Source organism: Pseudomonas sp. M47T1 (genome assembly GCF_000263855.1).
GTDB lineage: Bacteria > Pseudomonadota > Gammaproteobacteria > Pseudomonadales > Pseudomonadaceae > Aquipseudomonas.
Map to the genome: position 1 here is coordinate 115,344 of NZ_AJWX01000012.1, position 55,704 is coordinate 171,047.

Sequence of the window (55,704 nt, forward strand, 5' to 3'; positions counted from 1 at the left end):
GCGAACACAGCAGCGTGGTGCGTATCGTGGAAGGCGTGAGCGGCCAGGTGGCGTTGGACATGGACCTGATCATTCGCTTCGACTACGGCAGCAGCGTGCCGTGGGTGGAGCAGGCTCACTCGCAGATCCTCACGGCCGTGGCCGGCCCGGAAATGCTGGTGCTGCATAGCGCGGCGCCCCTTGAAGCCGTCGATCACGCCACTGGCAGCCAGTTCAGCGTGGCGCCTGGTGAGCGGCGGGTGTTCGTGCTGACCTACCAGGACTCCAACCAGCCTGTGCGCGAAGCCTTCGATGGCGAGGCGGCGTTGGCGGAAACCGAAGCGTTCTGGCGGGCCTTCTCCGATCGCTGCCCGGACGTAGGGCCGTACACCGAACAGGTCAAGCGCTCGTTGATCGTGCTCAAGGCGCTGACCTACGAGCCCACCGGCGGCATTGTTGCCGCAGTCACCACGTCGCTGCCGGAGTATCTGGGTGGTGAGCGCAACTGGGATTACCGCTATTGCTGGCTGCGTGACGCCACCATGACCCTGCTGGCGTTCATGAACCTGGGCTATTTCGAGGAAGCCAGCGCCTGGCGCGAATGGCTGATGCGTTCGGTGGCCGGCAACCCCGAGCAGATGCAGATCATGTACGGCCTGGGCGGCGAGCGCCGCCTGCCGGAATACACCTTGCCGTGGCTCAGTGGCTACGAAGGCTCGCAGCCGGTGCGCATCGGCAACGCCGCAGCCACGCAACTGCAACTCGACGTTTATGGCGAGGTGGCGGACGCCATGACACAGGCTATCCGGGGCGGCCTGCCGCGTCACCCGCGCAGCCGGGCGATCTTCCAGGTGATCATGCCGTACCTGGAAAGCATCTGGCATCAGCCTGACGAAGGGCTGTGGGAGATCCGTGGCGAGCCGCGGCACTTCGTGCACTCCAAGGTCATGGCCTGGGTGGCGTTCGACCGCTCTGCGAAGCTGCAGGCCAGCGACGGCGGTGATGCCGAGCGCGCCCGGCATTCACGCGCGGTGGCCGACCTTATTCATGCCGATGTCTGCGCCCATGGCGTGGACTCGCAGCTGGGCTGCTTCACCCAATCCTACGGCTCGACCCACACCGACGCGAGCCTGCTGCAGATTGCCCTGACCGGCTTTCTGCCGGCCGATGATCCACGCTTCCTGGCCACCGTGGCGCAGATCGAGCAGCGCCTGATGCATGACGGCCTGCTGCTGCGCTACGACACCGGCACCGGTTGCGACGGCCTGGAGCCGGGGGAGGGGACCTTCCTGGTGTGTTCGTTCTGGCTGGCGGATGTGTACGTGTTGCTGGGCCGCATGGATGACGCCAACGCGTTGTTCCAGCGCCTGAGCGCGCTATGCAACGACGTCGGCCTGCTGGCCGAGCAATACGACCCGCGCGGTGCGCGCATGCTGGGCAACTTCCCCCAGGCGTTCAGCCACATCGGCATCATCAACACTGCCCTCAACCTGCACCGCGCCCAATGCCCGGCCCAGGACCGTGCCCAAGGCACATAACGCCACGTACGGCGTATTGCGGCATGAATCACAGGGCATTTGCGCCAACCTCGGGAGCGCCCTTTCCCTGGTGCACCGTCTTGATATAGTCCTGCCTACCCACAATAAAGGACGCCCACCATGACCGACTACCAGGCCTTCCACGTCGAACTCAACGACCACATCGCCCACGTACAGATCAACCGCCCCGACAAGATAAACGCCATGAACGCGGCGTTCTGGCGCGAGATCGTGGAGATATTCCAGTGGGTGGATGACACCGACGCCGTTCGCGTGGTGGTGCTCAGCGGCGCGGGCAAGCACTTCAGCGCCGGTATCGACCTCAGCCTGCTGGCGTCGGTTGCCGGCGAGCTGGGCAAGGACACCGGCCGCAATGCCCGTGCCCTGCGCCGCAAGGTTCTCGAGATGCAGGCCTCCTTCAACGCCGTGGACAACTGCCGCAAACCGGTACTCGCAGCAGTGCAGGGCTACTGCATCGGCGGCGCCATCGACCTGATCGCCGCCTGCGACATGCGCTATGCCGCCGCCGATGCGCATTTCTCCATCAAGGAAGTGGACATGGGCATGGCCGCCGATGTCGGCACACTGCAACGTTTGCCACGTATCATCGGGGATGGCATCCTGAGGGAATTGGCCTACACCGGACGCAAGGTCGACGCCGAGGAGGCGCGCAGCATCGGCCTGGTCAACCGGGTGTACGCGGACGCTGACAGCCTGCTCGATGGCGTATTTGCCATTGCCGCCGAGATCGCTGGCAAGTCGCCGATCGCCATCGCCGGCACCAAGACGATGATCAGCTACATGCGCGACCACAGCATCGCCGACGGCCTGGAATACATTGCCACCTGGAACGCGGCGATGCTGCAAAGCACTGACCTGCGTGTGGCCATGGCCGCCAGCATGAGCAAGCAGACACCACAGTTCGACGACTGACATTTCACCAAAAGGAGCCCCTGATGTCTCAACGCTGGACCACCGCCGTACTGGATACCAGCCTGCCCGGGGGCTGGGCCGTGGCCCGCTGCGCCCAGGGCTTTGCCTTTGACGCCAATGGCGTGCTGTTCCCCCGCCAATGGCTGAAAAAGCAGAACCTGGACGTGTTGGCCGAGCACGGCATCGGCCACTTTGACGGCGAGCCTGTGTACCTGCTGGAACTGCACGGCCCGGCCGAGATCGATGGCGTGCAATGGCAAGGCCTGCGCCAGTTCATGATGCAGGGCGACTTCGCCACCTACCAACTGCTGGCCTACGCCGCGCAGATCGGCACCTGGGCCCGCGAGCACCGCTTCTGCGGCAGCTGCGGCCAGGCCATGAACCAGATCCACTGGGAACGGGCCATGTACTGCCAGCCTTGCGAGCTGCGCAGCTACCCGCGCATCTCGCCGAGCATGATCGTGCTCATCACCCGCGGCGACGACATCCTGCTGGCCCGCTCTCCGCGTTTCGTCACCGGCGTCTACAGCACCCTGGCCGGCTTCGCCGAACCGGGCGAATCGGCCGAAGACTGCGTGCGCCGCGAAGTCATGGAAGAAGTGCAGGTCACCGTGCGCAACATCCGCTACCTGGGCAGCCAGTGCTGGCCGTTCCCGCACTCGATGATGCTGGGCTTTCACGCCGAATACGAAAGCGGCGACATCGTGCCCCAAGCGGACGAGATCGAGGACGCCCAGTGGTTCAGCGTGCATGATTTGCCGCCGCTGCCGGCGTCGCGGTCGATTGCGCGGTACCTCATCGACCACTACGTGGCGGAGCGGTTGGGCCTGCCGGTGCCGGTTCTTCCGGGCTGATCGGTAGCGCACCACGTTGTAGTCGCTGCCGCCAGGCGGCGCTGGCCCTACCGCACGCTGGAGATCTTCAGTGACGCAAGGGGCCAGCGCAGCCTTCGGCAGCGGCTTGTATCTCGACTAACGCCTCACAAAAGGCGATAGTTCTCGACTGATCATCGAGGAAGAGAAGTGAAGCCGGGCAGCGGCTAAAGCCTTGAGCTTGTTCCGTAGATAGTGCTCCTCCTCTTCACATTCACTCGTTAAGCCCGAACGGTATCTAGGGCCTGCCACTGGCATGAGCTCGAATTCACAAGGCAGAGCAGAGTGATTTGGTGATCGGGAATTAGGGTTAAAGAGATTCAAGAGGGAGGATTCATGGTCTGCTTCGTTGGGATCGACATCGCCAAAAACACCATTGATGTGGCAACGCATTTACCCAATGGCAAGCACCGCACTCGCGGAAAGCTGGCCAACAACCCAGCCGGTTTTGTCGAGTTGGACAGCTGGCTGCTCAAGCACGCCGAGCCAGGTGCAGTGGTCGTGATGGAGGCCACCAGTGTCTATCATGAGGCTGTCGCAGAGCATCTTTACAACCAGGGCTACCACGTTCACGTAGTCAATCCGAAAGCCGTCTACCACTATCGTAAAAGCGAGATGACGGGCGTAAAGACCGACAAGGTTGACGCCAAGTTGATCGCTGACTTCGCCAAGGACAAGCACCAGAGAAAGCCTCTGCGGGCTTGGAAACCAGAGCCTGTCGCGCGTCGCCGTTTACGTGCGCTGCTTCGCCGGCTTGAGGACTTGCAGCAGATGCTCCAGATGGAGCGCAATCGCCTCGACGTATCGGACAACACTGTCCACGCTTCGATTTGCTCGGTGATCAACCACATCGAACAACAAATCAAAGAGACCCAGCAAGCCATCAAGGATCACATTGATGACGATCCAGATCTGCGCGGCAAACGTGATCTGATGGTCAGCATTGATGGAATCGGCGAAAAAACTGCAGCCGTTATCTTGGGCGAATTAGGGGATCCCCTGGACTACGACGGTCCCAGGTCGCTCGTTAAGTTCGCCGGGCTGAACCCCGAACTCGCTGAGTCTGGCAACTACAGGGGGCCAAGCCCAATAAGCCGAGCAGGCTCCCCCAGGCTGCGCAGTGCGCTGTATTTGCCTTGCGTGACTGCCATCACCTACAACCCTGTGATGGCAGCAATGGCCAAGCGCCTGAAGGCCAACGGCAAAGTTGGCAAACAGGTTGTCTGTGCCGTCATGCGGAAGATGCTGCATATAATCTATGGCGTGCTGAAATCGGGCCAGCCTTTTGACCCGAAATTAGCTCTTGCTCGGTGACGGCCAAGACGGTATCTACGGGCGTTCCGGGGAGGCTATGCAAACCAATGCTGCCACGCCAACCGCGCCGTCAACCCCAACACCACCGTAATAAACACCGGCCGAATGAACTTCGCCCCACCGCTGATGGCACTGCGCGCGCCAAAGAACGCGCCCACCATCAGGAACGTGCCCATGCTCAAGCCAATCAGCCAATCCACGCTGCCATTGATGATGAACACCGCCAGCGCCGCCGCGTTGCTGACGAAGTTCATGCTGCGCGCCACGCCGCTGGCGCGGACTAGGTCGATGGGGTACATGAGCATTGAGCTCACGGTCCAGAAGGCGCCGGTGCCAGGGCCGGCCACGCCATCATAGAAGCCCAGGGCCAGGCCCTGGGGGATCTGGCGTTTCTGCTTGATCGGCGCGTGGCTATCCACTGGGCCTTTGGGCGTGCCGCCGAACAGCAGGTACAGGCCGCAAGCGAAGACGATCACGGGCAGCATCTTGTTCAGCCATTGCGATGGCATGTAATGCGCGGCCACAGCGCCCAGCAGCGAGCCCACCAGGGTGAAGATGATGGCGGGCCACCATTCCTTGGGGTGGAACAGCTTGCGCCGCATGAAGGTGAAGCTGGCCGTGGCCGAGCCGAAGGTGGAGCTCAGCTTGTTGGTGCCCAGCACCAGGTGGGGCGGCAGGCCGGCGGTGAGCAGGGCCGGGGTGGTCAACAGGCCACCGCCACCGGCGATGGCATCGATGAAGCCGGCCACGAAGGCGACGATGGCGAGGATGAGCAGGGTGATGGGGTCGGTGCTGAGTTCGAAAGGCATGGGGGGCAGATCGTTGTTTTTGGCAGGGCGCGCATTTTAGCCCGAAGGCCTGGCAAAAATCTCGCTGCTAACCGTAGCTGCCGCCAGGCTGCGCTGGCCCTGCGCCACGCTGAAAATCTCCAGGTGGCACGAGGGCCAGCTCAGCCTTCGGCAGCGGCTTGGTGACGCGGGCCCTGTCAGGACAGAAACCCGCCATCCACGTTCAGTGCCACGCCGGTGGTGTAGCTGGACGCATCGCTGGCCAGGTACAGCACGGTGCCGGCCATTTCGCTTGGAGCGGCCACGCGCTTGAGGGGGATGTGCGCCAGGGCGGTGTTGAGTATGGCGTCGTTCTTCACCAGCGCCGAGGCGAACTTGGTGTCGGTAAGGCCTGGCAGCAGGGCGTTGCAGCGGATGCCGAACTGCGCACACTCCTTGGCGAAGACCTTGGTCATGTTGATGACCGCCGCCTTGGTCACCGAGTAGATGCCCTGGAACACGCCCGGCGACACGCCGTTGATGGAGGCCACGTTGATGATGCTGCCGCCGCCGTGTTCGCGCATCAGCTTGCCGGCTTCCACCGACATGAAGAAGTAGCCGCGAATGTTCACGTCCACGGTCTTCTGGAAGGCGCCCAGGTCGGTGTCCAGCACGTTGCAGAACTGCGGGTTGGTGGCGGCGTTGTTGACCAGGATATCCAGGCGGCCGAACTGCTCGCGGATGGCCGCGAACACCTGGGTAATCTGTTCCATCTCGCCAATGTGGCAGGCAATGGCTGTGGCCTTGCCGCCGTCGGCGATGATGGCGTCGGCGACGTGCTGGCAGCCGTCCAGTTTGCGGCTGGAGACAATGACGTGAGCGCCCTGTTGGGCCAGCAGTTTGGCGATGGCTTCGCCGATGCCGCGGCTGGCGCCGGAAACGAAGGCAATCTTGCCGTCGAGGTCGAACAATTGCGTTTTGGACATCTCGGTTTCCTTACAGGGTGGAGTGCTTGATGACGTTCAGGCTCATGTGTTCCAGCAGCGTGTTCATGTGGATGAACTGAGCGAAACGCTTGTCCTGGGTTTGCCCGTGGAAGAAGCGGTAGTAGATCTGCTGGACGATGCCGGCCAGGCGAAACAGGCCGTAGGTGTAATAGAAGTCGAAGTTGTCGATGCGGATGCCCGCGCGCTCGGCGTAATAGTCAACGAACGCCTGGCGGGTGAGCATGCCCGGCGCGTGGCTGGGCTGGCGGCGCATCAGTTGCACCGGCGCCGGGTCGTCGGCCTGCACCCAATATGCCAGGGTATTGCCCAGGTCCATCAGTGGGTCGCCCAGGGTAGTCAGTTCCCAGTCCAGCACGCCGATGATCTGCATGGGGTCCTGGGCGTCGAGGATGACGTTGTCGAAGCGGTAGTCGTTGTGCACGATGGCCGGCTTGGCGTGGTCGGCGGGCTGCTTGTCGGCCAGCCACGCCTTGACCGTGTCCCAGGCGGGCGCGTCGGGGGTGCGGGCCTTATCGTAACGGTCGCTCCAGCCGCTGATCTGCCGGGCCACGTAGCCCTCGGGCTTGCCCAGGTCGGCCAGGCCGCAGGCGGTGTAGTCCACCTGGTGCAGGTCGACGAACTTGTCGATGAAGTTCTGGCACAGGGTGCGGGTACGGGTGGCATCCAGGCCCAGTTCGGCAGGGATCTGCGAGCGCAGGATGATACCGTTCACCCGCTCCATCACGTAGAACTCGGCGCCGATCACCGCTTCATCCGTACAGTGCACGTAGGCCTTGGGGCAGTAGGGGAAGCCGGCGTTGAGCTGGTTGAGAATGCGGTACTCGCGGCCCATGTCGTGGGCGGACTTGGCTTTGTGGCCAAACGGCGGCCGACGCAGCACGAATTCCTGGGCGCGATATTTCACCAGGTAGGTGAGGTTTGAAGCACCGCCAGGGAACTGGCTGATCTCCGGCACCCCGGCAAGCCCTGGTATGTGCGCCTTGAGATAAGGGTCGATGCGCGCGGCATCAAGCTCTTCACCGTTGCGAACTGCGGTGGACTGGTCAGTAAGCGCCATGTTTATCCCTTTTGCTTATTCTGGAGGCGTCAGATCATTGAACAATCTAATGCGCGACAGGGCAGGGGACAAGGGGCGGGGGGTGTTATAGGCGGGGGTGTTGCAGGGGAATCAGCGGTGCGCATGAAGGCCTCTTCGCGGGCAGAGCCCGCCCCCACGGGTACAAAACATACCTTTGTGGGAGCGGGCTCTGCCCGCGAAAAGAGCGCCGCAGTCTTAGTTCAGACCCAACTTGCCACGCAGGGTGGACAGGTCTTCAGCCAGGGTGTTGACCGGGCCGATCAGCGCCTTGCGGTCAGCATCCTTGACCTTGTCGTAGGTCTCGTAGCCGCCGTCCTTGGTCTTGTACTTGGCCAGGATCTTGTCCACGGTGGCGAAGTTCTTCTCGACCTTGGTCACGAACGCAGCATCTTTCTTCTGCACTTGTGGCTTGAACAGTTCGAAGATTTTCTTCGCGCCGTCTACGTTGCCCTGGAAGTCGTACAGGTCGGTGTGGCTGTAACGGTCTTCTTCACCGCTGACCTTGGTGGCCGCCACTTCTTCCATCAGAGCAGCAGCGCCGCCCACGACTTTCTCAGGTGGGAAGGTCAGGCCGGCAACGCGGGTCTGCAGGTCTTTGACGTCGCCGTTCAGCTTGTCAGCCAGCGCTTCCAGGCCTTTGGTGGTCTTTTCCGAGTACAGGGTGTACTCGATGCGGTGGAAGCCGGTGAAGTCTTCGGCGGTCACGCCTTTCTCGTGGTCGTCGACGCGGGAGTCGATCGAGGCGTCCAGGTCGCTGAACAGTTCGGCGATTGGCTCGATGGACTCATAGTGAACGCGAGTCGGGGCGTACAGTTTCTTGGCCGCTTCCAGGTCGCCTTTCTTGATGGCATCGGTGAACGCCTGGGTCTGGGTGCCCAGTTTGTCCAGCTCTTCGGTCACGTAGATCTTGTAGTCCGAAATAGGCTGGACCAGGTCCAGGGCCGAGTTATCGGCGGCGAAGGCCGATACGGGTGCGTGGAGCAGGCCAAGGGTGAGCAGCAAAGCGAGTGGCGACTTCTTCATGAAAGGATCCCCGGGTGGTCAAAGGTGACTAAGCGTTTTTGGTTTTAGAAGCTTGCAGCAACGAGCGACCGATAAAGTCATGGTCGTCTTTTACCCCCGGCAGGGTGAAGAAATAACCGCCGCCCATAGGCTTGAGGTATTCCTCCAGCGGCTCGCCGTTAAGGCGGGTCTGCACGGTGATGAAACCTTTTTCCAGGTTGGCCTGGTAACAGATGAACAGCAGGCCCATGTCCAGCTGGCCGTTCTTGTTCACGCCGTTGGAATAGTTGAACGGCCGGCGCAGGATCAGGTTGGCCTGGGATTCCGGGGTGCGTGGGTTGGCCAGGCGGATGTGCGAGTCCAGGCGCGTGAGCTTGCCCGCGACGTCCTTGTGGTAGTCCGGCACGTCGTGCTCGGTGACCCCGTCGAACGGTGCGCCGGTGATTTTCTTGCGGCCGAAAATGCTTTCCTGCTCTTGCAGCGGCGTGCGGTCCCAGCGTTCCACGAAGTTGCGGATCAGGCGCACGGCCTGGTAGCTGCCGTTGGCGGCCCAGGTAGGCTCTTCGCTGCCCGGTTGCACCCAGACAATGGCGTCCATGGCCTTGTTGTCGTTGGAGTCCGGGTTGGCCGAGCCATCGCGGAAGCCCAGGAAGTTGCGCGCACTTTCAGCCGGCGCGTCAGCCTTCTTCGGTGCCTGGGCCGGCACGCTGCCTTCCTGTTTCCAGCGCACCAGTAGCAGGTCGGGCATGTTCTTGACGATGTCACGCAGGGCGTGAATGTTGGTGTCCGGCGTGTTCGAGCAGAATTGCAGGGTCAGGTCGCCGTGGCACAGCGCTGGCTCCAGGGCGTCGTTGGGGAAACCGACCATCTGGATCAGGTGCTTGGGCTTGGCGTGTTCCAGGCCGAAACGCTCGTCAAACAGCGACGCACCCACCGACACGGTGATGGTCAGGTTGTCCGGGGTGACCACTGGGCCGAGGATGCCCGAATCCACGGGTGGCAGCTTCGGGTCAACCTGCTCGACTTCTCCACCGGTCATCAGGAACTTGATGCGTGTGTCCAGCAGCTTGAACAGGCGCTCCAGCTCCTTGCGGTCGCTGGCCAGCACGTCGAAGGCTACCATCATGCCGGCCGCCGGGCGCGGCGTGACGATGCCGCTCTGGTGCTGGCCAAAGTAGTCGTGACGGTCCTGGGTTTTTTCGCTTTTCGGTGCTTCGGCCACCTGGGCCTGGGCGGCAGCCATGGCCGGGCAGCTCAGGGCGCTGCCGGCCAGGGCGACGCCGGCGGCGCCCATGCCCATCAGTACACGGCGGCGCTGGGCGTCGACAGGGAGGGTGCTGTTTTTCGAATCGCTCATGTGTCTGTCGTCTGTCCTACAGGGCCGAGAGGCCAAGGGCTGGGTCGATTCCATCGAGTGCGTCGGCCAGTGCCTTGGCCTTGTCGGCGATCTGCTTGCGCTGATCCGGGCCGACCTTGTCGTACGAGAGGTAGTTGTCGCCGTCGCGCAGGCTGTTGAGCTGGGTGTCCAGGTCGCTCAGCGCCGCGTCGATTTTCGGCACCAGGTCGGCGGCGGACTTGGCCAGCAGCGGACGCAGCAGGTCGACCACCTTGCGGGCGCCGGCCAGGTTGGCGGCGAAACCGTTCAGGTCGGCGTGGCTGTAGCGCTCTTCCTCACCATTGGTGCGTACCTCGGCCAGGCTGCGGAGGTTGCGCGCCACGATGCCCACCAGTTGCTCGGGCGGCAGGTTCTGCGCCAGCAGCTGGGTCTTCAGGTTGGCGACGTCGGCGGCAAGCTTCTGCGCCACCGGTGCCAGGCCGTCCAGGCTCTGCTGTTGGAACAGGCCGTATTCCAGGCGGTGGAAGCCGCCGAAGCCTGGGTCCTGCTCGCGTTTTTCGTAGTAGTCGGCGCGGGCGTTGATGGCGTTGTCCAGCTCCGAGAACCGCTGGGAGGCGGCTGCCAGGCTCTGGTAGGCCACGCGCGCCGGCACATACGCGGCGCGGGCGGCAGCCAGGTCGCCGGCGCTGATGGCTTGGTTCAGGGCATCCACGCCACGCACCAGGGCGCTGCCCTGGATGCTCAGGTACACGCGGTACTCGGACAGCGGGCCAACGAAGTTAACCATCGCCGGGCGCGCCTTGGCCTGGGCGTCGGACTCAGCCGTAGGCGTCACTTTCAGCGTGCCGCGCGGGTTGCTCAGCAGGCCGCAGGTGATGGCGTAGTCGCCGGGCGCCAGGTTGGCGTTGATCACCTGGCTCATGCCAGGGGTGATGTTTTCGCGCTCTTCAACCACCAGCACGCCATCAAGAATTTCCCATTCCACCGCGCGCTCGGACTTGTTGACGATGCGAAAGCTGGCGTGCCCGGCCGCAATGGTCAGGGCGTTGGGCTCGCAGCTGTGCGGGTGGATGTTGACGACGATTTCATCGTGGTTGGCCTGACGCTTGGACGAGGCCACCTGAGAGGCGTAGTAGAACAGTGCACCGGCGGCGAGCATCACCACCACGGAGCCGGCCACGGCCACGCGCAGGACGCGTGGCGACAGGCCTGGGGCTTGATTGGACATTGACTGAAAAAGCCTTAGGAGTGAGTAGCGGGAGCTGGCTTGCGGCCCACGGGGGCGCTGGCCGGCAAGAAGAACATGACGAGGGCGAACACCAGGTACAGCAGGTAGGCGCCCAGGGTGCTCACGGTGGGAGCGTCCTGGTAGCCGAACATGCCGGCCAGTACCGAGCCGGTCGGGCCGTCCATCGGCAGGATGCCACTGATGTCGAACACCACTTCCTGCAGCGAATTCCACAGGCCTGCTTCATGCAGCGCTTGCACGGAGTTGGCCAGGATGCCGGCGGCCACCACCAGGATGAACAGGCCGGTCCAGCGGAAGAACGCCGCCAGGTTCAGGCGCATGCTGCCGGTGTAGATGCCCAAACCGATGACCACGGCCAGGATCAGGCCCAGCAGGGCGCCCAATGGCGCGCCGACACCTTCGCTTTGCTGGAACACGGCCAGCAGGAAGAACACGGTTTCCAGGCCTTCGCGGGCCACGGCGAAGAACACCATGGCGATCAGCGCGATGACCTGGTTGTTGGAATTGGCCAGGGCACGGTCCATGGACTCGTGCAGGGAGTGCTTGATTGAACGCGCCACCTTGCGCATCCAGAACACCATGGAGCTGAGGATCACCACGGCCACAAGGCCCACAGTGCCTTCGAACAGTTCTTGCTGCTTCTGAGGGAACTCGGCACTCATCAGCTCCAGACCGCCGCCCACCAGCAGGGCAATGGCCGCCGCCAGGAATACGCCGATCCACACGGCAGGCATCCACTGACCGCGTCCGGTCTGCTTCAGGTAGCTGGCAATGATGCCAACGATAAGCGCGGCTTCAATCCCTTCGCGCAGCATGATCAAAAATGGAACCAGCACTTCGCACCACAATCTTAAGAAGGATGCTAACTTGTAACATAATGAGACTTATTATTGAATAGAGGGGCCATCATTTTGGATAGCTTTTAACGAAAATTATTCTCGAAAGCTGGCAGAACCCTTGCATCTCCCAACGCTCCGTAGCAGCTGCCGGCAGGCTGGGTCCAGCCGTTCAAACGCCGCAAACATGGCAGTGAAACCTTAAAGAGCAGCGCCGCCTGGCAGCGGCGGCCGCAAACGAAAAGGCCCCAGTAGCGATACCGGGGCCTTATTTGTTACGAAAGTTGTATTACGAGGGGAACAGCTCGCTCAGCTTCATTGCCAGCATCATGTCGCCTTCGGCGCGCAGCTTGCCGCCCATGAAGGCTTGCATGCCGTCGGTCTCGCCGCTGACGATGCCCTTCAGGGTTTCTTCGTCCATCACCAGGGTAACCTGGGCGTCAGGGTTCTGGCCTTCCTTCAATTCGCAGGTCTTGTCTTTGACAACCAGCGAGAAGTGCTTGGACTCGTCGATGCGGAAACCGAACACCAGGTCCAGGCCGGCAGCGGCGGAGGGGTCGAATTTGGCCTTCATTGCTTCTACGGCTTTGGCTACGTCGGTCATGTCATGATCCTTGTTGAAATAGGGCTAGCGACAGGGTGTACAGGGGCCGGGGTCATCGGTAGGTGATGAGCTCCGGCGCCTTCAGCAGTTGCAGGTGAGTGTGACTGTTGAAGGAAGCCAGGGCCACCTCGCGGCCGCGGAATTTCAGCTGGCTGAGCGAGGTGTTGACGATCTGCCAGTTGAGCTCGAAGGCTTGGGCTGGCGAGATGCCGGTGATCAGGTGCAGCAGGGCGGTGATGGTGCCGCCCGAGGTGAACACGGCGATGTTGGCACCGCTGCCGGCCTGGTCAAGCAGGCGCTTGAGGCCGCTGTCGACGCGGGCGACGAAGGCGGCCCAGCTTTCGGTTTGCGCAGTGGCATGCAGGCCCCCGTGCCAACGCTTGATCAGCAGGGCGAACAGGCGCTGGAACTCACTGCGGTTGTGCGCCGCGTTGCGCAGGATGTGCAGCGCATCAGGCTCCTGGGGCAGCAGCTCGGGCAGCAGCGCACGGATGACGGCCTCGGCGTCGAATTCGTTGAATGCCTCATCGGTTTCCACCGCAAGGTCCGCCACGCCCATGGCTTCCAGCGCCAAGTGCGCAGTGGCCTGCTGGCGGCGCAGGCTGCCGGCCACGCAGCGGTCCAGGTGCAGGCCCAGGTCCGCCAGGTGGGCGCCCAGTACTTGCGCCTGGCGCATGCCAAGGGGCGACAGCACGTCGTAGTCATCGGCGCCGAAGCTGGCCTGGCCATGTCGAATCAGAAAAATGCTGCCCACGTCCGCGTCGTCCCGGTACGTTGAAGGTGATTTGGAGGTTATGGGGATGGCAGGTCGCTGTCAATGAAAAAACATACGCTTGTTTGAATTGTGGCTGTTCTACCGTAGCCGCTGTCGAAGGCTGCGTTGGCCCTGTGCGTCGCTTGAGATCTTCGGGGTTCACGCCGGCCAGCGCAGCCTGGCGGCAGCGGCTACAGATCGCGTGGAACCCGCGCTTGTGCAAGGGTTAGACACCCGCCAGATCCTCCCCGTAGAATGGGGCTTTGAAGCCTTGAGGTGCCCCCCGTGGAGTTTCTCTCCGAATACGCGAGTTTTCTCGCCAAGACCGTCACCCTGGTCCTGGCGATCATCGTGGTATTGACCGCCATCGCCGCGCAGCGCGGCAAGGGTCGGCGCAAGACCGCCGGCCAGTTGCAGGTCAGCAAGCTCAACGACTTCTATAAAGGCCTGCGCGAGCGCCTGGAATCGACCCTGCTGGACAAGGATCAGCTCAAGGCCCTGCGCAAGCAGGAAGCCAAGGCCGAAAAAAAGAAGGGCAAGAAGAAAACCGAGGCCAAGCCACGGGTGTTCGTGCTTGATTTCGACGGTGATATCAAGGCGTCCGCCACCGAAAGCCTGCGCCACGAAATCACCGCGCTGCTGACCTTGGCCACTGCCAAGGACGAGGTGGTGCTGCGCCTGGAAAGTGGCGGCGGCATGGTGCACAGCTATGGCCTGGCCAGCTCGCAACTGGCGCGCATTCGCCAGGCCGGCGTGCCGCTGACCGTGTGCATCGACAAGGTGGCGGCCAGCGGCGGCTACATGATGGCCTGCATTGGCGAGAAGATCATCAGCGCGCCTTTCGCCATTCTCGGCTCCATCGGCGTGGTGGCGCAGTTGCCCAACGTCAACAAGCTGCTGAAAAAGCATGACATTGATTTCGAAGTGCTGACCGCCGGCGAGTACAAGCGCACCCTGACCGTGTTTGGCGAAAACACCGAGAAGGGCCGGGAGAAGTTCCAGGAAGACCTGGACATTACCCACCGCCTGTTCAAGAACTTCGTGGCTCGTTACCGGCCGCAACTGCACATCGACGAAGTGGCCACCGGCGAAGTCTGGCTGGGCATTGCCGCGCTGGACAAGCAGTTGGTGGACGAGTTGAAGACCAGCGACGAATACCTGGCCGAGCGCGCCAAACAGGCTGAGGTCTACCACCTGCATTACGCCGAGCGTAAAAGCCTGCAGGAGCGCGTAGGCCTGGCCGCCAGCCACTCGGTGGAACACTTGGCCGGCAAGGCGTGGGAAAAAGTCAGCCAGCACCGCTTCTGGTAATAGGCCCCCAGCATTAAGTAACACCGGCGCCCTGCGCTGCATTGCTTCACTGCGAACCCGCCTGCCACCTGATGTGGCGGGCTTTTCCCAGTGGAGATCGATCATGACCGACCCCGCCGTTACCCGCCCATCCCCAGGCCCCCATCAAGCCCTGATTGAAAGTGCCTTGCCGCCCTGGTTGCTGCAAGCGCCTGCCCCACTGCGCGAGCAGTACTTTGCGCGCTCTCAGGCCGGCCTGTCGTCCAGCGACCGTGCGCGGGTGTTGATCAAGCACTTGCAAACCCCCGAAGGGTTTTGTGCGCCCTTGTTGCAGGCCGAGCTGGATCGGCGCTATCCGGCGCTGAACCTGAAGGTGCGCGGCCACGAACTGGTGCGCATGGTGCGTGAGCGCGAAGGGCTGAGCGTTCGTCTGCGGCCCTTGCGGCAAACCTTGTTGCAGGCGGCCCTGCAGAATTTCGATGCCGACCAGGCGCGCCGAGATGGCCTGGAGACAGGCTCGGTGATAATCCCGGTGGGGGTTTTCACGTTTGACGTCAACGATGACCTGACCCTGCGTTACAAATACCCGGCCGATAGCGTGGTGCGCCTGGCGCCCGACACCTTCGCCAGCCTGTGCCGCAACCTGGACCTGGGCCGGCGCTACCATGAACACGTGGCCCAGGTACTGGGCGCAGGGCCGTTCAGTACCCCGGACCGGGCGCCTTCTCCCTCTGCGCGGCGGCGAACGTTCCGCCAGCAGCTGGCGGACCAACTGGCGATCGCCGCCACCACGGCGGCCCTGCGAGGCGAGGTGTCCACCGCTGCCTGCCAGGCGCTGCTCGACATGCTTGCCACAGGCCGTGGCCAATGGGCCGGTGAGCCCCTTGAGGTGCACCAGGTGCGGCTGCTGGCCAGTACCTTCTACAGCGGCCAGCGCTTGCGCGGTATCCAGCTGTTTGCGCCCCATGGCAACCCCGGCCCGTGCATGCTTTATATGCCCGGCGAGCCTCACGCGCCGCTTCGGGAGTTCGCCACGGGGCAAGTGTGTGCCGACTACCTGCGTGAACAGCTGCGTGACCGCGGTTACCAGCAGTATTTCCAGCGGTTCCTGTCGCTGAGCCGTGCGCCGGCCTTTTTTGCGCGGTTGAACGACACGCTGAGCCCGCAACCGGTGACCTGGCCAGGGCAGTTCCCTGCGCCCCCCCAACCCGACCCCAACGCCGACATCGGGCTGCGCAGTGACCTCTACAACAAGCCCGTGGCGCGCTTGTTGGCCAACCACCATATGCAGTTGCTGCTTGGCAACGCCCAGCTACTGGCGGTGCCTTCAGCCATCCATGATCGCCAGGCCCACGAGCGCACTGTGGCCTGGTGGGAAGGGCTGGGCTGGTCGGTGCTCAATGCGGCCGCGTTCAGCGTACCCGGGGTGGGTGAGTTGATGGCGGTGGTGGGTGCGGTCGAGCTGGTCAAGTCGGTGTGCCTGGGTGTGGATGAATGGCAGCATGGGCACACGGCGGAGGCCATGGGGCACTTTGCCGAGGTGGCGGAAAACGTGGTCATGATTGCGGCCGCCACCGGCGCCAGTATCGCCATTGCTCGCTCGCCGTTCGTGGACACGATGGTGCCGGTGGTGGATAACACAGGGCACCAGCGCCTGTTGCACCCGGACCTGTCGGCCTATGCCAGCGAGCATGCGCTGCCTGAAGGGGCGCTGCCCAACGAGCAAGGCCAGTACTGGATAGAGGGCAAGCCCCATGTGGTAATTGGCGAGCGGTTGTACGAACAGCGCCTGGACCCGGACTCCGGTGCCTGGCACCTGCACCACGCCAACCTCGCTGCGGATTACCGTCCATTGTTGCAGCATAACGGCGAGGGCGCCTGGCAGCACGTGCACGAAGCGCCCTTGGAGTGGGAAGGCACGCAGTTGATGCGTCGCTTCGGTGCGCTGACCAATGGCTTGAGTGACCTGCAGTTGATTCAGGCCCAGGAGGTGTGCGGGGTTTCAGCCGCGCAGTTGCGGCAATTGCACATCACCCGCCAACCCTTGCCCGCCGGTTTGCATGAGGCCTTGCTGCGCTGGCGCAGTCAGCGGGCGGTGGACACCCTGGTAACGGCCATGCGCAGTCAGGAGGGGTTGGGCGAAGGCGGATCATTCGTTCCGGCGTTGCTCGCTCGCTTGCCGCGTTGGCCCCAGGGCGTGGGTGTGCGCGAGGTGCTCGAGTCAGGCTCGTACCGGGATTTTCTGCCGGGTGATCACGATGCCCACGTGGAGGTAACCCGGGGTGAGTGGCGCCTGGGCCAAGTGGCTGGGCGAGTGGTTCAGCAACTCAATGGCGAGCAGCGTGCGCAACTGTTCGGCGACAGCGTCGAAAATACGCCGCAAGCCCATGCACAGGTGCTGGCCGACCGGCTGGCAGAGCAATTCGAGCAGGCGCGCGAGGAGATTCGGCGCGCCATCGAGCAGCGCCTGCAACCGCCTGTCACGGTGGAAGCGGCGCCTGTAAGTCGCGACTTTGCCGGCTTGTCGCCCCGCTTGGCGAACGACATCGCGGGCGCTGCCACTGACCTTGAACGCACGCAACTGCGTGATCATGGCCGGGTGCCCGTGCGTGTGGCGGAAGAGGCGCGCATGGTGGTGCGCCGTGAGCGCCTGGCCCGCGCAATGGAGGGCCTGATGGACCGACGGCAAGTATCCCTTGACCGTGACCGGCTGGCCGTGCGCCTGCTGTCGCACCTGTCCGGCTGGAGCGGCAACGTCCGCGTGGAGCTGCACGCCGAGTCTATCGGCGGTCGACGCCTGGCGGTGGCCGGCCATGAACAGGCGGCCGAGATAAAAGTGGTGGTCCGGCGCAACGGTACCTACCAGGCCTACGACACCCAGGACAACGAGTTGTCTGGCGCCACGGACCTGTTTGAGGCCTTGGCCCACGCGCTGCCGGACCAGGTGCGTGCCGGGTTGCGAGTGCGCAATGGCGCAGGGCTGGGCGAGCGCCTGGCTCATCAGGCGCTGCGCAACCCGCAAGCCGCCGCGCAGGCGCTGGGTCAGCGCCGGGTGCAACCCTGGTTTCGCTCGCCTGTGCGCACACCCGAGGGCGCCGGTTACTCGCTCAGTGGGCGTGGCCAGGCACGTTGGAGCGTGCGCGCCCGCTTGCGTGCGTTGTACCCGGCGCTGGACGACACCGCGCTGCTAGAACGGCGGCGCACCATGCGCCGTCCGGGTGACAGTGAGGAGCTGGCACTGCTGCGCCTGGAAACCGAACACCAAGTGCTCCATGCAGGCTTGAGCGACTGGGCCAATGCCGGGTCACCTGCCCAGCGCCTGGCCCGTGCGCCTGCACGGCAGGAAATATTGCGCGCTTGGCGCCGCGAGACGCCCAGCGTGCACCTGAGCGGTCGTGCCGTGGGCGAGCTGCCGGTGATTACCGCAGACTTCAGCCATCTGCTGGTGCTGCACCTTGAGCAAATGGGGCTGGTGCAGGACCCGTCGCTGTTCATCGGGCGGTTTTCCGGCCTGCGCACCTTGAGCCTGGCCAACAATGGCCTGGTGGCCATACCCGAGGCGGTGCGCGGCTTGCAGCAACTGGAGACGCTGACGCTGAGCGGTAATCATCTGGCGCTCAATGACTCGTTCTTCGCGCCTTTGCGTGGTTTGCCTTTGCGCCATTTAAGGCTGCGCAACGCCTTCCAATTGGCCGTGGAAGAAGACGATATTCTGGATACGCCACTGACAGCTGCCATGCTGGAGCCGCTGACTACCCTCAATCATCTGCGTGGGCTGGACCTGTCCGCCAATGGCCTGTCGCTGGATGACGCTGCGTTTGAACAGCTTGGCAGGCTGACCGGGTTATGGCGCTTGAACCTCAATAACACCCTGATCGAACTCAACCCGCGAAGGGTCGCCTCGCTGAATCGTCTGCGCGATCTGCGCACGCTGGACCTTGGCGAAAATCGTCTGGGCGTGCCCCCCGACGTTTCCTGGATGATCAACTTGCAGGTGCTCGGGCTGGCCAACGGCGGCCTGCGCGAATGGCCCCAGGGCTTGCGGCAACTGCTGTTGGAACCCTGGAGCAGCGTTGAACACGTCAACCTCAGTCACAACCAACTGCAGGACCTGCCCTTCGGTTCGACTGATGAGCTATTGAGCCTGTCACAGGACGTGGCCTTGTCGCTGCAAGGCAACCCCTTCAACGAACAGGCGCGTGCGTGGCTGCGAACCGCGCGCGTTCCCGTGGGCCTGGACCAGGCCCCGGTGGCGCCGGGTACGCAAGTGGAGGCCTGGCGGCAAGGGGCGCCGGCCGACCTGTTGGCACGGGTGGATGCGGACCGGTTGCAACCCGAGGCGCAGGGCTTTTACCGGGTGATTGACCGGGTGGCCGACACTGCGGACTATCTCGTAGACCCGGTTCGGGCTCGGCAACGCTTGTGGGCCATTGTGCAGCAGGTGGTGCCCGGTGAGGGGGTGGCGGGCGACGGGCTGGGCATCGTCGACTTGCGGGCGCAGTTGTTCGAACAAGCGCAAGAGATTGAAGATACCTGCGGCGACGGGATCAGCACCTTGCTCGACCGCTTCGACGTCACGGTTGCGGCCTGGCAGGCCGCCTCGTCGGCCCAGCGCGGCGCGCGCGATATGTTTATGCCGCTCAGGTCCCTGGGCAGGCAGTTGCTGAGTGCGCAACTGGTGGACGAGTACGGTGTTGCCATCAGTCGCGCGCGTGAGGTGCGCCGCGACGCGTTGTTGGGTAACCGCACGCCATCGCCCTTGCACCCGCTCGATGATATCGAGGACGTGGACCTGCTGCCCACCGCCCCGGATGAGGTGGAAATTCGTCTGGTGCTGCGCACCCGCTTGCAGCGTGAATTGGACCTGCGTTCGCAGCCGGCCATGCGCTACGGCGAGGAAGTCAGCTCGGCCACCGTGCAGCGAGTAGCGGCGGCCGTGCGCAGTGACCTGACCGCCGCGCGCTTGCAGGCCTGGTTGGTGGAGCAACCGTTCTGGCGCCTGTACTGGCGCAAGGTGGTGCCCGACGCGTTTGCGGCGCAAGAGGCCCTGTGGCGTGACGTGCTCGATGTGTTCGAGGACGCCATTGCCGGCACGCGACCGTTCACACTGGCGCCCGCCGAGCGGCTGGACGCGGCCCTGGCCCAACTGGGTCAGTTTCACAGCCAGGCGCTGGCGGCGCCCATCGCCTGGCGCGACGGACCGGTGGTGCTCACTGACGGGGTGATCAAAGCGCTGTACGACTGGATCGCCCGCCAGCGCGATGCCGCGCAACTGGGCATTGTGCGGCAGCAAACCGAGGCACAGTTCCGCGCCCAGCCGTTCTAGCGCTATGTAACACCGGGTCGTGCGCGTCAGGCGTTCCACTGGCGGCGCAGCACGTTCGCTGCGCCTTCAGTGGAGTGTTTTCATGAGTATTCCCGCCTTTCAGAGCTTGCCTTTCAACACGCGACAACTGGCCGAACAGGTGCCCGCCTGGCTGACGGCGGCCAGCGTGGCGCAACGGGCCCATTACCGTGAGCGGCTGCTGGCCCACCTGCGCAGTGCTGCCCGTGGCGCGAGCATCCACCGACGCTTGCTCACCCCGGCGCAGTTCTGCGAACCCCTGCTGGTGCAAGCGCTGGTCCGTCGCTTCAACCTGGAGGTAGACGTCTACGCCACCGAATGGGTGCGGGTGGATTACCACTACTCGCTGGAGGGGCGGCGGCGTCAGCCGCATCGGCAAACGTTGCTGGAGGCGGCCATGGGCAATTTCGAGGCCCAGGAAGACTTTGCCCCCCAGACCTTGATTCTTCCGGTGGGTGAGTACCGCTTGGTGTTGGGCCCGGTGCTGGGGTATCGATACGACCCGCGCGCCGTGTTGCCCATCACGCCTCAGGCGTTTGCCGCTTTGTGCCGCGAACTCGATATGGGTGGGCAGTATCAGGCCCACCTGCAAGCGGTGCTGGCGCCAGCGCCCAGCAGCGTTCTGGGCGCTTGGCCCCAAGACAGTATCAGGCGCCAGATTGCCGATGCGCTGCTGGTGCAGGTCAACTGCGCGCAGATCAAAGGTGCCATCGATACAAGCACCGCTGCCCTGCTCGAAGCATTGCTCGGCGAGGGTATTGCGCCGTCCTGGCAGGGAGGTGCCGTCCAGGTCTGCCGGCTTCGCGCGTTGGTCACCTGGGTGCACAGTGGAACGCCGTTGGCGGGGGCAGTGCTGGTGCGCTCCCAGGCCGATCCCGAAGGCCCCTGCGTGCTGTACCTGCCTGGCGCTGAAGCGGAGCCGCTCAAGCAGTTCGACAGTTTCGCCGCGATGGCCATTGCCCTGCGCCAGCGTCTGCGGGACCGTGGTTTTCAGGCCTTTTTCCAGCGTTTCGTGCCTTGCGCCGAGCGTGGCGAGTTTTTTGCCCGGCTGCTCAACACGCTTAGCCCGCAACCGTTCAGCCTGCTGTTCCCCAAGCCTCGGGAAGACGACCCCGACGCCGACATCGGCGTGCGCGCGGACGCGCTGGCCACCGGGCTGGTGGAGCAACTGCGCCTGGACATGCTGGCCACCGTGCTGGGCGATGCGCGCTGGTGCGTGGTGCCGACCGACGATGAAGACCGCAAGACCCGCGACCGGCGCTTGCAACAGATGCTGGCGCTGGGGCTGGATGTGCTCAATGTGGCCGGGTTCATTGTGCCCAGTGTAGGGGTGTTGATGGCGGTGGTGGGGGTGGCGCAATTGCTAGGGGAGACGTTTGTAGGGGTAGATGACTGGACCCATGGCCAGAAACAGGAGGCGGTGGGGCACTTTTTCTCCGTGGCCGACAACCTGGCCCTGTTGGCGGCCGGCTCGGCCGTGCACGTGGCCGTGGAGCGCTCGCCATTTGTCGAGGGCATGCTCCCGGTGATGGATCGCCAGGGGCGCCAGCGGTTGTGGAATGTCGACCTGGCTGCCTTCAGCGTGGCTGACGATTTACCGGCCGATGCCACGGCCAACCCTCAAGGTCAGTATCAGCGAGGCGGGCAGTGGTACATCCGCATGGACGGCAAGCTCTACCGCCAAGGCTACGACGCCGCCAAGACGGCCTGGTTCATTGAGCACCCGGACGGTAAAGGCGTGCGTGTGCCGCTGCGCCACAACGGCCAGGGCGCCTGGCGCGGGGCTCACGAATTAACCCATCAGTGGGGCGCTCGCCAGGCCATGCGCCGGCTGGGGCCTGCCACTTTCGGACTGGATGATTTCAGCCTGGACGTTGCTCGTTTGGCCAGCGGGCTGAGCGAGGCCCAGGTGCAAGCGCTGCACGTGCGCAACAGGCCCTTGCCGGCACTACTGCTCGCCAGCCTGGCCGACTTTCGCGCTCAGGCCGAGGTCATGGGCTTGCCAGCGCCCGAGCGCGCCGCCGCATTTGCACAGCGGCGCGGCACGTGGCCCGCCGTGGCGGTCAACCCTGGGGCCATGGCCTTGAACCGTGATTTCCCCGGCCTGCCGCCAGCATTGGCCGACGCGGTGCTGGCCACAGCCAACAGGGCTGAACGCCAGTACCTTCAGCGTACGGGGCGCCTGCCGTTGCGGCTGGCCGAACGGGCGCATGGTGCGTTGCGGGCCTGGCGCTTGAACCGGGCCATCACCGGGCTGGCGTTGCCGGACAGCGCGTGGCCACAGACGCGCCGGTTGCGTAAGGGCCTGTTGTCCCAGGCCCCTGATGCTTCGCCCTCTGTTGCCACCCTGGTACGCCTCGCCATCGAGAACCCTGCGCGGGCCGCGCAGCTGATTGGCCAGGCGCCGGTCTCAGGACGGTTTCGCTTGCCCCAGCGTCAACCGAACGGCCATTGGGGTTACCCGCTCAGCGGTCGTCCCGGCGGTGCCGGCGTGCCCCTGCGCGAGCGCTTGAGCGAGCTTTATCCGCGGGTGGATGACGCTGAGCTGGAGGCGCTGTTGGCGCAATTGGGGGAGGGGCCCGAGCAGGTGGGCAATTTCGCTGCCGTGCAACTTCAGCATCAACAATTGACAGCCGACCTGGATGCCTGGGTGGGTGAGCAAGGGGGCGGGTTGGCCGAGGATGTACAGCGCGAGGCGCGTATCGAGGCCATGGAGCGGATATTGGCGGTGTGGCAGCGCGACCCCGGCCATATCAATTATGAGGACGACCAGGTGAGCGGCTATGAGCTTGACCTGAGTGATCTGCCGCTGGGGCAACTGCCTGCATTGACGGCTGATTTCAGCCACGTGCAGCAGTTGGTACTGGATGGCGTGGGCACGAATCACGACCCTTCGCCGTTCCTGCGTGCATTCACCAGCTTGCGTGGCGTGGACATGTGCCGCAATGGCCTGCTGACCATTCCCGAAGCGGTCGCCACCCTGCCCATGCTGCGCGACCTGCATCTGGGCGCCAATCAATTGCTCGCCAGCGACGATATGTTTCGCAGCCTGGCCGGGCTCTCCAGCCTGGAGTCACTGGATGTACAAAACATGCCGCTGGAGATTCCGCCGGGTGCGTTCGCGCAGCTGGCACGGCTGCCGTCGCTGCGCGACCTGGCGCTGTCCGGTACTGCGCAGGCGCTCAGCGATCAGACGCTGGTGGGCGTTGCCAGCCTGAGCCGCCTGCAATACCTGTGGTTGCGCAACACCGGCCTGGTGATGAGCGCCGCGCGCGGGCAGTTGTTGGCGCAGCTGCATGACCTGCGCTGGATGGACCTGGCCGACAACCCCCTGGGGGAGTCGCTGGACCTGAGCCCGTTCACGCGGCTGATCAGCGTCGACCTCAGCCGTTGCCGGTTGACCGGCTGGCCTGCGGGCCTGACCGAGTTGATGGCGGCACAGCCGCTCTACCTGAACACGGTGTTGTTGACGCAAAACCCCATCGCCGAGGTGCCGGTGCTCCGCGGTTTATCCATGTTTGCAGCCGGGGCGCGGAATGTGCCCACCCTGCGCATCAGTCGCGAAGCGTTGAGCGAGGCTAGCCTGGATCGCCTGCTGGCTGTGGACGTTGAGCCTGTCGAGGCGCACGGGCAGGTTCTGGCCGATTGGTTGCAGGGCAGCACGGCGCAGGTGCGCTTGCGCGCCGAAGCCCTGCGTGAGCAGCCTGAGGCGCGGTTTTTCATGACGGCATTGGACCGATCGGTAGAAACCCAGGACTACCGCGCCGACCGCCAGGCCGGGCGGGTGCGTATCCAGCAATTGCTCAACGCCCTGGACGACGAACCGGAGGGTGAAGCCGCCGTGGATCGAGCGGCGCTGCGCAACCAATTGTTCGACGTGGGCGAGGAGGTGATGACGACCTGCGGTGATGGTGTGCAGTTGTTCCTGCGCCGCTGCGAAACCCTGGTCCAGGTCTACGATGTGGCTCAGCAGGCAGCCGCCGATGGCGATCTCGGGCGGCTGGCCCAGCTGGGGCGCAGGTTCTATCGCGAGCACCTGCTGGATGAGGTGGCGGGGCGCCTGTACAACGCACGCGTTACCCGCCGCCAGGTACTGTTCCCCGACGCCGTGGCGCGGGCCGCCACCGCGCAGGAATTGGCCGCGTTGACCCCCGCCGATGAACACGGCGCCCCGGCCCTGGCGGCCATGGATGAGGGTGATAGCGCAAGCCTGGTGGACGTGCCCGACGAGGCCGAAATTCGCCTGCGCTTGCGTATAGATTTGGCGCAACGGCTGGACCTGCCACCACAAGCACAGCACATGCGCTATTTCCAAGCCATGTCCGAGACCATACGGGAGCGGGTGACGGAAGCTGTCAACAACGCCGACACCCCGCACGCCCGGCGTGCGTGGATCCTGGGGCAGGCATGGTGGGTACACTGCGTGCAACGGCATTGGCAGGTGCGCTTCCAGGCCTTGCGTGAGCACTGGTACGCCGGCCACGCATACCTGCTGGCGTTGCAGGACGCCGATGGCGAACTCGAGCCCGTGCCGGCGGACGTGCTGCGCCCGTTGGAAACGTTTTTCCCCGAGCACGCGTGGCAGCGCGAGGGCGTGCCGCAGCGCGTGGTATTGACCGAGGAGGAGTCCGAGGCGGCGCGCCAGCGACTGGACAGCGCCCAGCACGAAGCCGAGCGCAGCCTGCTTGAGGGGCTGTCGGCGCCGGTGTTGGGGGATGATGAGGCAGCGTGAAGTGCAGCAGGGCGTGCCCGTTGCGGGCACGCCTTACAGCGGTCAGCGGCGACGGAACAGCGGCAGCGGTTCGTCGGTGGCGGCCTGGTAGCTCACCGAGAAGTCCTTCAGGCTTTCAAGGGCTTCGTACGGGTCTTTGTCGGCGCGCAGGGCGAAGGCATCGAAACCGCAGCGGTGCAGGTAGAACAACTGGTCGCGCAGCACGTCACCAATGGCGCGCAGCTCGCCCTTGAAGCCGTAGCGGTCACGCAGCAGGCGCGCATTGGAGTAGTTGCGCCCATCGGTGAAGGCCGGGAAGTTCAAGGCAATGACCTGGAACTTGCTGACGTCTTCACCGATTTCCTCGGCTTCCTCGTCGCTGTCCAGCCACACGCCCAGGCCGCCGTCACGGGCTTGCAGGGCGTGGCCGTGCTCGCGCCACAGGGCCAGGGGCACGATCAGGTCATCACAATTGCTGATGCCGTCCAGGGTCGCGTCCTTGGGCAGCAGGTGCCAGGTTTCGTCGACGACTTCGTTGTTCTTAATGATTCGCTGCATAGACGCGCTCCTTGAAGAGATCGATACCGATGCGCTGGTAGGTGTCGATGAAACGTTCATCTTCGGTGCGCTGTTCAACGTAGACGTCGATCAGCTTGCTGATCACGTCCGGCATGGCTTCCTGGGCGAACGAAGGGCCGAGGATCTTGCCCAGGCTGGCGTCGCGGCTGGCGCTGCCACCCAGGGACACCTGGTAGAACTCTTCGCCCTTCTTGTCCACGCCCAGAATGCCGATGTGGCCCACGTGGTGGTGACCACAGGCGTTCATGCAGCCGGAAATGTTCAGGTCCAGCTCGCCGATGTCGAACAGGTAGTCCAGGTCGTCGAAGCGGCGCTGGATGGATTCGGCGATCGGGATCGACTTGGCGTTGGCCAGCGAGCAGAAATCACCGCCGGGGCAGCAGATGATGTCGGTGAGCAGGCCGATGTTCGGCGTGGCGAAACCGCCTTCGCGCAGTTCCAGCCACAGGGCGTGCAAGCGGCTCTGCTCGACGTCGGCCAGAATGATGTTCTGCTCGTGGGAGGTGCGCAGCTGGCCGAAGCTGTAGCGGTCGGCCAGGTCGGCGACGGCGTCCAATTGCTTGTCGGTCAGGTCGCCAGGGGCAACGCCGGTCGGTTTCAGCGACAGGGTCACGGCCACGTAGCCTGGTTTCTTGTGCGCCAGGGTGTTGCGGGTACGCCAGCGGGCGAAACCGGCGTGCTCGGCATCCAGCGCGTTCAGCTCGGCGCTGAAGTCGGCCAGGGCTTTGTACTCGGGGTCCACGAAGTGCTTGGCTACGCGCTCAAGCTCGGCTTCGGTCAGCGTGGTGCTGCCGCCGCGCAAGTGTTCCATTTCGGCATCGACTTTCTGGGCGAAAACCTCAGGGGTGAGGGCCTTGACCAGGATCTTGATGCGCGCCTTGTACTTGTTGTCCCGGCGGCCATAGCGGTTGTACACGCGCAGGATGGCATCCAGGTAGCTGAGCAGGTCTTGCCACGGCAGGAATTCGTTGATGAACGAACCCACCACCGGCGTACGGCCCAGGCCGCCACCCACCAGCACGCGGAAGCCCAGTTCACCAGCGGCGTTGTACACCGGCTCAAGGCCGATGTCGTGCACTTCAATGGCCGCACGGTCGGTGCTGGCGCCATTGACGGCAATCTTGAACTTGCGCGGCAGGTAAGCGAATTCGGGGTGGAAGGTGGTCCACTGACGCACGATTTCACACCAGGGGCGCGGGTCGATGACTTCGTCCGCGGCAACGCCGGCGAACTGGTCGGTGGTGACGTTGCGCAGGCAGTTGCCACTGGTCTGGATGGCATGCATCTGCACCGTGGCCAGTTCAGCCAGGATGTCGGGGATGTCTTCCACGGCCGGCCAGTTGAACTGCACGTTCTGGCGAGTACTGATGTGGGCATAGCCCTTGTCGAAATCGCGGGCGATCTTGGCCATCATCCGCGTCTGGCGCGAAGTCAGCTGGCCATAAGGCACGGCAACCCGCAGCATCGGCGCGAAGCGTTGGATGTAGAGGCCATTTTGCAGGCGCAGCGGGCGGAACTCTTCTTCGCTGAGCTCCCCGGCCAGGTAGCGTCGGGTCTGGTCACGGAACTGCTTGACGCGGTCCTCGATGATCCGTTGATCGTACTCGTCGTAAACGTACATAGGTGTCCTGTTCTCAGGCTGCTTACAGCAAATCTGCGCGCACGGCCGCGCACTCCCAGCGGAGCCGACAAAAGATACCAGTTTAGGGTTATGCGCAAAAGTGATGTTTGAATATAAGGAAAGAACCAAAAGTACTAACCTTAGTACTTTAGTCTCAAGTCCCTACTTGCCGAGGGGGCATGGCTGAACTTTACTGGGAGTGCGTCCTGATAAAAACCATAAAGAGGCGAACGCACCATGAGCAACCCCGTGAAAAGCCGCAAACCCGATAGCAGCGTCGACGCTTGGGCGATTCTGTTTTTGATTATTCTTGTTGTTTCTGCCGCCGTATTCTGGGTGAGTCATCAGTAGGGTGGGGGCGGGGTGCATGGCTTAGGGCCTTCAGCGCTCTGGAGATCGAGTGCCGCGCAGGCGGCGCACGATGTCATGAACACCACAAAAGCCAACGACAGGCACCCCAAACCCACCCCAACCCTCACAAAACCAACCAGACCACCACCTTCACCACCCCAAACAACCCCAACGCAAACACCACCGTGCACACAATGCCCAGTACCACGAAGTGCACGGGCTTGCCGTGGGTGAAGTCGCGCTCGCGATTCTTCTGGCTTTGCACACCGAAGGCCGCCGCGATGATGCTGTGCAGCATTTGCCAGAGGGTGGGGGGCTTGGGCTCGGCCATGGTGTGCATCCCGGCAGGTGATGCAGCAAGCGTAGCTGCTGGGTCAGAGGCCCGACAGCCGCTGCTGGTACTCACGTGTGCGGCGGTGGTCGCTGGCATAGCCGCCCCGGGCGGCCACGGTGCCACCCTGCACGTGGTCCAGGAAGCGGAACAGCCAGGCAGGTGATACGCAGTCGATCCGGTACCCCAGGGCGGCCATGCGCTCTTGCAAGGCGTAGCCGGGGTTGCGCTGGTCCAGTTGCAGGCGCAGGCCATGCTGCCTGATCAAGCGTACGTCCCATAGGGTGCAGAAACTTTTCAGGTGCTCTTCGCGCCAGGGCTTGGGCTCGCGTGCCTTGTAGCCCAGCGCCCTGAGGCCGCGGCGGGTGTAGTGCTTGCAGAAACGCGAGGCCAGCCGCCAACCGGTGCGCAATGCGCCGCGGTCCAGTTGTTCCAGGCAGCCCACCGCGGCGGTTGTCTGCGGGCCGGCACAGCGCGACATCATGCGTTCGAACACGCGGAAGTCATGGATGAAGGTGTCGGTGTGCAGCAGGAACACGTAGTCGGTGTCGATGCGTTCCAAGGCAAGGTCCAGGGCACGGCCGTGGGCCAAGTGGCCGGCTTCCTTCATCGGCGTGTAGCGCTCGATCAGGGTGATCCAGTCCAGGCTGCGCAGGTAGTCGGTGCTGGCGTCGCACGAGTGATTGTCCACCACGTACACGGGCACCGGCGTGTCGCCCACGCCGGCGCGCAACCGTTCAAGGCAGGTACGGGTCAGGTCGAGGGTCTTGTAGTTGACCAGCACAAGGCTGTAGGTGGGCATGAGGGGAACCTCGGTCGATGAGAGTGCTCATCGTGAGGCAGGGCGCCTTACAGGCATTTCGCAGGCACCTAAACATAAGTTTAGGCGGCCAGTATCGGCATTGCGTCGCCGGTGATGCAGCCTGGCGGCAGCTGCTGCAGATGTTTCGTAGCAGCAACTGTCTATGTGGGAGCGGTGTAGCTGCCGAAGGCTGCGTCACAGGCGAGGCGGTGTGTCAGGCGTCGTAGCCCAGGTTGGGCGCCAGCCAGCGTTCGCTGATGGTCAGGTCTTGACGTTTGCGCTCGCTGTAGGACGCCACCTGGTCCTTGTCCACCTTGCCCACGGCAAAGTACTGCGCCTGCGGGTGGGCGAAGTACCAACCGCTGACGGCTGCCGCCGGGAACATGGCGTAGTGCTCGGTCAGGGTCACGCCGCTCTGGCCGTTGTGGTCCAGCAGTTCGAACAGCGTGCCTTTCTCGGTGTGGTCCGGGCAGGCCGGGTAGCCGGGGGCAGGACGGATGCCTTTGTACTGCTCCTTGATCAGCGCTTCGTTGTCCAGCGCCTCATCCTTGTCGTAGCCCCAGTGCTCCTTGCGCACCTGCTGGTGCAGCCACTCGGCGCAGGCCTCGGCCAGGCGATCGGCCAGGGCCTTGACCATGATCGAGTTGTAGTCATCGCCCGCGTCCTGGTAGGCCTTGGCCACTTCCTCGGCACCGATGCCGGCGGTGGTGATGAAGCCGCCCACGTAATCGGTCACGCCGCTGTCTTTAGGCGCGACGAAGTCGGCCAGGGAGAAGTTGGGCTTGCCGTCGGGCTTGATGGTCTGCTGACGCAGGTGGTGCAGGCGCGCCAGCGGGCGACCGTCGTCGGCATACACCTCGATGTCGTCATGGTTCACCTGGTTGGCCGGCCAGAAACCGAATACTGCGCGGGCGCTGATCAGCTTCTCGTCGATCAATTTGCGCAGCATCGCCTTGGCGTCTTCGTACAGCGCCGTGGCGGCTTCACCCACCACTTCATCGGTGAGGATGCGCGGAAACTTGCCGGCCAGGTCCCAGGAAATGAAGAACGGCGTCCAGTCGATGTACTCGGCCAGAACGTTGAGGTCGATGTTGTCCAGCACCTTGGCGCCGGTGAAGGTTGGTTCCGCCGGTGCGTAGCTGTTCCAGTCGAAGGTGGCCTTGGCGGCGATGGCCTTCTCGTAGCTCAGGCGCTCGGTACGGGCGCTGCGGTTGGCGGTGCGCTCACGCACGTCGATGTAGTCCAGGCGCGTACGCTCTACGAAGCCAGGCTTGAGTTCCTTGGACAGCAACTGAGTGGCCACGCCCACGGCGCGCGAGGCGTCGGTGACGTAGACCACGGCGTCGTTGCTGTACTTGGGCTCGATCTTCACCGCCGTGTGCGCCTTGGAGGTGGTGGCACCACCGATCATCAACGGCAGGTGGAAGCCCTGGCGCTGCATCTCGCGGGCCACGTGGACCATTTCGTCCAGCGACGGCGTGATCAGCCCGGACAGGCCGATGATGTCGCACTTCTCTTCCTTGGCCACCTGCAAAATGCGCTCGGCCGGCACCATCACGCCCAGGTCGACGATGTCATAGCCGTTGCAGCCCAGCACCACGCCGACGATGTTCTTGCCGATGTCGTGCACGTCGCCCTTCACCGTGGCCATCAGGATCTTGCCCTTGGCTTGCGGCTTGTCGCCCTTTTCCTCTTCGATGAAGGGGATGAGGTGTGCCACGGCCTGTTTCATCACGCGGGCGGACTTCACCACCTGGGGCAGGAACATCTTGCCCGAGCCGAACAGGTCGCCCACGATGTTCATGCCCGACATCAGCGGGCCTTCGATCACCTCGATAGGGCGCTTGAACGACTGCCGCGACTCTTCGGTGTCTTCGACGATGTGCGAGGTGATGCCCTTGACCAGTGCATGCTCAAGGCGCTTGTTAACCTCCCAGGTACGCCACTCTTCGGTTTCGGCTTCCTTGACGCTGCCGTCGCCCTTGTACTTGTCGGCAATGGCCAGTAGGGCGTCGGTGCCTTCCGGGGTGCGGTTGAGCACCACGTCTTCCACCGCGTCGCGCAGTTCCTGCGGAATCTGGTCGTAGATTTCCAGCTGGCCGGCGTTGACGATACCCATGGTCAGGCCGTTGCGGATCGCGTACAGCAGGAACACCGAGTGGATGGCCTCGCGCACCGGGTTGTTGCCACGGAACGAGAACGACACGTTGGACACGCCGCCGCTGCTCAGGGCATAGGGCAGCTCGTCACGGATGAAGGCGCAGGCGTTGATGAAGTCGACGGCGTAGTTGTTGTGTTCTTCAATGCCGGTGGCCACGGCGAAGATGTTCGGGTCGAAGATGATGTCTTCCGGCGGGAAGCCCACCACGTCCACCAGGATGTCGTAGCTGCGCTTGCAGATTTCCTTCTTGCGCGCCTCGGTGTCGGCCTGGCCGGCTTCGTCGAAGGCCATCACCACCACGGCGGCGCCGTAGCGCTTGCACAACTTGGCGTGATGAATGAAGGCGTCAACGCCTTCCTTCATGCTGATGGAGTTGACGATGCCCTTGCCCTGGATGCACTTGAGGCCGGCCTCGATCACTTCCCACTTGGAGGAGTCGATCATGATCGGCACGCGGGAGATGTCCGGCTCGCCGGCGATCATATTCAGGAAGGTGACCATGGCCTTCTTCGAGTCCAGCATGCCCTCGTCCATGTTGATGTCGATCACCTGGGCGCCGGCTTCAACCTGTTGCAGGGCTACTTCCAGCGCTTCGGTGTAGTTCTCTTCGCGGATCAGGCGGGCGAACTTGGCGGAGCCGGTGATGTTGGTGCGCTCGCCGACGTTGACGAACAGCGAGTTGCGATCGATGGTGAAGGGTTCCAGGCCCGACAGGCGGCAGGCCCGCGGGATGTCTGGAATGGCCCGCGGCTTGTGCTTGGCCACGGCCTCGGCAATGGCCTGGATGTGGCCCGGGGTGGTGCCGCAGCAACCGCCGATAATGTTCAGGAAACCGCTGGCGGCGAACTCTTCCACCACCACGGCCATCTCGGCCGGGGTCTCGTCGTACTCGCCGAAGGCGTTCGGCAGGCCGGCGTTGGGGTGCGCGGATACGTGGGTGCCGGCCTTGGTGGACAGCTCTTCCAGATACGGGCGCAGGTCCTTGGCGCCCAGCGCGCAGTTCAGGCCCACCGAGATCGGGTTGGCGTGGCGCACCGAGTTCCAGAAGGCTTCGGTGGTCTGGCCCGACAGGGTCCGGCCGGAAGCGTCGGTGATGGTGCCGGAGATCATGATCGGCAGCGTATAGCCGATTTTCTCGAACACGCCCTGCACGGCGAAGATAGCCGCCTTGGCGTTGAGGGTGTCGAAAATGGTCTCGATCAGGATCAGGTCGGCGCCGCCCTCAATCAGGCCTTCGGTGGCCTCGGTGTAGTTTTCCACCAGCTCGTCGAAGGTTACGTTGCGGTAGCCGGGGTCATTCACGTCCGGGGAAATCGAGCAGGTGCGGCTGGTAGGGCCCAGCACCCCGGCCACGAAGCGTGGGCGGTCGGGGGTTTCGCGGGTCTTGGCGTCGGCCACTGCACGGGCGATGCGCGCCCCTTCCACGTTCAGCTCGTACACCAGCGCCTCCATGCCGTAGTCGGCCTGGGACACCTGGGTGGCATTGAAGGTGTTGGTTTCCAGGATGTCGGCACCGGCATCCAGGTATTGCTTTTCGATGGCCGCGATGATGTCCGGGCGGCTGAGCAGCAGCAGGTCGTTGTTGCCCTTGACGTCGCTGGGCCAGTCGGCGAAGCGTGTGCCACGATAGTCGGATTCCTCCAGGCGGTAGCTCTGGATCATAGTACCCATGCCGCCATCGAGAATCAGAATGCGCTCTTTGAGGGCTTGCTGAAGTGCTTGGAGACGAGCGCTGCGGTCAGACATCGGGCTACCTGTCGGGACAAAATCAGAATGAAAGCGAATATTGAAGACGGCAAATAATACCAAACCTGCGCGCTTTTAAACGCTTGTACCTTTTACATGAATTTCATTCATGTTTAAGGAGGCTCGCTACCGGTAGAATTGCCACAGCTCAATACACTCAGGACCCCGCCCCATGCTGCGTCGTTTCGTTGCTGCCGCCGTCATGCTGTTTGCCTGCCTGACTGCGCACGCGCAAGACCCTGTCGCCAGCGCGGCGATTTCCTATACCCGTGACATCCAGCCGATTCTCACCGAGAAGTGCGTGGCCTGCCATGCCTGCAACGACGCTGCTTGCCAGCTCAACCTGGGCAGCGCCGAGGGCGCTACCCGTGGCGCCAGCAAGGTCCCGGTGTACCAGGGCGACCGCAGCACAGCCGTGGCGCCCACGCGCATTTTCTACGACGCCCAGGGCCAGGATGAATGGCGCCGCAAGGGCTTCTACTCAGTGCTCGACGCCCAGGGCAGCCAGGCTGCGCTGATGGCGCGCATGCTGGAGCTGGGGCACAACAACCCGCTGGCGCCCAACTCCAAGCTGCCGGACAACATCATGCTGGGCCTGAACCGTACCAACATGTGCCCCATGCCCGGCGAATTCGACGCCTATGCGGCGGCCCATGTGCACGAAGGCATGCCCCTGGGCGTGACCGGCCTCACCGATGCCCAGTACGTCACCGTGCGCCGCTGGATCGCCGCCGGTGCGCCGGTGGACCAGCAGGCCGTCAAGGCCAGCCCCAGGGAAGCTGCGCAGACCGCCGAATGGGAAGCGCTGCTCAACCGTCCCGGCTCCACCGAGGCGCTGGTGGCGCGCTGGCTGTACGAGCACTTGTTCCTGGCGCACATCTATTTTGTAGGCGGTGAGCCGGGTCACTTCTTCCAGTGGGTCCGTTCGCGCACGCCCAGCGGCCGGCCCATCGACCTGATCGCCACGCGGCGCCCCGACGATGACCCCGGCTCGGTGTTCTATTACCGGCTGATGGCGGTGCAGGGCGTGATCGTGCACAAGACCCACATCACCTACCCGATGGGGCCGGACAAGCTCAAGCGCGTCAAGCAGCTGTTCTACAGCGGCGACTGGCACGCCACCTCGTTGCCCGGCTACGGCCCGCAACACCGGGCCAACCCGTTCGAGACTTTCCAGCAGATCCCGGCGGTCGCCCGCTACCAGTTCATGCTCGATAACGCCGAGTACTTCGTGCGCACCTTTATCCGCGGGCCGGTGTGCCGCGGGCAGATTGCGACCGACGTGATCCGCGACCATTTCTGGGCGTTTTTCCAGGAGCCGGCCCACGATCGCTACATCACCGACGCGGCCTACCGGGCCAAGGCCACGCCGCTGCTGGCCATGCCCGGCCAGGACGACAACGTCGGCAGCATCCTGTCGCTGTGGCTGTCCTACCGCGACAAGCGCAATGCCTATGAAGACCTGCGTCGCGACGCCTACGCCGACATGCCACCGGCCAGCTGGGCCACCCTGTGGGCCGGTAACGACAACGCGCTGCTGAGCGTTTTCCGTCACTTCGACAGCGCCTCGGTGACCAAGGGCCTGATCGGCGACGTGCCCACCACGATGTGGCTGTTCGACTATCCGCTGCTGGAGCGCACCTATTACCAGTTGGCGGTGAACTTCGATGTCTATGGCAACGTTGCGCACCAGGCGCAGACACGCTTGTACTTCGACCTGATCCGAAATGGTGCGGAAATCAACTTCCTGCGCCTGATGCCCGCTGATAAGCGCGGCAAGATCCTCGACAGTTGGTACCAGAACAGCGGCAAGGTAAAGATGTGGCTGGATTACCAGAGCATCGATACCAGTACGCCCAGCGGCCTGGTGCTAAACGAGCACGACCCAAAGCGCGATTTCGGCCTCAAGTTGATCCAGCGCGCGGGCACGCTGAACGCCAGCCCCGATCCGATCAACCGTTGCACCGGCGCCTATTGCTCGCGAGACGGCATCAGCGAGGAATTCAAGAACGTCGAGCAGTCGCTCAGCCGTCTGGTGTCGCGGCCAGAAGCCGGGCTGCCGGTCATCGACCACATGCCCGAAGCCACCATGCTGCGTATCCAGGGCAAGAGCGGGCGCATGGTCTACAGCCTGCTGCGCAACCGCGCGCACACCAACGTGGCGTTCCTGCTGGGCGAGGCCTACCGCTACATTCCGGGGCTGGACAGCCTGACTCTGTGGCCGGGCGTGCTCAGCAGCTACCCCAACTTCATGTTCAATATCCCCGCCGATGAAGTGCCGCAGTTCGTCGACGCCATGCAGGCCTCGAAAGACCAGGCCAGCTTCGACAAGATCGTCCAGCGCTGGGGCGTGCGGCGCACCAACCCGCAGTTCTGGGATTTCTTCCATGACTTGACGCGCTACATCCAGGAGACCGATCCGCAAGAGGCGGGGGTTCTGGACATGAATCGGTATGAGAACCTGTAACCCCTGAGCTTCGGTGGGTGTGCGTGAACCGCCCGTCAATCAGGATGACCTTTGCCCCTTTTTTGCAGTCGGACCCTGTGAGAGTGCACCGAAAGTGCGCACGGTCAGATTTCAGAAAAGGCGGTAAACAATGCTGATTTCGCTTCAAGCCCTCCGGGCCCTGGCAGCCTGGACGGTTGTCTGCCATCACTTCATGCAGATCTTTTTCGACTTCCATGCCAGCGGCCCCATCGGCCAATTCTTCGTTGATCGCGGCGCTGTGGGCGTGGATATTTTCTTCGTCATCAGCGGGCTGGTGATTTACCTCTCCACCCAGGATAAGGACATGCCCGCGGGGCGTTTCCTGCTCAACCGTGCCATCCGCATCGTGCCCGCCTACTGGTTCTACACCCTGCTGATGGGCCTGATGATCGTCGCCGTCGGCCAGCAGATGCCGCACCAAGTGGTGGACCTGCCGCATTTCATTCTGTCGCTGCTGTTCATCCCCTCGGAAAACCCTGGTGGCTATGGCCTGTACCCCACTTTGAACGTGGGTTGGACGCTGAATTATGAGATGTTCTTTTATCTGATGTTCTCGCTGGTATTCGTGGTGCCCAAGCGGCATCGTCCTTTAGTCGTAGGCCTGGCCCTGTTCGCGGTGTGCGAGATGGTCAGCCATTACGGTGTGCTCAGCCGCTTCTACGCCAACAACATCATCTACGAGTTCCTGTTGGGTATCGGCATCGGCTGGGCTTATCGCCGCGGTTGGATCCCCCGGGCCCTGTGGGTGCCTCTGGTGGTCATCGCCGCGTCCCTGGTGGCGATTTACAACCTGCCGGCCAGCGATCGCCTGCTCAACTGGGGCGTGCCCAGTGCGTTGATTGTGTTGAGCTGCGTGGCCATGGAACCGTGGTTCAAGGGCAATCGCCTGCTCAAGACCCTCGGCGACTGCTCCTATTCGGTGTACCTGATCCATGTGCTGGTGCTGTATACCGGCTGGTTCGCCAGCGAGCGGCTGAATATCAACCCCTACCTGGTGTTCGCCGTGTGCGTGCCGGTCATTGCGCTGATGTCCTGGGCCAGTTACGTGTGGATCGAAACCCGTTTGTACCGGCGCATGAAGGGCTGGGCGGAGGCGCGTTTGGCGCCAGTGACCGAACGCTCCATATCCTGACAAAAATACTGGGACTTTGTGCCGCGCCCGGTTTGGCGTAAACTGCGGGCAAGTCTGTGAGGAACTTACATGAGCGCCATAACGATTACCGACGCGGCACACGATTACCTGGCCGATCTGCTGGAAAAGCAGAGCACCCCGGGTATCGGCATTCGCATTTTCATCACCCAGCCGGGCACCAGCTACGCCGAGACTTGCATTGCCTACTGCAAGCCGGGCGAGGAAAAACCGGAAGACACGGCCATTGGCCTGAAGAACTTCACCGCCTGGCTGGATTCGGTCAGCGTGCCGTTCCTGGAAGATGCCGTGGTGGACTACGCCACCGACCGCATGGGCGGCCAGCTGACCATCAAGGCGCCAAACGCCAAGGTGCCGATGGTCAATGAAGACAGCCCGATCAACGAGCGTATCAACTACTACCTGCAGACCGAGATCAATCCCGGCCTGGCCAGCCATGGCGGCCAGGTCACGTTGATTGAAGTGGTCGAGGATGGCGTGGCCGTGCTGCAGTTCGGTGGCGGCTGCCAGGGCTGCGGCCAGGCGGACGTGACCTTGCGCGAAGGCATCGAGCGCACCTTGCTCGAGCGTATCCCGGAGCTCAAGGGCGTGCGCGACGTGACCGACCATTCGCAGAAAGAAAACGCCTACTACTAAGGCGTACGCTGCGACCCCGAAAAACGGCGCCCCGTGAGCGCCGTTTTTTTATGCCGCCAGCTTTTGCCGGCGAAAACCCCTGTAAAAAAATTCAGGTCAACCAAAGCGCTCGGCATAGTCCTGCGGGCTGATGCCCAGCGCCTTGTGAAAGCTGCGCCGAAGGCTTTCCGGATGGCCGAAGCCGCACAGCCGCGCCACGCTTTGCACCGAGGCCTGGCCGCCATGCAGCAGGGCGCGAGCCGATTCCAGGCGCACCTGCTCCACGTAGCGGGCCGGGGTGGTGCCCAGTTCGGCCATGAACACCCGGTACAGGCTGCGCGGCGCCATGCAGGCGCGGTCGGCCAGGGTGTCCAGCGACAGGTCCTGCCCCAGATTCGCTGGTATCCACTCCAGCAAGGCCGACAGCCTTGGCGCCCGGGAAGCCTCAGGCGCCAGGTGGGCACTGAATTGCGCCTGGTCGCCTGGCCGCTTGAGGAACATCACCAGCCGCCGCGCCACCGCCAGCGCAACGGGGCGGCCCAGGTCGTCTTCCACCAGCGCCAACGCCAGGTCGATACCTGCCGTGACCCCCGCCGACGTGAATAAATGCGGCGCCTGGGGTGAGTAGGTGTGCAGTCGCTCGCCTTGCACGTCAACGCGCGCGAACGCTTTCAGCGCCGCCACGTCGGCCCAGTGAGTGGTGGCGCAATGGCCGTCGAGCAGGCCGGCATGGGCCAGGATCAGCGCGCCCGAGCACACCGAGCCCAGGCGCCGGACGCGCGGTTCAGCCTCGCGCAGCCATTGCAGCAACGGTTGATGGTCCAACAGCGCGGTTTCGCCACGGCCACCGGGAACCAGCAGCGTGTCCAGGGTGGCCGGGTCGACTTCGGCCCAGGCCTGTTCGGCGTGCAGGGCAAAGCCTGCCGACGTCACCACCGGGCCAGCCTGCTCGCCCAGCAGGTGCAGGGCGTAGGCGGGCGGCAGGCCCAGGCGCGCGCGCTCTTCATTGGCCGAGGCAAACACCTGCAGCGGGCCGGTGATGTCCAGGCTCATGACCTGGGGGTAGATCAGGCAGGCGATGTGGCGCATGAGGGTTCCTTGATGGTTACGTCAAGGGCGGTACAGGTGGGCGTGGCCAGCACGGTACAGCGCCGATTCGCCGAAATTATCTGTACCCAGCACCCGGCCCACCAGGATCAGCGCCGTGCGCCGGAAGCCCTTGGCCGATACTTTGGCTTGTATATCATCCAATGTCCCCACCACCCAGTCCTGATCCGGCCAGCTGGCCTTGTGGATCACGGCGATGGGGCAATCGGCGCCGTAATGGGGCAGCAGTTCCACCAGGATTTTCGGCAAATGCTGTACACCCAAATGGATGGCCATGGTTGCCCCATGCCGCGCCAGGTCATGCAGCGCCTCGCCTTCAGGCATGGGAGATTTGTCCGCGTAGCGGGTCAGGATCACCGTCTGCGACACCCCTGGCAAGGTCAGTTCGGCACCCAGTAGCGCGGCACAGGCCGCGGTGGCGGTGACGCCCGGGATCATTTCGAAGCCGATGCCGCGCTCGCGCAGGCAGCGGATCTGCTCGCCGATGGCGCCGTACAGGCTGGGGTCGCCGGAGTGCACGCGGGCCACGTCCTGGCCTCGGGCATGGGCGGCGGCCATCAACTCGACGATCTGTTCCAGGTGCAACTCGGCGCTGTTCACCACCTGTTCGGCCTGATGGCCCTCAAGCACGGCGGTCGGCACCAGGGAGCCGGCGTAGATGATCACCGGGCATTGGCGAATCAGGCGCTGGCCTTTGATGGTGATCAATTCCGGGTCGCCGGGGCCGGCGCCGATGAAGTAGACGGTCATGAAAAGTCCTGAAAACGGTGGCTGCTTGAATGAAATTCAAGTGGGTTGGCCGTGATTATCCGGGAATCGGGCCCTGTTGTGCCAATGCCAGTGTGGCCTGGGTGTTTTTCTGGCGGGGGACGAGCAGTTGACTGCCTGGCCCGGCGAGCGCCAGGGCAGCGCTTTCGGCCACGCCGTGGCAGCCGGTGTGGGTGAAGGCCAGGGCGGACTTGTGGCTGAGTTGGGGTTCGAAGGGGGCCAGTTGGGCGGCGCTGAAGGTGATCAGCGGCAGATTGAGGGTACGGGCCAGTTCGATCAGGGCGGGTTCGTTGGCTTTGAGGTCGATGGTGGCCAGGCCGGCGAGGTCGGCGCAGGTGAGGTTGTGGTGGGTGAGGGTGGTGTCGAGCAGGGTGATTAGCTCGGTGATTGGGCAGTTGCGTTGGCAGCCTAGGCCGGCGTAGAGGGTGGGCATGGGAGTTCCTGGGGGTGCTTGTCTTGGGTACTCTGGGGTTCACGAAATCGAGCGCCGCTCTCGCGGCGCTTCGCGGGCAGAGCCCGCTCCCAGGTCTGTTTCGGGCCAATTATGTCTGTAAGATTACCTCGGCCGCCCTTTGTGCACCTCCACAGATTTGCAGTGAACAAACAAAGCGGACCCGGTGATTTCACAGACATAATTGGCCCGAAACAAACCTGGGAGCGGGCTCTGCCCGCGAAGCGCCGCGCGGGCGGCGCTCGATCCATTGACCTTCCCCCCCACACTGCGTAGCCTTGCACCTTCGAGGTTCTCCGCCCTGCGGAGCCAAGATGGGAATGCGGTCCAAGCCGCAGCTGCCCCCGCAACTGTAAGCGGTGTACACCCAGGCAATGCCACTGCGCCGCGCGCGGGAAGGTGCCTGGGTCGGCCACAGGCCACGCTGCAAGCCAGGAGACCTGCCTCGAAACAGACTTCCACTTCAACCGGGCGGGGTGATCCGGTGGCGAATGCACCCGCGTGCCTGGCACCCGCGGTTCTCGTCCCGTATGCCCGCCCTCCTGCCAAGGGCATCCGATGAAAACACTGGCCAAGCTTCCCGTCACCATCGTCACCGGCTTTCTGGGCTCGGGCAAGACCACCTTGCTGCGCCACATGCTGGACAACGCCCAGGGCCGCCGCATCGCGGTGATCGTCAACGAGTTCGGTGAGCTGGGCATCGACGGCGAAATCCTCAAGCAATGCACCATCGGCTGCACCGAAGAAGAGGCCACCGGCCGCGTCTACGAACTGGCCAACGGCTGCCTGTGCTGCACCGTGCAGGAAGAATTCTTCCCGGTGATGCGCGAACTGGTTGCGCGCCGTGGCGACCTGGACCACATTCTCATCGAAACCAGTGGCCTGGCCCTGCCCAAGCCTCTGGTGCAAGCCTTCCAGTGGCCGGAAATCCGCAGCGCCTGCACCGTCGACGCGGTGATCACCGTGGTCGACAGCCCAGCCGTGGCTGCCGGCACCTTCGCCGCGTTCCCGGACCAGGTCGACGCCCAGCGCAAACTGGACCCCAACCTGGACCACGAGTCGCCGCTGCACGAGCTGTTCGCCGACCAACTGGCCAGCGCCGACCTGGTCATCCTCAACAAGGCCGACCTTATCGACCCTGAAGCCCTGGCTGCCGTGCGCCGCGAAGTGGCCGAAGAACTGCCGCCAGCGGTAAAAGTCATCGAGGCCAGCAGCGGCCGCCTGCCGCTGGACGTCTTGCTGGGCCTGGGCGCTGAATCCGAGGAGCACATCGACGGCCGCCTGACCCACCACGATCATCACCATGACGACGATGATCACGACGACCACGACCACGATGCCTTCGACTCGATCTCCATCGAGCTGCCGCAAGCATCCGAAGCGCAACTGCTGGATGCCCTGAGCACCCTGGTGGTCAAGCACGGCATCCTGCGCGTCAAGGGTTTCGCCGCCATTGCGGGCAAGCCGATGCGCCTGCTGATCCAGGGTGTGGGCACGCGTTTCGACAAGCATTTCGACCGTGCCTGGGGCGCTGAAGAAGTGCGCAGCACGCGCCTGGTGCTGATTGGCCAGGAGCTGGACGCCGCTTTGCTGGAAAGCCAGCTGCGCGCCGCGCTGAACGGTTAAGCCATGCACCTGCTGAGAACCCAGCCCGGCGGTTTTGTGCCGGACGACAGCATCGCCGACCTGGGCCAGACACCGGCCGAGCTGGTGATTCTCTGCAGCGGCGACTCCCACCTGGCGCTGCTGGCCGAAGCGGCCTCGCAGTTGCCGGAGGATTTCCCCAGCCTGCGCCTGGCCAACCCCATGCAGGTACAGAACCATGCCTCGGTCGACCTTTACGTCGACGAGGTGCTGCGCCACGCCAAGGTCATCCTGATTTCGCTGCACGGCGGCATCGGCTACTGGCGCTATGGCGTCGAGCAGTTGGTGGCCTTGGCCGAGCGCGGCGTGCAACTGATCCTGGTGCCCGGCGACGACCGGCCCGACCCCGAGCTCAGCAGCCTGAGCAACGTGGCGGCCGCAGAGGGCGAGCGCCTGTGGCACTTCCTGCGCCAGGGCGGTATGGGTAACGCGTTGTCGTTGTTCAACTGCCTGGCCAGCCGTTTTCTGGGTCGCGACTATGCCTGGGCCGAGCCCCAGGCCTTGCCGCGCACCGCTATTTATCATCCGGCCTGGCACAGCGCCACGCTGGACCATTGGCGCACGGACTGGCAGCCGGGCCAGGCCGTGGTGCCGCTGATTTTCTACCGTTCGCACCTGCAGGCGGCCAACACCGTTTTTGTCGACGTGTTCTGCCAGCGCCTGCAAGCGGCCGGGCTCAACCCGCTGCCCATCGCGGTGGCCAGCCTGAAAGAGGCGGGCTGCCTGAGTCTGGTGGAAGACTGGTTGGACGAAGTGGGCGCGGCGGTGATCCTCAACACCACCGGTTTTGCCCAGTCCAGCCCGGAAGCCCCGCACCTGCGGCCGTTTCGCCGCGACATTCCGGTTATCCAGGCCATCTGCGCGCAGGACAACCAGCCTGGCTGGGAAGCCAGCGAGCAAGGCCTGGGCCCCCGTGACCTGGCCATGCATATCGCCCTGCCAGAGCTGGACGGGCGCATCATCAGCCGCCCCATCAGTTTCAAGGACCTGGCCTGGCGCAGCGAGCGCAGCCAGTCCGACGTGGTCTGTTACCGCGCCCACCCCGAGCGCATGGACTTCGTCGCCGACCTGGCGCGGCGCTGGAGCGAGCTGGCCCGCCTGCCCAACGGGCAGAAACGCATTGCCCTGATCCTGGCCAACTACCCCACCCGCGACGGCCGTATCGGCAATGGGGTGGGGCTGGACACCCCGGCGGCGGCGCTGAACATCCTGGCCGCGCTGCAACAGCAGGGCTACCCGGTACAGGACCTGCCCGCCAGCGGCACGGCGCTGATTCAGGCACTGCTGGGCGGGGTCAGCAATGATCTGGACAGCCTTGACCTGCGGCCTTGTGCCCAGAGCATGGCCATGGACGACTACCTGGTCGCGTTTGCCCGCCTGCCGCTGGCCAACCAGCAGGCCGTGCGCGAGCGCTGGGGCGAGCCGAGTGCCGACCCCATGTGCCGCAGCGGCCGAATGATGGTGGCTGGCTTGCGTTTCGGCCTGACGTTCGTCGGCATCCAGCCGGCCCGTGGTTACCAGATGGATCCCAGCGCGGTGTACCACGACCCCGACCTGGTGCCGCCCCATGGCTACCTGGCGTTCTATTTCTGGTTGCGCCATGCCTATGGCGCCGATGCCGTGGTGCACGTGGGCAAGCACGGCAACCTGGAGTGGCTGCCGGGCAAGGGCGTGGGCCTGTCCGAACAGTGCTGGCCGGACGCATTGCTGGGGCCTATGCCCAACGTCTATCCGTTCATTGTCAACGACCCGGGCGAGGGCGCCCAGGCCAAGCGCCGCACCCAGGCGGTGATCATAGACCACCTGATGCCGCCGCTGACCCGGGCCGAAACCTACGGGCCGCTGCGGGATCTGGAGCGCCTGGCCGACGAATACTATGACGCGCAGCTGCTGGACCCGCGCAGGGCCCGCGAATTGCAGCGCGAGATCCTGGCGTTGGTGCGCGATGCGCACATCGACCGTGAGCTGCAACTGGACGCCAACTGGGACAGCGACGCCGATGCGGCACTGTGGCTGCCGCGCCTGGATACCTACCTGTGCGACTTGAAGGAATCGCAGATCCGCGACGGCCTGCATATCTTTGGCGAATCACCGGCCGGGCGCCTGCGCATCGACACCCTGGCGGCCTTGCTGCGCATTCCGCGAGGCGATGGTCGCGGGGGCCACGCCAGTCTGGTCCGCGCCCTGGCGCGTGCGCTGCAGCTAGGCTTTGACCCGCTGGACTGCGTGCTCGGCGATGGCTGGCAAGGCCCGCGGCCCGATTGCCTGCTGGCGGTGAGCATCGACAACTGGCGCACGGCGGGTGATACCCGCGAGCGCCTGGAGCTTTATGCGGCGCAATTGATCGAGCAAGCCCTGACAGACCCCGCCGGTACCGGCTGGGAGAACGTGGACCTGATTCTCGATGGCCTGCGCCACACCGTGGCGCCGCGCCTGGATGCCTGTGGCCCAGCCGAAATGGATGGCCTGCTGGCCGCGCTGGCCGGGCGTTTCGTGCCCGCCGGTGCCAGCGGCGCGCCCAGCCGTGGCCGCCTGGACGTGCTGCCGACCGGGCGTAACTTTTTCTCGGTGGACGTGCGCAACCTGCCCACCGCCACGGCCTGGCGCATCGGCTTTGCCTCGGCCAACCTCATCCTTGAGCGTCACTTGCAGGATCACGGTGACCACTTGCGCCAGCTGGGCTTGTCGGTATGGGGCACGGCCACCATGCGCACCGGTGGCGATGACATCGCCCAGGCCATGGCCCTTATGGGCGTGCGCCCGGTGTGGGCCACGGGCAGCCAGCGCGTCGACGACTTCGAGATCCTGCCGCTGAGCCTGCTCGACCGCCCGCGGGTGGACGTGACGTTGCGCGTCTCGGGGTTCTTCCGCGATGCCTTCGCCAACCTCTTGCGCCTGTTCGATGCGGCGGTGCAGGCCGTGGCGGCGCTCGAGGAGCCCGATGACCTCAATCCGCTGGCTGCCAAAGTGCGCAGCGAGCGCGAGGCGTTGCTGGCCCAGGGCGTGGCACCTGAACAGGCCGGCCGCGAAGCCGGCTGGCGCATTTTCGGCGCCAAGCCGGGCAGCTACGGCGCCGGTGTGCAGGGTGCCATCGACGGGCGCCTGTGGCAGACCCGTGAAGACTTGGCCCAGGCCTACCTCAATTGGGGCGGGTACGCCTATGGCGCCGCCGATGACGGCACGCCGGCGCGGGCGCAATTTGCCCAGCGCCTGGGGCACGTGCAGGCGGTGGTGCAGAACCAGGACAACCGAGAGCACGATCTGCTCGATTCCAACGACTACTATCAGTTCCAGGGCGGTATGCTCGCGGCGGCCGAGACCTTGGCGGGCAAGCCGGCCGCCAGTTACCACGGTGACCACAGTCAGCCGGACGTGCCACGGGTGCGCACCTTGAAGGAAGAGCTCAACCGCGTGGTGCGTGCTCGGGCCGTAAATCCCAAATGGATCGACGGCGCCAAGCGTCACGGCTATAAAGGGGCATTCGAGCTGGCGGCTACGGTGGACAACCTGTTCGCCTTCGACGCTACCACCCATTTGATCGATGATCACCAGTACGCCATGCTCGCCGATGCCTACGTACTGGACGCCGACACCCGAGGTTTCATGCAACAGCACAACCCCCATGCCTTGCGTGACATCACTGAGCGCCTGATCGAGGCCCAGCAACGCGGCCTGTGGGGCGAACCGGGCGAGTACCGCCAGGCGTTGGAAGAACTGCTGCTGGATATAGAAGAAGATGCCTGACATGCGCGACCTACCGCATTTCCCCCTGGCGGCCGTGGTGGGCGCCGACTCGCTGAAGCTGGCCCTATGCCTTAGCGCCATCGACCCGAAAATCGGCGGCGTGCTGATCGAAGGCCCGCGCGGCATGGCCAAAAGCACCCTGGCCCGTGGCCTGGCCGACCTGTTGGCCAGCGGCCAGTTCGTCACCTTGCCCCTGGGCACCACCGAAGAGCGCCTGATCGGCACCCTGGACCTGGAAGCCGCACTGGGCGAAGGCCGCGCACAGTTCTCCCCGGGCGTGTTGGCCAAGGCGGACGGCGGCGTGCTGTACGTGGACGAGGTCAACCTGTTGCCCGACCACCTGGTGGACCTGCTGCTCGACGTGGCCGCCAGCGGTGTCAACCGGGTGGAGCGCGACGGTATTTCCCATCGCCATGCCGCGCGTTTCGTGCTGATCGGCACCATGAACCCGGAAGAGGGCGAGCTGCGTCCGCAATTGCTGGACCGCTTCGGCCTCAACGTGGCGCTGGACAACCAACCTGCGCCCGTTGAGCGCAGCCAGATCATTCGTCGTCGGCTGGCGTTCGATGCCGACCCCCATGGTTTTTGCGAGGAGTGGGCCAGCCGACAGGACGACCTGCGCCAGCGTTGCCAGTTGGCTCGTGAAGTGCTGGAGCAAGTGCCGCTGGATGACCAGGCGCTGGCCATCATCACCCAGCGCTGCTTTGCCGCCGGTGTGGATGGCATGCGTGCCGACCTGGTGTGGTTGCGCGCCGCTCGAGCCCATGCCGCCTGGCGTGGCGTCCTGGCCATTGAGCCACAGGACATCGATGCGGTGGCCGAGTTTGCCTTGCGTCACCGTCGCCGCCAGCCCCCTGAAACGCAAGCGCCACAGCAGCCACCAGCGTCGCCTCCGTCGGCCCAGCCCTCCCAGCCCTCCGGTGCCGATGGCCAGTGGGGCAGCCTGCCGGCCCAGGCGGCGCCCATTGGGCAGCGACGCGACGTGCCGAGCTGGCCAAAAAAGCCCTGAGCATCCGCCATCGCCCCGGCGCGGGTGCCAAGCCCAAGGCGGGGCAGCAGCAGGGGCGCCGCGGCGCCGCGCGGGCGAGTGGGGCGGGTACGGTCGACTGGCCGGCCACCCTGTTGCAGGGTCGCCCACGCAAAATGGTCGACCTGCGCTGGCAGTCGCGCCGCGCCAGTGCCCATGAGCTGTGGCTGGTGATTGTCGACGCGTCGGCGTCCACGCGCCGACATCAGGCCCTGGCAGACGCCAAGGGCTTGCTCGCCGAGCTGTTTGACCAGGCCTACCGCCGTCGCGCGCGTCTGGCGTTGCTCACCGCCAGCGGCGACCGCCCGCAGTGGCAGCGCCACGGGCTGAAAGCTTCGCCGGCATTACAACCGTGGCTATTGCAATTGGGCGCCGGTGGCGGCACGCCGTTGCTGGCGGCGCTGGAGCAGGCGTGCCAGTGGCTGGCACGCCGGGCCAAGGCATTCCCCCATGAAGTGCAGCGTTGCCTGATTGTGACCGACGGTCGAATCAAACGCGCAGACGTCATTGAGCCACTGCCGTGCCCGGCATTGCTGATTGATCTGGAGCGGGGAGGAATTCGCCTGGGTCGCGCCATGGAATTGGCGGCTTGGCTAGGTGCGGAGTATCGACATATAGACACTTTGCCAGGCACTTTATAAGTGCTGTGCTGTTATGTCGCAGGGCAAGGCAACCAGGGATTAATTAACTAGCCAGCTATCCATAGTTGCCACTTCTGCCCGGTGCAAAGTGCTACTTATTGCTGTGGCATGCTCCAGGGTTGCAGGTCGTAACCTTCCTGGCGCAGTTCGGCGCGTACGGCTTCGAGCAAGTGTGCCCATTGGGTCAAGTCGGAGTAAGTGCTGCTTGGAACTTGCTTGCGACCGATGCTGTTGCGGGTGCGATCGACCACTGTCAGGCTCAGTTCGCCATTGCCGTCCTGTGGGGCCCAGGCCACGCACTGGAAGGGTTCGAAGGCGTGGCCGGCAATCAGAAGTGCTTCGTTGACTCGCAGCGGAGCGTTCATGGGTTCAGTCTCTCTAGTGTGCCCAAAAAAAGTGTGCGGCGCGGTGGCAAGGTGATTACCGATTACGCCGGCTTGTCTCTACTGATGCTGCCAACCGGGCAACAAGTCACACACGGGCAGAAAAATGTTTAAACTTTTTCTCCAGCTGTTGTTTTCAGCGTTCGTTTTGACGTTGAAAAATCAACGAAATTCCCCGTTGTAAAAATGTGTAACAGGTTTGTAGACCAACGGTCCTTGGCAGCGTCAAGTTCGTTGCTACTGTTACAGACGGGTCCGCCAACGTGCTGTTTCTAATAACTTTTATATTATTGGCGCCAAGGAGTCAGTCATGCTCGAGATGGCGAACACGCGACGCCTGTTAATTGTCGATCCGTGTGATGACTGTCACCAGCTGCTGCCGGGCCTGCGCACCGTGGGGTGGGAGGTTGACAGCTGCGAGCTTGACGAGGCCTGCGAGCATCCCTGTGACGTGGGCTTGCTGCGCCTGCAACCTTTTCACCTGGAGCGGCCCGAGGCGGTCAAGGACCTGATCAGCCGCAGCAACACCGAGTGGATCGCGGTGCTCAACCAGGACGTGCTGCGCATGCAGAATGTCGGCGACTTCGTCTGCGAATGGTTTTTTGACTTCCATACCCTGCCGTTCGATGTGTCGCGGGTGCAGGTCACCTTGGGGCGCGCCTTCGGCATGGCCCGTCTGCGCGGGAAGGGCGCTGTGCACGTCAACCAGCCCGAGCACGAGTTGCTGGGCGAGAGCCGGCCCATTCGCGACCTGCGCAAGTTGTTAAGCAAACTGGCACCCACCGAATCGCCGGTATTGATCCGTGGCGAAAGCGGCACCGGCAAGGAGTTGGTGGCGCGTACCCTGCATCGTCAGTCCCAGCGCCACGCCAAGCCCTTCGTAGCCATTAACTGCGGGGCGATTCCCGAGCACCTGATCCAGTCCGAGCTGTTCGGCCACGAGAAGGGCGCGTTCACCGGCGCCCACCAGCGCAAGGTGGGGCGCATCGAGGCCGCCAACGGCGGCACGCTGTTTCTGGACGAAATTGGCGACCTGCCGCTCGAGTTGCAGGCCAATCTGCTGCGTTTCCTGCAGGAAAAACACATCGAGCGGGTAGGCGGCAGCCAGCCCATTGCCGTGGACGTGCGGGTGCTGGCGGCTACCCACGTGAACCTGGAGTCGGCGATTGGCGCCGGGCGCTTTCGCGAAGACCTCTATTACCGGCTCAACGTGTTGCAGGTAGTGACCGCGCCGCTGCGCGAGCGTCATGGCGACCTGTCGATGCTGGCCAACCACTTCGCGCACTTCTACAGCCAGGAAACCGGGCGTCGGCCGCGCAGTTTCAGCGAAGATGCCTTGATTGCCATGGGCAAGCACGACTGGCCGGGCAACGTCCGTGAACTGGCCAACCGTGTGCGCCGTGGCCTGGTACTGGCCGAGGGGCGGCAAATCGAAGCCCAGGACCTGGGCCTGATCAGCCAGTCGGCGGCGGTGGTGCCCATGGGCACCCTGGAAGACTACAAACATCGCGCCGAGCGGCAGGCGTTGTGTGATGTGCTGAACCGCCACTCCGATAACCTGAGCATTGCCGCTCGGGTGCTGGGCATCTCGCGGCCAACTTTCTACCGGTTGCTGCATAAACACCAGATCCGCTGACAGCCTGACGCAACCGCCTCGGCGGTTAGAAGTAGTACGGGAATTTCAGGCTGAAAGTGAAGTCCGGCGCATCATCGGTCATGCCGATAGACAGATTGGGCACGATGGTCAGTGAATCGCTGGCCGCAATGGTCATGCCGATGTTGAAGTACCCGGCATTGGCATCGCTGGCCGGCACACCCTGCCAATCGCCTCCATCCTGCTTGATCTTGCTGCGCCGCTGAATCAGGTCCGACAGCGAGAACGACATGCTCATCTTCTCGTTCAGCGCGAAGGCCACGCCCATGCCCACCTGGAAGCTGTCGCCCAGGTCGACCTTGCCACCAATGGTGCTCCCGACATTGGGGTCGATATCGTCAAAGCTGTTCTCGAAGTTGTGGGTGTAGGAGAAACTGCCGAACAGCACGGCAGGGTCGAAGCTCTTGATCAGCGAGATGCCAGGGGTAACCGACCATACCCCGTTACCGGTGGGCAGTGAGTCGGGCACGGCCAGGTTGTCGTTATCAGACGATTTGACCAGCTTGATGCCGTACGGGTCCTTGCCGGTGGGCGCTTTCACGCGCAGGCTGAGCACGGCGTCGGGACGGTAGGGGCCTTCGTCCATGAATTTGTAGGAAACACCGGCGTTGACGTCGCCGATGGTGGGGTCGCGGCTGACCGATTCCTGGGAAATGGTGGTGGTGGAGCCTCCGGCACCGGCCGACTGGAACGTCGATTCGCGGTACACCACGGGCACGTTCAGGTCGAACTGCCAGCGGTTGTTGATGTTGTAGCGACCGGTCACGTCCAAGGTCCAACTGTCGGCCTTGATGCGGTCGACGTTGATATTGCCCAGGAAAATCGAGTCCAGCGCCAGGAAGCCGTTGAGCACCAGCTGCCGGGTGTCGTAGTGCGAGTAGGTGATGCCGGTCTCGACGCTGAACTTGCCGCCGCCGAAGAAACCGGTGTTTTCGCTGTAGAGGTTGTCGACGCTCTGGGCCGGTGCGGCATCATCCTTGAGTGACTGCCCGTAGGAAGCCCCCCCGGCAGCGCCGCCACTGGCCTGGGCGGCGCTGGTGCCTGGTGCACCGGTGGCAACGGTCTGCGCCTTGCTCGGTTCGGCGGGCGATTTGCTCAAACGCTTGGGCGCCGGGGCCGGTGGCGACTCTTCAACCTGCTTGACCCGTTGTTCAAGCACCATCAGTGCCTGTTGTTGTTGATCGTAACGTTGTTTTAGTTGCAGTAACTCGGCCTTGAGTTCTTCAACCTGTGGATCCGGTGCTGCTTGCACAAACGTCGCGGGTAGCAACGCGCTTAAGCAGACAACCGCATTGAACGAAAGCGATCGTTGCATGGTGAGCCGTCCCTTCTGACTGCATTATTTTGAGACGAAGCGTAGTCCAGATTTTAGTGCAACGTAGGTCAGTACCCCGTGTTCCGCAGCCCTTTGAGCTGGCTCAAGCCGGCGTCGATGGAGCCTGCTGCCGGCATGTTGTTACGCATGATCACGTTCAATTGGGTCAGGTTGCTGACCTGATTGGAGCCGCCCAGCAGCGTGGTCAATTGCGAAAGCCCGCCCTGGCCAAGGGATTGCGAGGTGGTGCCCTGGTTGTTGTTGGCCTGGATCGACATTTGTACACCGTTACCGGTGCTGGCCACGGTCAGGCTGCCGGCACCGTTGGTACCGGTGATGGTGCTGCCGGCGGCCAGTACTTGGCCTTGCGGCGCGGCGACGGCCGGTGCAGCGTTGGCCTGGCTGACGTTCACGTCGACGTTGTTGTACGCAGTGTTGTTGTCGCCCGCAGCCCGTACCGACTGGGTCACGCCCTGGGTGGTGGTCAGCCCGGCACCGCCGGTGACAATGCCGGTACCCTGGTTCTGTGCCAGGTTGGCAGTACCGGTGCCTTTGGTGTCGATGGTCTGTACGTAGAACTGCGGTTTGATGGTGGTGGCCTGTACCTGCAGGTCGGCGCGGGCGCCGAGCACGTCGCCATTGGCGTTTTGCCAGGTGGTGGACATCACCACGCCAAAACTGATGATGCGTCCGGGCATCACGAAGCGGCCACGCAGTGTCGAAAGCTCGGAGTCCTTGACCTCTATCGGTTGCAGTGCCGGCGCGGCGTGCGCAGGCACACTGGCTGCCAGGCACACGGCCAGCAGCCACTGTTGAGTATTCATCGGGTGCTCCTGGAGCTTCATGCTCCTTTTTATTTAAAAGAAATCACTCTGGATGAAGCCGAAGTCCATCAGATCTGCATCCTGCACGGGCTTGAATTGATCCAGATTGCCCTTGGCAGTCAGCGGCACGGGCGGTGCGAGCAAGGCGTTGGTCTTGTCATAGCCTTGGCCAATGACCGCGAAAATGATCCCGTTCCAGCCTTTCACAAAATCTTCGCGGGTGTAGCGCTTGTGCCCCAGCACCGGGTCGCCGACATAGACCCAGTCGCCCTGTACGCGCTGCATCACCACGAAATGTTTGTAGCCACGAATGTCCATCAGTACCACGACGGGAATGGTTATCTTGTCCAGGCTTTGCGCGGGTATGCGATAGCCACGGGCACGCATGCCGATGCTTTCCACATACTTCTTCATGTCCAGCATGGAAAAGCCCTGCACCTTGACGGTGTCCTGGTCGGAGTGGGCCAACATGCCTTCGATCACCTGTTTCTCGTTAACGTCCAGCCAGTAGGCTTGGCGCAATACCGTCGCCAGTGCGGCGGCGCCGCAACTGAAGTCGGTTTTCTGCTCAACCAGGTCGGAAAAACGTCGCTCGCGGATGCTCTGTATTGGCTTGTAGATGACGGTACCGCCAGGCAGGGCGGGAACGGACATCTGTGCGGCCCAGGCAGGGCCCGCCAACAGCAGCAACAATGGAATGAGCGCAGAAGTTCGCATGGTCGAGACGCCTTGCTTGGTGGTGCTGAAAAAGAGCCCCCGAGCGGGGGCTCTCAAGGCCGTCGCGCTTACATGCTGGTTTTGCCGGCAGCAATGGACAGGGAGTTGCTTTGTTGGTTGCCGATACCCGAGGCCACGTTGGCGCCGACGTTGCCCGACACGCCGTTAAGCGAGTTGTTCAACGACGCGGTATTGGTCACAGGGTTGGCCCAACCGCTTGGGGTCAGCACTTGATAGGAGGCTACGCCACCGAGTTCGAAGCTGCCGCTTTCCTTGAATTGCAGCGGTTGGGTTGGGTCTTGATGCCCACCCTGGCCGCCACCTTGACCACCACCGTAGCCGCCATTGTTGTTGGCCAGGCTGTCTTGATGACCGCCACCGGATTGACCGCCTTGACCGCCACCCACAGTGCCGGTACCGGTGCCTTTGTAGGCGCCAGTGGCGTAGAAGCTGGAGGTCAGGGTTTGTTTGCTGTAGGTGCGATCAGCCACGTTACCCACGGTATTGCCTGTGGAGGTTTGATCGGCCGAGGCACTGGCACCGGCTACGCGGCCGCCGGACACGGCAATGCCCAGGTTGTTTTTCTGTTGGTTGAAGTCGCCGGAGGTGACGTTGATGCCGATGTTGCCCGAACTGTTGTTGGCGGTGCCGTTCAGGCTGGTGTTGGTGCTGGTGGAGTAGTTGGCCACGGTGTTGCCGGTATTGGACTGGTTGGCCGTGGTTTGCGAGTAGGCGCTGCCAAAGATGAAGCTTTCGTCGGCGGTGGCGATAGCGGCGGCGTTGTCTTGTTGGTTGGCGTCGCCGCCGGCCACGTTCACGCCCAGGTTGCCGTTGGAGCCACCAGCGGAGGAGTTCACCGAGGCCGAGTTTTTCGTGCCTTCGTTGACCACCGAGTTGTTGTGGCTGGTTTGCGTGTCGCCCACGACGGCGGCGGCGCCGGCAGTCAGCTGGATTTGCAGCATGGGATCAGGTTGCTGTTGACCACCACCATGGTGTGGATCGCCATGGCCCCCCTTGTTGTTGTCATCACCTGCGTGAGCGGCGACAGCCATGACGGCAGCGAGGGCGAATACCAGAGGCTTAAGTGCCAATGTAGGTTTCATGGTGTTTCTCCATACTCGTTATTTTAGTTAAGTGTTGTTTCTGTTTTGCAGGGTCAGTCAGCGACCCTTACGCTCAGGGTGTTACCCATGCGGTTCCCCACCCCGGCGCTCTGGTTCAGCTGGATCAATCCGCGGCTACCGGTGAAGGCCTGGTCGTCGGTATTGACCTGGCGGTTGCCGTTTGCGGAGCCTGCTGAGTCGGAGCCTCTTGCCAACGCCACGTTCTGTTGGGACAGGGCGCTGTCGTCAACGCTGAGCGGCTGAGCACTGGTGGTCAGGCGCATGGCGTTGGCTTGTTGGTTGCTGGCCCCGGAGGACTGGTTGATGCCCAGTGCGCCGCTGCCGTTACTGAATGCGTTGCCCTGGATCGACGACCGGGCGTTCATCACCGGGTCGACCACGGCCTTGGAAACCTGCTTGATGTGCGTGGTGGCACTGGCCTGGCCGCCGCTGGCGATGGCGCGGGCGTTGGCCTGTTGTTGCTGGTCGCCGGCGGCCTGGTTGATGCCCACATTGCCCACGTAGCCTTGGCCGGAGCTGTCAATCACCGCGGTGTTGGTCACGGGCGCAGTGCTGTCGGCAAAGGCGCCACTGCAGCCCAACAGGGCGATCACGAGGAGGGTGCGTTTCATCTCATTTGCCTCCCGTCATCATTTGCAGGGGGGCCAAGCCCTGGCTCAATGCGGAATTGACGGTGTTGGAGATGCCCGAGCCCGAGCCGCTGGAATGGCCTGCGGCGATGCTGGGCAGCGCGCTGCCGGTGGTGGTGCTCAGGCCGCGCAGGTTGCCGTCCGGCATTATCAGGCGGGTGATGCTGTTACCGCTGCTGATGCCCGCGATATCGCCGTCGCTCAGCTCGGTGTTGACGGCGGCATTGACCATGCTCGAGGGGTTAGTGTTGACGGTCAGCGGGTTGGGGTCGGGGCGCATGGTGGGGCGGTAGGCAACCCGAGGCTGTACGTCGCGCTGGATGACGATGGTGCCGTCGCCGGCGGCCTGCACCGTCAGGCTTTGACAGCAGCCCATCAACAGTAGGCAAGCAATGCCTTGTTTGGTTGTCCCGTTCATGGCCATCCCTCGTCTTTTATTCGCCGGCCTTGTTGGCGTTGCGAGGAAGAGAGCAGGGGCTGTGCCAGTTTTACAAAAGACTTTTAAATCAATGAGTTGGAGAGGTAGGCGGGAGAGCCGCGATCAAGTGGTGTATCAGCCATGAGACACAACTTGCGGGCGAAGATGACGGGAGGGTGGCCAGTGGCCGTTGCGCACGATACGAGCCAGGTGTAACGCCGGGCTAACACATACCCACGTGCGCCTGGCAACCCCGCCCTGGCGGGCCTCGGCGCCAGTCCGGGTGTTTCAGGAATGGACAGTGATGCGTTTCAGCGCAGCAGTGCCATTACCTGTTGGACGGCGCTATCGCGCCGTTGTTCCCACGCGCCGCCGATGACCGTCATCGGCTGGTGATGCTCCAGCAACCATTGCCGGCATTGGCTGAAAAATGCCTCTCGCGCCTCCAGAGCGGGCTGGCACCGCTGGCCGTCGTCCAGCCAGGGCATGCCGTGGGGTGACAACAACAGGTGCAGGTCGTAGCGGCGGTTTAGCAAGGCTTTCTCGATCCAGGCTGGGCAGTCGCCGAACAGCGTGCGGCTCCACAGCAGGTTGCTCAGCAGGTGAGTGTCGAGAATCAGCAGGGGCGGTTGCTCGGCGCGTGCATGGTCTTCCCAGGCCAGTTGCCCTCGGGCAATGGTGGGAACATCGGCGTAGCAGGTATCCCGTTGCCGTTCATCAATGAAATGACGCACGAACTCGCCCACCACGCAGCCGCCGAACTGTAGGTTCAGCGCTTGGGCCAAGGCGCTCTTGCCACTGGACTCAGGGCCGGTCAGCACCACGACTTTCATGAAAAAACACAGGTATGAGGGGTGTGGCTGGGGAACATTTGCGTTTTCCGTGAGACAAACGAGGCGATTGTAACGGGGCAAGGGGACAGGACGCGATTGCGGCTGCGCTGGTACACGAAAATACCGGGGCAGAGCGGTTTTTCATCGTTTTGTCAGCGAGTACGACTAGTCTTTGCTGATAGCATTTGGCCTTCTACGTGGATCTTTCGTTTCAAATCATTGTTTTCACGAATTTTTCACGGTTTGACGCTGATCTTTGCCGCGCCTTGCTGCGATTACGACTAAAAGAAAATCAGGAACTTGCCCATGAGCAGGCTTCCACTTGGGGGAATTGATGGATTTATGGACCGCCGCACAGGCATTGATACTAGGGATAGTCGAGGGGCTCACGGAGTTTTTGCCCATCTCCAGCACTGGACACCAGATCATTGTCGCGGACTTGCTCAACTTCGGTGGTGAACGGGCCATGGCCTTCAACATCATCATTCAATTGGGCGCCATCCTGGCCGTGGTGTGGGAGTTTCGGCAGAAAATCATCGAGATTGTCACCGGCCTGCCCACCCGCCCGCAGGCCCGGCGCTTCACTGCCAATCTGCTGATCGCGTTTCTGCCGGCGGTGGTGCTGGGGGTGATTTTTGCTGATGCTATCCATGAATACCTGTTCAACCCCATTACCGTGGCGGTGGCCCTGGTGGCGGGGGGTATCGTGATGCTGTGGGCCGAGGAGCGCGAGCACGTGGTGCGCGTGGAGCACGTGGACGACATGACCTGGAAGGATGCGCTGACGATCGGTTTTGCCCAGTGCCTGGCGATGATCCCGGGCACTTCGCGCTCCGGATCCACCATCATCGGTGGGCTGGTATTCGGGCTGTCGCGCAAGGCGGCCACGGAGTTTTCGTTCTTCCTGGCCATGCCCACCATGGTCGGTGCGGCGGTGTATTCGGGGTTCAAATACCGCCACCTGTTCCAGGCCAGCGACCTGCCGGTGTTTGCCCTGGGCTTTGTTACAGCCTTTGTGTTTGCCATGATTGCCGTGAAGGCCTTGCTCAAGTTCATTGCCAACCACACCTATGACCTGTTCGCCTGGTACCGCATCGGCTTCGGCATGCTGATCCTGGCCACTTGGTGGTTCGGCTGGATCGACTGGGACCATGTCCAGCCGTAACGCCGGCGCCGCGAGGGCGTCGCAGTCGAATGGGGCGCCGGGTGTGCGCTACCTCAAGCTCAAGCTGCTAGTGTTCTGCCTGCTGTGCGCCTTGCCGGTCAGTGGCGTGGTTTTGCAGATGATGCGTGGCGGCCGGCCGGTGGTGCTTGCTGTGTACGTCTTTGCCAGCCTGGGGGCGTACGCGTTGTACTGGCGCGACAAGCACCAGGCACGCCGCGAAGGCCAGCGCACCCCGGAAAGGCTGCTGCATGCCGCTGAGCTGCTGGGCGGCTGGCCAGGCGCGCTGCTGGCTCAGCAGGTATTTCGCCACAAGACTCGCAAGGTCAGCTACCAGGTGGTGTTCTGGCTGATCGTATTGGCGCATGAGCTGGGGTGGCTCTACGTGTTCACCCAGCACGCGCTGTAATACCAGAGACAGCCAATGGCTGGCGATTGCGTAGTCGCGGCCGCAGGCCGCGTTAAAGGCGCCTACAGGTCCAGCAGCAACCCCACTTGCGTCTTCTTCGGCAAACGGCGCACCACCCGTTGATGCGAACGACGCAGCAAGTCGCGCACCTCGTCGTCGCTGACCGGCAGCGGCAGCGTCAGGCTCACCCAGTGCGCGCGCGCCAGGTACGGGGCAGGGCGGATGCCGGGGCGGTCCACGTACCCGAGGAACAGGTCCTTGTCGACCTTCAGCGACAGGGTGTCAGCCGCCAGCCCGAACACCGCGAACATCTTGGTCTGGGCGATCGACAGTACCCGAATGCCGCCCCACTTATAGTCCTCGCGGGCGCCGGGCAAGCTCAGGCAGAACTGGGCC

The 55,704-nt window shown here is 63.6% G+C and carries 43 protein-coding genes and 1 riboswitch (1 of these 44 cut by a window edge); of the genes, 17 read left to right on the forward strand and 26 right to left on the reverse strand.

The window, feature by feature from the left end; translation table 11 throughout:
* From PMM47T1_RS14535 to PMM47T1_RS14550, 4 genes are all read left to right on the forward strand, one after another.
* Nucleotides 1-1,517: the 3' portion of a glycoside hydrolase family 15 protein gene (locus PMM47T1_RS14535; protein ID WP_008370110.1), read on the forward strand. 277 nt of this gene lie to the left of the window's left edge; 1,517 of the gene's 1,794 nt are visible here — the last part of the coding sequence; its start codon lies off the left edge, out of view; its stop codon occupies nucleotides 1,515-1,517.
* A gap of 120 nt (nucleotides 1,518-1,637) precedes the next feature.
* Nucleotides 1,638-2,450, forward strand: a complete 813-nt coding sequence (locus PMM47T1_RS14540; RefSeq protein ID WP_008370112.1) for a crotonase/enoyl-CoA hydratase family protein — start codon at nucleotides 1,638-1,640, stop codon at nucleotides 2,448-2,450.
* A gap of 23 nt (nucleotides 2,451-2,473) precedes the next feature.
* Nucleotides 2,474-3,304: an NAD(+) diphosphatase gene (gene nudC / locus PMM47T1_RS14545; protein ID WP_008370114.1), complete on the forward strand. Its 831-nt coding sequence runs from the start codon at nucleotides 2,474-2,476 to the stop codon at nucleotides 3,302-3,304.
* Nucleotides 3,305-3,658: 354 nt separating this feature from the next.
* The gene (locus PMM47T1_RS14550; protein WP_008370116.1) at nucleotides 3,659-4,636 is read left to right on the forward strand and encodes an IS110 family transposase; all 978 of its coding nucleotides are present in this window, start codon (nucleotides 3,659-3,661) and stop codon (nucleotides 4,634-4,636) included.
* A gap of 35 nt (nucleotides 4,637-4,671) precedes the next feature.
* On the opposite strand, the gene PMM47T1_RS14555 is transcribed toward PMM47T1_RS14550, so the two are convergent.
* The 9 genes from PMM47T1_RS14555 to PMM47T1_RS14595 form a co-directional block, all read right to left on the reverse strand.
* On the reverse strand, nucleotides 4,672-5,445 hold the full coding sequence (locus PMM47T1_RS14555; RefSeq protein WP_008370117.1) for a TSUP family transporter: 774 nt from the start codon (nucleotides 5,443-5,445) through the stop codon (nucleotides 4,672-4,674).
* Between the two features lie 176 nt (nucleotides 5,446-5,621).
* Nucleotides 5,622-6,389, reverse strand: a complete 768-nt coding sequence (locus PMM47T1_RS14560; protein ID WP_008370120.1) for an SDR family oxidoreductase — start codon at nucleotides 6,387-6,389, stop codon at nucleotides 5,622-5,624.
* A gap of 10 nt (nucleotides 6,390-6,399) precedes the next feature.
* Nucleotides 6,400-7,467: a phosphotransferase family protein gene (locus PMM47T1_RS14565; protein ID WP_008370121.1), complete on the reverse strand. Its 1,068-nt coding sequence runs from the start codon at nucleotides 7,465-7,467 to the stop codon at nucleotides 6,400-6,402.
* A 216-nt stretch (nucleotides 7,468-7,683) separates the two neighbouring features.
* Nucleotides 7,684-8,511 (reverse strand): iron uptake system protein EfeO, encoded by an 828-nt coding sequence (gene efeO / locus PMM47T1_RS14570; RefSeq protein WP_008370123.1) that lies wholly within the window; start codon nucleotides 8,509-8,511, stop codon nucleotides 7,684-7,686.
* A 28-nt stretch (nucleotides 8,512-8,539) separates the two neighbouring features.
* The gene (efeB, locus tag PMM47T1_RS14575) at nucleotides 8,540-9,847 is read right to left on the reverse strand and encodes an iron uptake transporter deferrochelatase/peroxidase subunit (RefSeq protein ID WP_008370125.1); all 1,308 of its coding nucleotides are present in this window, start codon (nucleotides 9,845-9,847) and stop codon (nucleotides 8,540-8,542) included.
* A 16-nt stretch (nucleotides 9,848-9,863) separates the two neighbouring features.
* On the reverse strand, nucleotides 9,864-11,054 hold the full coding sequence (gene efeO, locus PMM47T1_RS14580; RefSeq protein ID WP_008370127.1) for an iron uptake system protein EfeO: 1,191 nt from the start codon (nucleotides 11,052-11,054) through the stop codon (nucleotides 9,864-9,866).
* 14 nt (nucleotides 11,055-11,068) lie between these two features.
* A complete protein-coding gene (efeU, locus tag PMM47T1_RS14585; protein WP_008370128.1) occupies nucleotides 11,069-11,911 on the reverse strand; it encodes an iron uptake transporter permease EfeU in 843 nt (280 codons plus the stop codon).
* 289 nt (nucleotides 11,912-12,200) lie between these two features.
* Nucleotides 12,201-12,515, reverse strand: a complete 315-nt coding sequence (locus PMM47T1_RS14590) for an SCP2 sterol-binding domain-containing protein (protein ID WP_008370129.1) — start codon at nucleotides 12,513-12,515, stop codon at nucleotides 12,201-12,203.
* A gap of 52 nt (nucleotides 12,516-12,567) precedes the next feature.
* Complete coding sequence (locus PMM47T1_RS14595) at nucleotides 12,568-13,269, reverse strand: histidine phosphatase family protein (protein ID WP_008370130.1); 702 nt, start codon at nucleotides 13,267-13,269, stop codon at nucleotides 12,568-12,570.
* 285 nt (nucleotides 13,270-13,554) lie between these two features.
* On the opposite strand from PMM47T1_RS14595, the gene sohB reads away from it, so the two are divergent.
* From sohB to PMM47T1_RS14610, 3 genes are all read left to right on the forward strand, one after another.
* Complete coding sequence (sohB, locus tag PMM47T1_RS14600) at nucleotides 13,555-14,580, forward strand: protease SohB (RefSeq protein ID WP_008370131.1); 1,026 nt, start codon at nucleotides 13,555-13,557, stop codon at nucleotides 14,578-14,580.
* Between the two features lie 103 nt (nucleotides 14,581-14,683).
* The gene (locus PMM47T1_RS14605; RefSeq protein WP_008370132.1) at nucleotides 14,684-19,885 is read left to right on the forward strand and encodes a dermonecrotic toxin domain-containing protein; all 5,202 of its coding nucleotides are present in this window, start codon (nucleotides 14,684-14,686) and stop codon (nucleotides 19,883-19,885) included.
* An 82-nt stretch (nucleotides 19,886-19,967) separates the two neighbouring features.
* A complete protein-coding gene (locus tag PMM47T1_RS14610) occupies nucleotides 19,968-24,635 on the forward strand; it encodes a dermonecrotic toxin domain-containing protein (protein ID WP_008370134.1) in 4,668 nt (1,555 codons plus the stop codon).
* A gap of 42 nt (nucleotides 24,636-24,677) precedes the next feature.
* Here PMM47T1_RS14610 and PMM47T1_RS14615 read toward each other — a convergent pair whose 3' ends face one another.
* From PMM47T1_RS14615 to metH, 5 genes are all read right to left on the reverse strand, one after another.
* Nucleotides 24,678-25,172, reverse strand: a complete 495-nt coding sequence (locus tag PMM47T1_RS14615) for a DUF934 domain-containing protein (protein WP_008370135.1) — start codon at nucleotides 25,170-25,172, stop codon at nucleotides 24,678-24,680.
* Nucleotides 25,156-26,814 carry a nitrite/sulfite reductase gene (locus tag PMM47T1_RS14620; protein ID WP_008370136.1) on the reverse strand — a complete coding sequence of 553 codons (1,659 nt, stop codon included), beginning with the start codon at nucleotides 26,812-26,814 and terminating at the stop codon, nucleotides 25,156-25,158. The genes PMM47T1_RS14615 and PMM47T1_RS14620 overlap by 17 nt, the downstream gene beginning before the upstream one ends.
* A gap of 475 nt (nucleotides 26,815-27,289) precedes the next feature.
* On the reverse strand, nucleotides 27,290-27,496 hold the full coding sequence (locus PMM47T1_RS14625) for a DUF2970 domain-containing protein (protein WP_008370137.1): 207 nt from the start codon (nucleotides 27,494-27,496) through the stop codon (nucleotides 27,290-27,292).
* A 43-nt stretch (nucleotides 27,497-27,539) separates the two neighbouring features.
* Nucleotides 27,540-28,298, reverse strand: a complete 759-nt coding sequence (locus PMM47T1_RS14630) for a glycosyltransferase family 2 protein (RefSeq protein WP_008370138.1) — start codon at nucleotides 28,296-28,298, stop codon at nucleotides 27,540-27,542.
* A gap of 214 nt (nucleotides 28,299-28,512) precedes the next feature.
* Nucleotides 28,513-32,205, reverse strand: coding sequence for a methionine synthase (gene metH / locus PMM47T1_RS14635; protein ID WP_008370140.1), 3,693 nt, complete (start codon nucleotides 32,203-32,205; stop codon nucleotides 28,513-28,515).
* A gap of 202 nt (nucleotides 32,206-32,407) precedes the next feature.
* Here metH and PMM47T1_RS14640 point away from each other — a divergent pair, with 202 nt between their 5' ends.
* The 3 genes from PMM47T1_RS14640 (at nucleotide 32,408) to nfuA (ending at nucleotide 36,479) form a co-directional block, all read left to right on the forward strand.
* Nucleotides 32,408-34,672: a fatty acid cis/trans isomerase gene (locus tag PMM47T1_RS14640; protein ID WP_443216096.1), complete on the forward strand. Its 2,265-nt coding sequence runs from the start codon at nucleotides 32,408-32,410 to the stop codon at nucleotides 34,670-34,672.
* Between the two features lie 130 nt (nucleotides 34,673-34,802).
* Nucleotides 34,803-35,825 (forward strand): acyltransferase family protein, encoded by a 1,023-nt coding sequence (locus tag PMM47T1_RS14645; RefSeq protein ID WP_008370142.1) that lies wholly within the window; start codon nucleotides 34,803-34,805, stop codon nucleotides 35,823-35,825.
* A gap of 69 nt (nucleotides 35,826-35,894) precedes the next feature.
* The gene (nfuA, locus tag PMM47T1_RS14650) at nucleotides 35,895-36,479 is read left to right on the forward strand and encodes a Fe-S biogenesis protein NfuA (protein ID WP_008370144.1); all 585 of its coding nucleotides are present in this window, start codon (nucleotides 35,895-35,897) and stop codon (nucleotides 36,477-36,479) included.
* Between the two features lie 96 nt (nucleotides 36,480-36,575).
* Here the strand turns inward: nfuA and PMM47T1_RS14655 are convergent, their stop codons facing one another.
* The 3 genes from PMM47T1_RS14655 to PMM47T1_RS14665 are packed head-to-tail and all read right to left on the reverse strand — an operon-like array spanning nucleotide 36,576 to nucleotide 38,766.
* A complete protein-coding gene (locus PMM47T1_RS14655) occupies nucleotides 36,576-37,547 on the reverse strand; it encodes a GlxA family transcriptional regulator (RefSeq protein WP_008370146.1) in 972 nt (323 codons plus the stop codon).
* A gap of 21 nt (nucleotides 37,548-37,568) precedes the next feature.
* A complete protein-coding gene (gene cobM, locus PMM47T1_RS14660) occupies nucleotides 37,569-38,315 on the reverse strand; it encodes a precorrin-4 C(11)-methyltransferase (RefSeq protein ID WP_008370148.1) in 747 nt (248 codons plus the stop codon).
* A 55-nt stretch (nucleotides 38,316-38,370) separates the two neighbouring features.
* Complete coding sequence (locus PMM47T1_RS14665; RefSeq protein WP_008370150.1) at nucleotides 38,371-38,766, reverse strand: cobalamin biosynthesis protein; 396 nt, start codon at nucleotides 38,764-38,766, stop codon at nucleotides 38,371-38,373.
* 290 nt (nucleotides 38,767-39,056) lie between these two features.
* A riboswitch (cobalamin riboswitch) is annotated at nucleotides 39,057-39,246 on the forward strand.
* A 96-nt stretch (nucleotides 39,247-39,342) separates the two neighbouring features.
* On the opposite strand from PMM47T1_RS14665, the gene cobW reads away from it, so the two are divergent.
* Genes cobW through PMM47T1_RS14685 form a run of 4 tightly spaced genes read left to right on the forward strand, consistent with a single transcriptional unit; the run spans nucleotide 39,343 to nucleotide 45,840 of the window.
* Nucleotides 39,343-40,410: a cobalamin biosynthesis protein CobW gene (gene cobW / locus PMM47T1_RS14670; protein WP_008370152.1), complete on the forward strand. Its 1,068-nt coding sequence runs from the start codon at nucleotides 39,343-39,345 to the stop codon at nucleotides 40,408-40,410.
* 3 nt (nucleotides 40,411-40,413) lie between these two features.
* Nucleotides 40,414-44,172 (forward strand): cobaltochelatase subunit CobN, encoded by a 3,759-nt coding sequence (gene cobN / locus PMM47T1_RS14675; protein ID WP_008370154.1) that lies wholly within the window; start codon nucleotides 40,414-40,416, stop codon nucleotides 44,170-44,172.
* A 1-nt stretch (nucleotide 44,173) separates the two neighbouring features.
* Nucleotides 44,174-45,181 (forward strand): ATP-binding protein, encoded by a 1,008-nt coding sequence (locus tag PMM47T1_RS14680; protein ID WP_008370155.1) that lies wholly within the window; start codon nucleotides 44,174-44,176, stop codon nucleotides 45,179-45,181.
* Nucleotides 45,106-45,840: a vWA domain-containing protein gene (locus PMM47T1_RS14685; RefSeq protein WP_008370157.1), complete on the forward strand. Its 735-nt coding sequence runs from the start codon at nucleotides 45,106-45,108 to the stop codon at nucleotides 45,838-45,840. The genes PMM47T1_RS14680 and PMM47T1_RS14685 overlap by 76 nt, the downstream gene beginning before the upstream one ends.
* Before the next feature lie 95 nt (nucleotides 45,841-45,935).
* On the opposite strand, the gene PMM47T1_RS14690 is transcribed toward PMM47T1_RS14685, so the two are convergent.
* A complete protein-coding gene (locus tag PMM47T1_RS14690) occupies nucleotides 45,936-46,205 on the reverse strand; it encodes a hypothetical protein (protein WP_008370159.1) in 270 nt (89 codons plus the stop codon).
* Between the two features lie 328 nt (nucleotides 46,206-46,533).
* On the opposite strand from PMM47T1_RS14690, the gene PMM47T1_RS14695 reads away from it, so the two are divergent.
* Nucleotides 46,534-47,859, forward strand: coding sequence for a sigma-54 dependent transcriptional regulator (locus tag PMM47T1_RS14695; RefSeq protein ID WP_008370162.1), 1,326 nt, complete (start codon nucleotides 46,534-46,536; stop codon nucleotides 47,857-47,859).
* Between the two features lie 25 nt (nucleotides 47,860-47,884).
* Here PMM47T1_RS14695 and PMM47T1_RS14700 read toward each other — a convergent pair whose 3' ends face one another.
* The 7 genes from PMM47T1_RS14700 to PMM47T1_RS14730 all read right to left on the reverse strand — a co-directional run bounded on the left by PMM47T1_RS14700 (nucleotide 47,885) and on the right by PMM47T1_RS14730 (nucleotide 53,737).
* Nucleotides 47,885-49,192, reverse strand: a complete 1,308-nt coding sequence (locus PMM47T1_RS14700) for a hypothetical protein (protein ID WP_008370165.1) — start codon at nucleotides 49,190-49,192, stop codon at nucleotides 47,885-47,887.
* A gap of 68 nt (nucleotides 49,193-49,260) precedes the next feature.
* On the reverse strand, nucleotides 49,261-50,016 hold the full coding sequence (locus tag PMM47T1_RS14705) for a hypothetical protein (protein ID WP_008370166.1): 756 nt from the start codon (nucleotides 50,014-50,016) through the stop codon (nucleotides 49,261-49,263).
* 33 nt (nucleotides 50,017-50,049) lie between these two features.
* The gene (locus PMM47T1_RS14710; RefSeq protein WP_008370168.1) at nucleotides 50,050-50,733 is read right to left on the reverse strand and encodes a C39 family peptidase; all 684 of its coding nucleotides are present in this window, start codon (nucleotides 50,731-50,733) and stop codon (nucleotides 50,050-50,052) included.
* Nucleotides 50,734-50,801: 68 nt separating this feature from the next.
* Nucleotides 50,802-51,836: a hypothetical protein gene (locus tag PMM47T1_RS14715; protein ID WP_008370171.1), complete on the reverse strand. Its 1,035-nt coding sequence runs from the start codon at nucleotides 51,834-51,836 to the stop codon at nucleotides 50,802-50,804.
* Between the two features lie 53 nt (nucleotides 51,837-51,889).
* On the reverse strand, nucleotides 51,890-52,468 hold the full coding sequence (locus PMM47T1_RS14720) for a hypothetical protein (RefSeq protein ID WP_008370172.1): 579 nt from the start codon (nucleotides 52,466-52,468) through the stop codon (nucleotides 51,890-51,892).
* A 1-nt stretch (nucleotide 52,469) separates the two neighbouring features.
* Complete coding sequence (locus PMM47T1_RS14725) at nucleotides 52,470-52,904, reverse strand: hypothetical protein (RefSeq protein WP_043301082.1); 435 nt, start codon at nucleotides 52,902-52,904, stop codon at nucleotides 52,470-52,472.
* A gap of 311 nt (nucleotides 52,905-53,215) precedes the next feature.
* Nucleotides 53,216-53,737 carry an AAA family ATPase gene (locus PMM47T1_RS14730; protein WP_008370176.1) on the reverse strand — a complete coding sequence of 174 codons (522 nt, stop codon included), beginning with the start codon at nucleotides 53,735-53,737 and terminating at the stop codon, nucleotides 53,216-53,218.
* A gap of 334 nt (nucleotides 53,738-54,071) precedes the next feature.
* On the opposite strand from PMM47T1_RS14730, the gene PMM47T1_RS14735 reads away from it, so the two are divergent.
* Together PMM47T1_RS14735 and PMM47T1_RS14740 are read left to right on the forward strand one after the other, a co-directional pair.
* The gene (locus tag PMM47T1_RS14735; RefSeq protein WP_008370177.1) at nucleotides 54,072-54,902 is read left to right on the forward strand and encodes an undecaprenyl-diphosphate phosphatase; all 831 of its coding nucleotides are present in this window, start codon (nucleotides 54,072-54,074) and stop codon (nucleotides 54,900-54,902) included.
* Nucleotides 54,889-55,308 (forward strand): DUF1294 domain-containing protein, encoded by a 420-nt coding sequence (locus PMM47T1_RS14740; protein ID WP_050990419.1) that lies wholly within the window; start codon nucleotides 54,889-54,891, stop codon nucleotides 55,306-55,308. Before PMM47T1_RS14735 ends, PMM47T1_RS14740 begins: the two co-directional genes overlap by 14 nt.
* A 62-nt stretch (nucleotides 55,309-55,370) precedes the next feature.
* Here PMM47T1_RS14740 and PMM47T1_RS14745 read toward each other — a convergent pair.
* Nucleotides 55,371-55,704: MmcQ/YjbR family DNA-binding protein (locus PMM47T1_RS14745; protein WP_008370179.1), on the reverse strand; the 334-nt coding region annotated here is incomplete at its 5' end.

What these genes read in the sequence shown, in the direction of transcription:
- PMM47T1_RS14540 (WP_008370112.1), top strand. Translation starts at nt 1,638, where the DNA reads ATGACCGACTACCAGGCCTTCCACGTCGAACTCAACGACCACATCGCC.
- nudC (WP_008370114.1), top strand. Translation starts at nt 2,474, where the DNA reads ATGTCTCAACGCTGGACCACCGCCGTACTGGATACCAGCCTGCCCGGG.
- PMM47T1_RS14550 (WP_008370116.1), top strand. Translation starts at nt 3,659, where the DNA reads ATGGTCTGCTTCGTTGGGATCGACATCGCCAAAAACACCATTGATGTG.
- PMM47T1_RS14555 (WP_008370117.1), bottom strand. Translation starts at nt 5,445, where the DNA reads ATGCCTTTCGAACTCAGCACCGACCCCATCACCCTGCTCATCCTCGCC.
- PMM47T1_RS14560 (WP_008370120.1), bottom strand. Translation starts at nt 6,389, where the DNA reads ATGTCCAAAACGCAATTGTTCGACCTCGACGGCAAGATTGCCTTCGTT.
- PMM47T1_RS14565 (WP_008370121.1), bottom strand. Translation starts at nt 7,467, where the DNA reads ATGGCGCTTACTGACCAGTCCACCGCAGTTCGCAACGGTGAAGAGCTT.
- efeO (WP_008370123.1), bottom strand. Translation starts at nt 8,511, where the DNA reads ATGAAGAAGTCGCCACTCGCTTTGCTGCTCACCCTTGGCCTGCTCCAC.
- efeB (WP_008370125.1), bottom strand. Translation starts at nt 9,847, where the DNA reads ATGAGCGATTCGAAAAACAGCACCCTCCCTGTCGACGCCCAGCGCCGC.
- efeO (WP_008370127.1), bottom strand. Translation starts at nt 11,054, where the DNA reads ATGTCCAATCAAGCCCCAGGCCTGTCGCCACGCGTCCTGCGCGTGGCC.
- PMM47T1_RS14590 (WP_008370129.1), bottom strand. Translation starts at nt 12,515, where the DNA reads ATGACCGACGTAGCCAAAGCCGTAGAAGCAATGAAGGCCAAATTCGAC.
- PMM47T1_RS14605 (WP_008370132.1), top strand. Translation starts at nt 14,684, where the DNA reads ATGACCGACCCCGCCGTTACCCGCCCATCCCCAGGCCCCCATCAAGCC.
- PMM47T1_RS14610 (WP_008370134.1), top strand. Translation starts at nt 19,968, where the DNA reads ATGAGTATTCCCGCCTTTCAGAGCTTGCCTTTCAACACGCGACAACTG.
- PMM47T1_RS14615 (WP_008370135.1), bottom strand. Translation starts at nt 25,172, where the DNA reads ATGCAGCGAATCATTAAGAACAACGAAGTCGTCGACGAAACCTGGCAC.
- PMM47T1_RS14620 (WP_008370136.1), bottom strand. Translation starts at nt 26,814, where the DNA reads ATGTACGTTTACGACGAGTACGATCAACGGATCATCGAGGACCGCGTC.
- PMM47T1_RS14625 (WP_008370137.1), bottom strand. Translation starts at nt 27,496, where the DNA reads ATGGCCGAGCCCAAGCCCCCCACCCTCTGGCAAATGCTGCACAGCATC.
- PMM47T1_RS14630 (WP_008370138.1), bottom strand. Translation starts at nt 28,298, where the DNA reads ATGCCCACCTACAGCCTTGTGCTGGTCAACTACAAGACCCTCGACCTG.
- metH (WP_008370140.1), bottom strand. Translation starts at nt 32,205, where the DNA reads ATGTCTGACCGCAGCGCTCGTCTCCAAGCACTTCAGCAAGCCCTCAAA.
- PMM47T1_RS14640 (WP_443216096.1), top strand. Translation starts at nt 32,408, where the DNA reads ATGCTGTTTGCCTGCCTGACTGCGCACGCGCAAGACCCTGTCGCCAGC.
- PMM47T1_RS14645 (WP_008370142.1), top strand. Translation starts at nt 34,803, where the DNA reads ATGCTGATTTCGCTTCAAGCCCTCCGGGCCCTGGCAGCCTGGACGGTT.
- nfuA (WP_008370144.1), top strand. Translation starts at nt 35,895, where the DNA reads ATGAGCGCCATAACGATTACCGACGCGGCACACGATTACCTGGCCGAT.
- PMM47T1_RS14655 (WP_008370146.1), bottom strand. Translation starts at nt 37,547, where the DNA reads ATGCGCCACATCGCCTGCCTGATCTACCCCCAGGTCATGAGCCTGGAC.
- cobM (WP_008370148.1), bottom strand. Translation starts at nt 38,315, where the DNA reads ATGACCGTCTACTTCATCGGCGCCGGCCCCGGCGACCCGGAATTGATC.
- PMM47T1_RS14665 (WP_008370150.1), bottom strand. Translation starts at nt 38,766, where the DNA reads ATGCCCACCCTCTACGCCGGCCTAGGCTGCCAACGCAACTGCCCAATC.
- cobW (WP_008370152.1), top strand. Translation starts at nt 39,343, where the DNA reads ATGAAAACACTGGCCAAGCTTCCCGTCACCATCGTCACCGGCTTTCTG.
- cobN (WP_008370154.1), top strand. Translation starts at nt 40,414, where the DNA reads ATGCACCTGCTGAGAACCCAGCCCGGCGGTTTTGTGCCGGACGACAGC.
- PMM47T1_RS14680 (WP_008370155.1), top strand. Translation starts at nt 44,174, where the DNA reads ATGCGCGACCTACCGCATTTCCCCCTGGCGGCCGTGGTGGGCGCCGAC.
- PMM47T1_RS14690 (WP_008370159.1), bottom strand. Translation starts at nt 46,205, where the DNA reads ATGAACGCTCCGCTGCGAGTCAACGAAGCACTTCTGATTGCCGGCCAC.
- PMM47T1_RS14695 (WP_008370162.1), top strand. Translation starts at nt 46,534, where the DNA reads ATGCTCGAGATGGCGAACACGCGACGCCTGTTAATTGTCGATCCGTGT.
- PMM47T1_RS14700 (WP_008370165.1), bottom strand. Translation starts at nt 49,192, where the DNA reads ATGCAACGATCGCTTTCGTTCAATGCGGTTGTCTGCTTAAGCGCGTTG.
- PMM47T1_RS14705 (WP_008370166.1), bottom strand. Translation starts at nt 50,016, where the DNA reads ATGAATACTCAACAGTGGCTGCTGGCCGTGTGCCTGGCAGCCAGTGTG.
- PMM47T1_RS14710 (WP_008370168.1), bottom strand. Translation starts at nt 50,733, where the DNA reads ATGCGAACTTCTGCGCTCATTCCATTGTTGCTGCTGTTGGCGGGCCCT.
- PMM47T1_RS14715 (WP_008370171.1), bottom strand. Translation starts at nt 51,836, where the DNA reads ATGAAACCTACATTGGCACTTAAGCCTCTGGTATTCGCCCTCGCTGCC.
- PMM47T1_RS14720 (WP_008370172.1), bottom strand. Translation starts at nt 52,468, where the DNA reads ATGAAACGCACCCTCCTCGTGATCGCCCTGTTGGGCTGCAGTGGCGCC.
- PMM47T1_RS14725 (WP_043301082.1), bottom strand. Translation starts at nt 52,904, where the DNA reads ATGAACGGGACAACCAAACAAGGCATTGCTTGCCTACTGTTGATGGGC.
- PMM47T1_RS14730 (WP_008370176.1), bottom strand. Translation starts at nt 53,737, where the DNA reads ATGAAAGTCGTGGTGCTGACCGGCCCTGAGTCCAGTGGCAAGAGCGCC.
- PMM47T1_RS14735 (WP_008370177.1), top strand. Translation starts at nt 54,072, where the DNA reads ATGGATTTATGGACCGCCGCACAGGCATTGATACTAGGGATAGTCGAG.
- PMM47T1_RS14740 (WP_050990419.1), top strand. Translation starts at nt 54,889, where the DNA reads ATGTCCAGCCGTAACGCCGGCGCCGCGAGGGCGTCGCAGTCGAATGGG.